Annotated in this window: 59 protein-coding genes (1 of these 59 running past the window's edge); 22 read left to right on the plus strand and 37 right to left on the minus strand. The window is 62.5% G+C overall.

Annotated features, from left to right (window positions below; all coding sequences use genetic code 11):
* The 6 genes from ATY77_RS08775 to ATY77_RS08805 form a co-directional block, all read right to left on the minus strand.
* Positions 1 to 914, minus strand: the 5' portion of a protein-coding gene (locus tag ATY77_RS08775) for an efflux RND transporter permease subunit (protein ID WP_088672840.1). 2,407 nt of this gene lie to the left of the window's left edge; 914 of the gene's 3,321 nt are visible here — the first part of the coding sequence; it begins with the start codon at positions 912 to 914; its stop codon lies off the left edge, out of view.
* 12 nt (positions 915 to 926) lie between these two features.
* Positions 927 to 2,117, minus strand: a complete 1,191-nt coding sequence (locus tag ATY77_RS08780; RefSeq protein WP_088687000.1) for an efflux RND transporter periplasmic adaptor subunit — start codon at positions 2,115 to 2,117, stop codon at positions 927 to 929.
* 500 nt (positions 2,118 to 2,617) lie between these two features.
* Positions 2,618 to 3,589, minus strand: a complete 972-nt coding sequence (locus tag ATY77_RS08785; RefSeq protein WP_088687001.1) for an ABC transporter substrate-binding protein — start codon at positions 3,587 to 3,589, stop codon at positions 2,618 to 2,620.
* A gap of 59 nt (positions 3,590 to 3,648) precedes the next feature.
* A complete protein-coding gene (locus ATY77_RS08790) occupies positions 3,649 to 4,776 on the minus strand; it encodes an ABC transporter permease (protein WP_088687002.1) in 1,128 nt (375 codons plus the stop codon).
* On the minus strand, positions 4,773 to 5,702 hold the full coding sequence (locus tag ATY77_RS08795) for an ABC transporter permease (RefSeq protein ID WP_088687003.1): 930 nt from the start codon (positions 5,700 to 5,702) through the stop codon (positions 4,773 to 4,775). The genes ATY77_RS08790 and ATY77_RS08795 overlap by 4 nt, the downstream gene beginning before the upstream one ends.
* Before the next feature lie 234 nt (positions 5,703 to 5,936).
* Positions 5,937 to 6,722, minus strand: a complete 786-nt coding sequence (locus ATY77_RS08805) for an ABC transporter ATP-binding protein (protein ID WP_088687004.1) — start codon at positions 6,720 to 6,722, stop codon at positions 5,937 to 5,939.
* 94 nt (positions 6,723 to 6,816) lie between these two features.
* Between ATY77_RS08805 and ATY77_RS08810 the strand changes: the two genes are divergently transcribed.
* Entirely contained in the window at positions 6,817 to 7,230 is a 414-nt protein-coding gene (locus ATY77_RS08810) for a cupin domain-containing protein (protein ID WP_088687005.1), read from the plus strand.
* A gap of 57 nt (positions 7,231 to 7,287) precedes the next feature.
* Here ATY77_RS08810 and hydA read toward each other — a convergent pair whose 3' ends face one another.
* From hydA to ATY77_RS08825, 3 genes are read right to left on the minus strand one after another with little or no spacing between them, the layout of a single operon-like run.
* The gene (gene hydA, locus ATY77_RS08815) at positions 7,288 to 8,742 is read right to left on the minus strand and encodes a dihydropyrimidinase (protein ID WP_088687006.1); all 1,455 of its coding nucleotides are present in this window, start codon (positions 8,740 to 8,742) and stop codon (positions 7,288 to 7,290) included.
* Between the two features lie 34 nt (positions 8,743 to 8,776).
* On the minus strand, positions 8,777 to 9,385 hold the full coding sequence (locus tag ATY77_RS08820) for a hypothetical protein (RefSeq protein WP_141103916.1): 609 nt from the start codon (positions 9,383 to 9,385) through the stop codon (positions 8,777 to 8,779).
* The gene (locus ATY77_RS08825; protein ID WP_088687008.1) at positions 9,382 to 10,635 is read right to left on the minus strand and encodes a Zn-dependent hydrolase; all 1,254 of its coding nucleotides are present in this window, start codon (positions 10,633 to 10,635) and stop codon (positions 9,382 to 9,384) included. Before ATY77_RS08825 ends, ATY77_RS08820 begins: the two co-directional genes overlap by 4 nt.
* Positions 10,636 to 10,934: 299 nt before the next feature.
* Between ATY77_RS08825 and ATY77_RS08830 the strand changes: the two genes are divergently transcribed.
* Entirely contained in the window at positions 10,935 to 11,585 is a 651-nt protein-coding gene (locus ATY77_RS08830) for a TetR family transcriptional regulator C-terminal domain-containing protein (RefSeq protein ID WP_088687009.1), read from the plus strand.
* A 4-nt stretch (positions 11,586 to 11,589) separates the two neighbouring features.
* Here ATY77_RS08830 and ATY77_RS08835 read toward each other — a convergent pair whose 3' ends face one another.
* On the minus strand, positions 11,590 to 14,163 hold the full coding sequence (locus ATY77_RS08835; protein ID WP_088687010.1) for an HWE histidine kinase domain-containing protein: 2,574 nt from the start codon (positions 14,161 to 14,163) through the stop codon (positions 11,590 to 11,592).
* A complete protein-coding gene (locus tag ATY77_RS08840; protein ID WP_088687011.1) occupies positions 14,160 to 14,696 on the minus strand; it encodes a biliverdin-producing heme oxygenase in 537 nt (178 codons plus the stop codon). The genes ATY77_RS08835 and ATY77_RS08840 overlap by 4 nt, the downstream gene beginning before the upstream one ends.
* A 106-nt stretch (positions 14,697 to 14,802) precedes the next feature.
* On the opposite strand from ATY77_RS08840, the gene ATY77_RS32785 reads away from it, so the two are divergent.
* Complete coding sequence (locus ATY77_RS32785) at positions 14,803 to 14,946, plus strand: hypothetical protein (RefSeq protein ID WP_190237600.1); 144 nt, start codon at positions 14,803 to 14,805, stop codon at positions 14,944 to 14,946.
* Positions 14,947 to 14,983: 37 nt separating this feature from the next.
* Here ATY77_RS32785 and ATY77_RS08845 read toward each other — a convergent pair whose 3' ends face one another.
* Entirely contained in the window at positions 14,984 to 15,394 is a 411-nt protein-coding gene (locus ATY77_RS08845) for a rhodanese-like domain-containing protein (RefSeq protein ID WP_088687012.1), read from the minus strand.
* Positions 15,395 to 15,466: 72 nt separating this feature from the next.
* Between ATY77_RS08845 and ftrA the strand changes: the two genes are divergently transcribed.
* The 3 genes from ftrA (at position 15,467) to ATY77_RS08860 (ending at position 19,279) form a co-directional block, all read left to right on the plus strand.
* Positions 15,467 to 16,468, plus strand: coding sequence for a transcriptional regulator FtrA (gene ftrA, locus ATY77_RS08850; RefSeq protein WP_088687013.1), 1,002 nt, complete (start codon positions 15,467 to 15,469; stop codon positions 16,466 to 16,468).
* Between the two features lie 175 nt (positions 16,469 to 16,643).
* Entirely contained in the window at positions 16,644 to 18,287 is a 1,644-nt protein-coding gene (locus tag ATY77_RS08855) for an alpha-amylase family protein (RefSeq protein ID WP_088687014.1), read from the plus strand.
* On the plus strand, positions 18,284 to 19,279 hold the full coding sequence (locus tag ATY77_RS08860; protein ID WP_088687015.1) for a TIGR03885 family FMN-dependent LLM class oxidoreductase: 996 nt from the start codon (positions 18,284 to 18,286) through the stop codon (positions 19,277 to 19,279). The genes ATY77_RS08855 and ATY77_RS08860 overlap by 4 nt, the downstream gene beginning before the upstream one ends.
* A 131-nt stretch (positions 19,280 to 19,410) precedes the next feature.
* Here the strand turns inward: ATY77_RS08860 and preA are convergent, their stop codons facing one another.
* The 5 genes from preA to ATY77_RS32425 all read right to left on the minus strand — a co-directional run bounded on the left by preA (position 19,411) and on the right by ATY77_RS32425 (position 24,706).
* Positions 19,411 to 20,724: an NAD-dependent dihydropyrimidine dehydrogenase subunit PreA gene (preA, locus tag ATY77_RS08865; protein ID WP_088687016.1), complete on the minus strand. Its 1,314-nt coding sequence runs from the start codon at positions 20,722 to 20,724 to the stop codon at positions 19,411 to 19,413.
* Positions 20,725 to 20,738: 14 nt separating this feature from the next.
* On the minus strand, positions 20,739 to 22,100 hold the full coding sequence (locus tag ATY77_RS08870) for an NAD(P)-dependent oxidoreductase (RefSeq protein ID WP_088687017.1): 1,362 nt from the start codon (positions 22,098 to 22,100) through the stop codon (positions 20,739 to 20,741).
* Positions 22,101 to 22,508: 408 nt separating this feature from the next.
* On the minus strand, positions 22,509 to 23,504 hold the full coding sequence (locus ATY77_RS08875) for an HWE histidine kinase domain-containing protein (RefSeq protein ID WP_190233594.1): 996 nt from the start codon (positions 23,502 to 23,504) through the stop codon (positions 22,509 to 22,511).
* 192 nt (positions 23,505 to 23,696) lie between these two features.
* The gene (locus ATY77_RS08880; protein WP_088672859.1) at positions 23,697 to 24,491 is read right to left on the minus strand and encodes a response regulator; all 795 of its coding nucleotides are present in this window, start codon (positions 24,489 to 24,491) and stop codon (positions 23,697 to 23,699) included.
* Between the two features lie 32 nt (positions 24,492 to 24,523).
* Entirely contained in the window at positions 24,524 to 24,706 is a 183-nt protein-coding gene (locus tag ATY77_RS32425) for a hypothetical protein (RefSeq protein ID WP_141103917.1), read from the minus strand.
* Positions 24,707 to 24,757: 51 nt separating this feature from the next.
* On the opposite strand from ATY77_RS32425, the gene ATY77_RS08885 reads away from it, so the two are divergent.
* The gene (locus ATY77_RS08885; protein ID WP_088672860.1) at positions 24,758 to 24,964 is read left to right on the plus strand and encodes a NepR family anti-sigma factor; all 207 of its coding nucleotides are present in this window, start codon (positions 24,758 to 24,760) and stop codon (positions 24,962 to 24,964) included.
* Between the two features lie 10 nt (positions 24,965 to 24,974).
* Positions 24,975 to 25,532 (plus strand): RNA polymerase sigma factor, encoded by a 558-nt coding sequence (locus ATY77_RS08890; RefSeq protein ID WP_004677121.1) that lies wholly within the window; start codon positions 24,975 to 24,977, stop codon positions 25,530 to 25,532.
* Between the two features lie 320 nt (positions 25,533 to 25,852).
* Here ATY77_RS08890 and ATY77_RS08895 read toward each other — a convergent pair whose 3' ends face one another.
* The 7 genes from ATY77_RS08895 to ATY77_RS08925 all read right to left on the minus strand — a co-directional run bounded on the left by ATY77_RS08895 (position 25,853) and on the right by ATY77_RS08925 (position 30,882).
* The gene (locus ATY77_RS08895; protein WP_088687018.1) at positions 25,853 to 26,254 is read right to left on the minus strand and encodes a hypothetical protein; all 402 of its coding nucleotides are present in this window, start codon (positions 26,252 to 26,254) and stop codon (positions 25,853 to 25,855) included.
* Between the two features lie 9 nt (positions 26,255 to 26,263).
* Entirely contained in the window at positions 26,264 to 26,608 is a 345-nt protein-coding gene (locus ATY77_RS08900; RefSeq protein WP_088687019.1) for a DUF883 family protein, read from the minus strand.
* A gap of 150 nt (positions 26,609 to 26,758) precedes the next feature.
* Positions 26,759 to 27,553: a heme ABC transporter ATP-binding protein gene (locus tag ATY77_RS08905; RefSeq protein WP_088687105.1), complete on the minus strand. Its 795-nt coding sequence runs from the start codon at positions 27,551 to 27,553 to the stop codon at positions 26,759 to 26,761.
* A 23-nt stretch (positions 27,554 to 27,576) separates the two neighbouring features.
* Complete coding sequence (locus ATY77_RS08910; protein ID WP_088687020.1) at positions 27,577 to 28,686, minus strand: iron ABC transporter permease; 1,110 nt, start codon at positions 28,684 to 28,686, stop codon at positions 27,577 to 27,579.
* A 2-nt stretch (positions 28,687 to 28,688) separates the two neighbouring features.
* The gene (locus tag ATY77_RS08915; protein ID WP_088687021.1) at positions 28,689 to 29,618 is read right to left on the minus strand and encodes an ABC transporter substrate-binding protein; all 930 of its coding nucleotides are present in this window, start codon (positions 29,616 to 29,618) and stop codon (positions 28,689 to 28,691) included.
* 11 nt (positions 29,619 to 29,629) lie between these two features.
* Entirely contained in the window at positions 29,630 to 30,679 is a 1,050-nt protein-coding gene (locus tag ATY77_RS08920; protein ID WP_088687022.1) for a ChuX/HutX family heme-like substrate-binding protein, read from the minus strand.
* A gap of 20 nt (positions 30,680 to 30,699) precedes the next feature.
* On the minus strand, positions 30,700 to 30,882 hold the full coding sequence (locus tag ATY77_RS08925) for a hemin uptake protein HemP (RefSeq protein WP_088673716.1): 183 nt from the start codon (positions 30,880 to 30,882) through the stop codon (positions 30,700 to 30,702).
* A 177-nt stretch (positions 30,883 to 31,059) separates the two neighbouring features.
* Here ATY77_RS08925 and ATY77_RS08930 point away from each other — a divergent pair, with 177 nt between their 5' ends.
* From ATY77_RS08930 to ATY77_RS08955, 6 genes are all read left to right on the plus strand, one after another.
* Positions 31,060 to 31,485 (plus strand): hypothetical protein, encoded by a 426-nt coding sequence (locus ATY77_RS08930; RefSeq protein ID WP_088687023.1) that lies wholly within the window; start codon positions 31,060 to 31,062, stop codon positions 31,483 to 31,485.
* A gap of 56 nt (positions 31,486 to 31,541) precedes the next feature.
* Positions 31,542 to 32,864: a TonB C-terminal domain-containing protein gene (locus tag ATY77_RS08935; protein ID WP_088687106.1), complete on the plus strand. Its 1,323-nt coding sequence runs from the start codon at positions 31,542 to 31,544 to the stop codon at positions 32,862 to 32,864.
* Between the two features lie 109 nt (positions 32,865 to 32,973).
* On the plus strand, positions 32,974 to 33,381 hold the full coding sequence (locus ATY77_RS08940) for a DUF2325 domain-containing protein (RefSeq protein WP_088687024.1): 408 nt from the start codon (positions 32,974 to 32,976) through the stop codon (positions 33,379 to 33,381).
* A complete protein-coding gene (locus ATY77_RS08945) occupies positions 33,378 to 33,650 on the plus strand; it encodes a hypothetical protein (RefSeq protein WP_088687025.1) in 273 nt (90 codons plus the stop codon). Before ATY77_RS08940 ends, ATY77_RS08945 begins: the two co-directional genes overlap by 4 nt.
* A gap of 9 nt (positions 33,651 to 33,659) precedes the next feature.
* Complete coding sequence (locus ATY77_RS08950) at positions 33,660 to 33,974, plus strand: antibiotic biosynthesis monooxygenase (protein WP_088687026.1); 315 nt, start codon at positions 33,660 to 33,662, stop codon at positions 33,972 to 33,974.
* A complete protein-coding gene (locus ATY77_RS08955; RefSeq protein ID WP_088687027.1) occupies positions 33,971 to 34,342 on the plus strand; it encodes a VOC family protein in 372 nt (123 codons plus the stop codon). Before ATY77_RS08950 ends, ATY77_RS08955 begins: the two co-directional genes overlap by 4 nt.
* Here the strand turns inward: ATY77_RS08955 and ATY77_RS08960 are convergent.
* Complete coding sequence (locus tag ATY77_RS08960) at positions 34,339 to 34,710, minus strand: DUF423 domain-containing protein (RefSeq protein WP_088687028.1); 372 nt, start codon at positions 34,708 to 34,710, stop codon at positions 34,339 to 34,341. The genes ATY77_RS08955 and ATY77_RS08960 overlap by 4 nt on opposite strands.
* The gene (locus ATY77_RS08965) at positions 34,707 to 35,117 is read right to left on the minus strand and encodes a group II truncated hemoglobin (protein ID WP_088687107.1); all 411 of its coding nucleotides are present in this window, start codon (positions 35,115 to 35,117) and stop codon (positions 34,707 to 34,709) included. The genes ATY77_RS08960 and ATY77_RS08965 overlap by 4 nt, the downstream gene beginning before the upstream one ends.
* 169 nt (positions 35,118 to 35,286) lie before the next feature.
* Between ATY77_RS08965 and ATY77_RS08970 the strand changes: the two genes are divergently transcribed.
* The 4 genes from ATY77_RS08970 (at position 35,287) to ATY77_RS08985 (ending at position 38,244) form a co-directional block, all read left to right on the plus strand.
* Positions 35,287 to 35,850, plus strand: coding sequence for a TetR/AcrR family transcriptional regulator (locus tag ATY77_RS08970; RefSeq protein WP_088687029.1), 564 nt, complete (start codon positions 35,287 to 35,289; stop codon positions 35,848 to 35,850).
* Between the two features lie 19 nt (positions 35,851 to 35,869).
* The gene (locus tag ATY77_RS08975; RefSeq protein WP_088672874.1) at positions 35,870 to 36,211 is read left to right on the plus strand and encodes an SMR family transporter; all 342 of its coding nucleotides are present in this window, start codon (positions 35,870 to 35,872) and stop codon (positions 36,209 to 36,211) included.
* Positions 36,212 to 36,405: 194 nt separating this feature from the next.
* Entirely contained in the window at positions 36,406 to 37,191 is a 786-nt protein-coding gene (locus tag ATY77_RS08980) for a ThuA domain-containing protein (RefSeq protein ID WP_088687030.1), read from the plus strand.
* Between the two features lie 9 nt (positions 37,192 to 37,200).
* Positions 37,201 to 38,244: a Gfo/Idh/MocA family oxidoreductase gene (locus tag ATY77_RS08985; RefSeq protein ID WP_088687031.1), complete on the plus strand. Its 1,044-nt coding sequence runs from the start codon at positions 37,201 to 37,203 to the stop codon at positions 38,242 to 38,244.
* A 125-nt stretch (positions 38,245 to 38,369) separates the two neighbouring features.
* On the opposite strand, the gene ATY77_RS08990 is transcribed toward ATY77_RS08985, so the two are convergent.
* The 7 genes from ATY77_RS08990 to ATY77_RS09020 all read right to left on the minus strand — a co-directional run bounded on the left by ATY77_RS08990 (position 38,370) and on the right by ATY77_RS09020 (position 46,797).
* Positions 38,370 to 38,765, minus strand: a complete 396-nt coding sequence (locus tag ATY77_RS08990; protein WP_088687032.1) for a DUF1236 domain-containing protein — start codon at positions 38,763 to 38,765, stop codon at positions 38,370 to 38,372.
* A gap of 117 nt (positions 38,766 to 38,882) precedes the next feature.
* The gene (locus ATY77_RS08995) at positions 38,883 to 39,995 is read right to left on the minus strand and encodes an ABC transporter permease (protein WP_088687033.1); all 1,113 of its coding nucleotides are present in this window, start codon (positions 39,993 to 39,995) and stop codon (positions 38,883 to 38,885) included.
* Position 39,996: 1 nt separating this feature from the next.
* Positions 39,997 to 41,124 carry an ABC transporter permease gene (locus ATY77_RS09000; protein WP_088687034.1) on the minus strand — a complete coding sequence of 376 codons (1,128 nt, stop codon included), beginning with the start codon at positions 41,122 to 41,124 and terminating at the stop codon, positions 39,997 to 39,999.
* Positions 41,121 to 42,866 (minus strand): ATP-binding cassette domain-containing protein, encoded by a 1,746-nt coding sequence (locus ATY77_RS09005; protein ID WP_088687035.1) that lies wholly within the window; start codon positions 42,864 to 42,866, stop codon positions 41,121 to 41,123. The genes ATY77_RS09000 and ATY77_RS09005 overlap by 4 nt, the downstream gene beginning before the upstream one ends.
* Positions 42,863 to 43,876: a secretion protein HlyD gene (gene hlyD / locus ATY77_RS09010; protein ID WP_088687036.1), complete on the minus strand. Its 1,014-nt coding sequence runs from the start codon at positions 43,874 to 43,876 to the stop codon at positions 42,863 to 42,865. The genes ATY77_RS09005 and hlyD overlap by 4 nt, the downstream gene beginning before the upstream one ends.
* Positions 43,873 to 44,577, minus strand: a complete 705-nt coding sequence (locus ATY77_RS09015) for a CerR family C-terminal domain-containing protein (protein WP_088672882.1) — start codon at positions 44,575 to 44,577, stop codon at positions 43,873 to 43,875. The genes hlyD and ATY77_RS09015 overlap by 4 nt, the downstream gene beginning before the upstream one ends.
* A 129-nt stretch (positions 44,578 to 44,706) precedes the next feature.
* On the minus strand, positions 44,707 to 46,797 hold the full coding sequence (locus ATY77_RS09020) for a phospholipase D-like domain-containing protein (RefSeq protein WP_088687037.1): 2,091 nt from the start codon (positions 46,795 to 46,797) through the stop codon (positions 44,707 to 44,709).
* Between the two features lie 352 nt (positions 46,798 to 47,149).
* Here ATY77_RS09020 and ATY77_RS32790 point away from each other — a divergent pair, with 352 nt between their 5' ends.
* Together ATY77_RS32790 and ATY77_RS09030 are read left to right on the plus strand one after the other, a co-directional pair.
* Positions 47,150 to 47,302, plus strand: coding sequence for a hypothetical protein (locus ATY77_RS32790; protein ID WP_176538952.1), 153 nt, complete (start codon positions 47,150 to 47,152; stop codon positions 47,300 to 47,302).
* A 241-nt stretch (positions 47,303 to 47,543) separates the two neighbouring features.
* Positions 47,544 to 47,858, plus strand: coding sequence for a hypothetical protein (locus ATY77_RS09030; RefSeq protein WP_190237601.1), 315 nt, complete (start codon positions 47,544 to 47,546; stop codon positions 47,856 to 47,858).
* A 20-nt stretch (positions 47,859 to 47,878) separates the two neighbouring features.
* On the opposite strand, the gene ATY77_RS09035 is transcribed toward ATY77_RS09030, so the two are convergent.
* On the minus strand, positions 47,879 to 48,895 hold the full coding sequence (locus ATY77_RS09035; RefSeq protein ID WP_088687040.1) for an NAD-dependent epimerase/dehydratase family protein: 1,017 nt from the start codon (positions 48,893 to 48,895) through the stop codon (positions 47,879 to 47,881).
* 217 nt (positions 48,896 to 49,112) lie between these two features.
* Between ATY77_RS09035 and ATY77_RS09040 the strand changes: the two genes are divergently transcribed.
* Positions 49,113 to 50,057, plus strand: a complete 945-nt coding sequence (locus ATY77_RS09040) for an endonuclease/exonuclease/phosphatase family protein (RefSeq protein ID WP_088687041.1) — start codon at positions 49,113 to 49,115, stop codon at positions 50,055 to 50,057.
* 23 nt (positions 50,058 to 50,080) lie between these two features.
* Here ATY77_RS09040 and ATY77_RS09045 read toward each other — a convergent pair whose 3' ends face one another.
* The 3 genes from ATY77_RS09045 to ATY77_RS09055 form a co-directional block, all read right to left on the minus strand.
* A complete protein-coding gene (locus tag ATY77_RS09045) occupies positions 50,081 to 50,386 on the minus strand; it encodes a hypothetical protein (protein ID WP_088687042.1) in 306 nt (101 codons plus the stop codon).
* A 116-nt stretch (positions 50,387 to 50,502) separates the two neighbouring features.
* Positions 50,503 to 51,930 (minus strand): mannose-1-phosphate guanylyltransferase/mannose-6-phosphate isomerase, encoded by a 1,428-nt coding sequence (locus ATY77_RS09050; protein WP_088687043.1) that lies wholly within the window; start codon positions 51,928 to 51,930, stop codon positions 50,503 to 50,505.
* A 40-nt stretch (positions 51,931 to 51,970) separates the two neighbouring features.
* Positions 51,971 to 53,395: a phosphomannomutase gene (locus ATY77_RS09055; RefSeq protein ID WP_088687044.1), complete on the minus strand. Its 1,425-nt coding sequence runs from the start codon at positions 53,393 to 53,395 to the stop codon at positions 51,971 to 51,973.
* A 204-nt stretch (positions 53,396 to 53,599) separates the two neighbouring features.
* On the opposite strand from ATY77_RS09055, the gene ung reads away from it, so the two are divergent.
* Entirely contained in the window at positions 53,600 to 54,301 is a 702-nt protein-coding gene (gene ung / locus ATY77_RS09060; RefSeq protein ID WP_088687045.1) for a uracil-DNA glycosylase, read from the plus strand.
* Positions 54,302 to 54,377 lie beyond the last annotated feature (76 nt).

Below are 54,377 nucleotides of genomic sequence, written 5' to 3' on the forward strand. Positions count from 1 at the left end.
TTTTCGAGGCTCTGCGCCACGGTTTCGGCGACGCTGACTTCGCTGGCGCCCTTCGAGCGGAAGACGCCGAAGGTGACGACTGGGGTGTCGTTGAAGCGCGAGAAGGATTTCGGCTCCTCGTAAGTGTCCTTGATGACGCCGAGATCCGACAGCTTGACGAAGCGGCCGTTCGGCAGCGCAATCGTCGTATCGGCAAGTTCGGCGACGTTGCGGGCGTCGCCGAGAACGCGGATCGCCTGTTCGCTGCCCGCCACCTGGCCGCGGCCGGAACCGAGGTCGATGTTGGTGCCGCGCAGCTGCTCGTTCACGCTCGCAGCGGTGATGCCGTAAGCATCGAGCTTGCCGGGGGTGAGCTCGATGCGCACTTCGCGCTCCGCGCCGCCGTAACGGTCGACGCGGCCGATGCCGGCCTGGCCCTGCAGGGCGCGCTTGATCGTATCGTCGACGAACCAGGAGAGTTCTTCGAGCGACATGTCGGGCGAGGAGACGGCGAAGCTCTGGATCGCCTGGCCCTCGACGTCGACCTTGGTGACGATCGGGGTTTCTGCCGTCGCCGGCAAGTCGCTGCGAATGCGGTCGATCGCGTCCTTGACGTCCTGCACGGCCTGTTCCGTCGGCACTTCCATGCGGAACATGACATTGGTCTGCGAACTGCCGTCGGTGACAGTCGACTGGATTTCGTCGATGCCGGTGATGGAGGCGATCGCGTCTTCGATCTCCTTCGTCACCTGCATTTCGAGTTCGGCCGGCGAAGCGCCGCTCTGCGTCACGCTGATCGAAACGAGCGGTACGTCGATGTTCGGGAAACGCGTGATCGGCAGCTTGTTGAAAGACTGCATGCCGATGAAGATCAGCAGGCAGAAGGCCAGGAGCGGCGCGATCGGATTTCGAATGGACCAGGCTGAAAAATTCATCGGATGGTCTCTTTAGTTGGAGGCCGCAGGCTGTTCACGCACTGGCGTAATGCGGTCGCCGTCGCGGACATAGGCGCCCGCCTTGGCCACGACCTCGTCCCCGGTCTTCAGTCCGTCGACGATCTCCACATAGGCGCCGTCCTGTATGCCGGTTTCGACCTTGGCAAATTTCACCACGCCGTCCTCGACCTTGCGGGCCGACGAGCCTTCGTTGCCCGTGAGCACCGCGGTCAGCGGCAGCGATACGCCCTCGGTCTCGCGGACGATGATTTCGGCGCTGCCATACATGCCGGAGCGCGCCTTGCTGTCATCGTCGATGGAGATATGGACGAGGCCGAGGCGGGTGCTCGGATCGACGGTCGGAGACACCAGGCGCACGGCGCCGGAAAGCTTTTCGCGGCTGCCGGAAAGCGAAATCGTCGCCTTCTGGCCGGCGACGATCCTGACGATGTCGCTTTCGGCGACTTCGGCCACGAGCTCGATATCGCCGTCGCGGATGATCGTGAACAGCGGATCGCCGTTGCCGGCGGCAATGGCGCCGACCTTGGCATTCTTTGCCGAAACCACGCCGGCAACCGGCGTCTTCACGTCGGTGCGAGCGAGTTTCAGATCGGCATCGGCGATCTGGCTGTCGAAGACTTTGAGATCGGCCTCGGCGACTTCGATCGCCTGTTCGGCGGAGACGACGCGGGCATTGGCGGCGGCGGCGGTCGCATCGGCCTGCTCGACCTGAGCGGTGGAAACCGTGCCCTTCTTGCCCATTTCCTGGGAGCGGGCCTGCTGCTGCCTTGCCTGTTCGGCATTGGCCTGCGCCTCGATGAGCTGGGCGCGCAGCTGGGCGAGGCTTGCCTCGCCCTTGGCCTTGGTCGCCATCATCTGGCTCTTTTCCAGGATCAGCGCGTCGTCGTTGAGTGTCGCCAGCGTGCTTTCGGCCTGAACCTTGTCACCGACATCGGCTTTCAGGGTGCGGATCGAGAGGCCTTCGACCTGAGGCTGGATATAGACTTCCTCGACTGGCTTGACCGTTCCGGTGCCGATGACACGATCGACAAGCGTGCGGTTCACTGCCGTGGTGACGACGATCGCCGGCAGGTTCTGCTGCGGCTTTGCGACCGGCGCTTCCTCGGAAAATGCGGTGGATGCAGCGAGCGCGGCTGCAAAAAGGGTGGATGCGCCTAGAATTCTGGTCGGCTTGCGTGCCATGCGTTTTCGTCCAATCTTATGATAAGGTTAGCCGAATTCGCGCGTCTGCCATCGAGCTCGCGACTAGGCCACTGCCTTTCCTGCATTCTCAGGGGTATCCGCACATTATTTGCCGTCTTCTTCCCTCGTCGGCAAATCGGCCTCTAATTGGTATCGATTTGCGCGATATGCAAGGCCGGCAGAAAACAATTCCCCATGAGCCGATAATAATTACCATCAGAACCTGAATCAATCACTGCAGGGTTATGTGAACATTACGATGATTGATCCTGCCTCTCTCTAAAGCACGTCACATCGAATCTGATCCATGCGATGGGCTTCGCCTCGTTGTTTTGCATGCATCTCGCGTCTCGAACCGCCGCAGATGTCGGGCGGTTTATATCAATGACGTTTCAGGCTCTAGAAATGCTACAGTCGCAAGACATTTTTTTGTCAACGGGAAAAATGCGGAACGCGCGGGGAGATCTCCCCGCGCGTTCGCTTCAAAATCCCGGCCGCGCTTACTTGGAAGCGGCGTCGGTGATTTCGTGCGTCCAGGCGCCCGAGGGCTCCTTGCTGATGATCTTCTGGTCGAGCAGCGCCTTTGCCGTGCGGGCATAAAGCGCCTCGTCCAGCTTGCCGGAGCCATCGCCGACGAGCTTGGCGACTTCGCCCATCATGCGCTTCTGATGGTTCTCGTCCTGGCCGCCATTGTCCAAAACGATCTCGGCGGCTTCATCGGGATTCTCGGTCGCATATTTCCAGCCTTTCATCGAGGCGCGGACGAATTTGACCATTTTCTCCTTGAAGGCCGGATCCTTCAGCTTGTCCTCCATGGCGTAGAGGCCGTCTTCCAGGAGGTCGTTGCCCATTTCCGTATAGTTGAACACCGTCAGTTCTTCCGGCTTGAAGCCGGCGTCGATCGCCTGCCAATATTCGTTATAGGTCATGACGGAGATGCAGTCGGCCTGCTTCTGGACGAGCGGTTGCACGTCGAAGCTCTGCTTCAGCACGGTGACGCCATTTGCGCCGCCATCGGTCGAAAGGCCGAGCTTGTTCATCCAGGCGAAAAAGGGATATTCGTTGCCGAAGAACCAGACGCCGAGCGTGTGGCCCTTGAAATCGGCCTCGGTCTTAACCGGGCCGTCCTTGCGGCAGATCATTTCCAGGCCTGACTTTTGATAGGGCTGGGCAATGTTGATGAGGGGAACACCCTTTTCGCGGGCAACCAGGGCGCCGCCCATCCAGTCGACGATGACATCGGCGCCGCCGCCGGCGATGACCTGCTCAGGAGCGATATCCGGACCGCCCGGCTTGATCTCGACGTCGAGGCCTTCTTCCTTATAGAAGCCCTTGTCCTTGGCGACATAATACCCGCCAAACTGGCTCTGCGTGACCCATTTCAGCTGCAGAACCACCTTGTCGGCAGCCATCGCGTGGGCGGCTGCGAGCGACATGGCGCTCGCCAACATTGCAACCATCAACTTTTTCATTTTCTTGTCCTTACCCTCTGAAGTTATGCCCGAACCCCATTTGCGAAGCCCGCGCGCGCCTAGCCACCACGGATAGACGGATGCCAGAATGTCACCGCCCGTTCCGTCAGGGCGATGATGCCATAGAAGATCGAGCCGGCCAGCGCCGCGACGGCGATTTCCGCCCAGACCATGTCGACGTTCATGCGGCCGATCTCGGTGGAGATGCGAAAGCCCATGCCGACGATCGGCGTCCCGAAGAATTCCGCAACGATGGCACCAATCAACGCCAGCGTCGAGTTGATCTTCAGTGCGTTGAAGATGAAGGGCATGGCCGCCGGAAGCTTGAGCTTGAGCAGCGTCTGCCAGTCGCTCGATGCATAGGTGCGCATCAGGTCGCGCTCCATGCTGCCGGAGGCGGCAAGGCCTGCGACGGTGTTCACCAGCATCGGGAAGAAGGTCATGATGATGACGACGGCGGCTTTCGACGGCCAGTCGAAGCCGAACCACATGACCATGACGGGGGCGATGCCGATGATCGGCAGGGCCGACACCATGTTGCCGATCGGCAGCAGGCCGCGGCGCAGGAAAGCGACGCGGTCGGCCAGCACCGCGACGACGAAGCCGCTGAGGCAGCCGACGATATAGCCGATCAGCACCGCCTTGAAGATCGTCTGCCTGACGTCGTCGCCGAGGATCGGCAGGGAAGCCATGATGCGCGCGCCGATGGCGCTCGGCGGAGGCAGCAGGATGAAGGGCACGCCGGCGCCGCGGGTGATCGCCTCCCAGAGGATCAGGATCCAGGCGCCGAAGATCGCCGGGATCAGCAGCTGCAGCGCCGACTTGCCGAATGTGGTCAGCGGCTGCAGCTTCGAAAGCTCCGTGACGCAGCGCCAGGCAAGCAGCCAGGAGGCGAAGAGCAGCAGGAAGAAAGCGCGGGTCGCCAGGCCTTCGTTGCCGGACAGCGTCGACAGCAGCATCCAGGCGGCGCCATGCGCGCCGATGAACAGAACGGTGGCGCGGTAAGCCGGCGGCTGCGGCGCGAAAGACAGGAGAGCAGCCGCGGCGACCGTGATGAAGATGAGGCTTGCCGTGCCGTCGGTTAGGGGATTGGCTGCGCCCTCGGCCACAAGCGGCAGGCTCATCAGAGCCGCGAGACAGAGGAGCAGGGCAACCGTGCCTTGCCAGGAGAAGGTCAGATGTCTCATGCCGGCCTCCCGCCCATGGCGCGATCGACGATCTTCGCCGCAAGGCCGACAATCGCGACCAGAACGCCCGCCAGCAGCGATCCGGCGACGAGGGCCGCCCAGATATCGATGGTCTGGCTGTAATAGGAGCCGGCGAGCAGCTTCGACCCGATGCCGGCGACGGCGCCCGTCGGCAGCTCACCGACGATGGCGCCGACGAGGCTTGCGGCGATCGCGACCTTCATCGAGGTGAAGAGGAAGGGGATCGAGGCCGGAACGCGCAGCTTCCAGAAGGTCTGCATCGGGCTGGCATTATAGGTGCGCATCAGGTCGAGATACATGATTTCGGGCGAGCGCAGCCCCTTCACCATGCCGACGGCGACGGGGAAGAAGGAAAGATAGGTGGAGATCAGCGCCTTGGAGACGAGGCGGGAGGCGTCGGAATCGAGGTTCAGAAGATGTGCGAGCGCATTGTCGCCAGTCAGGACGTTATAGGAGATGATGACGATCATCGGCGCGATGGCGAGGATCGGGATCGTCTGGCTTGCCACCAGCCAGGGCATGAGCGAGCGGTCCATGGCGCGGTTGTGCACGATCAGCACGGCAAGAAGGATGCCGAGCAGCATGCCGAAACCGAAGCCGAGCAGGGTGGAGGAGAGCGTCACCCAGCTGTGGTAGACGAGGCTGCGGCTGCTCGTCAGGCTGCGCAGGACGGTGTTCTCATAGACGTTTTGCGCCACCTGATGCGGCGCCGGAAGGATCGGTTTCGGCTGCGCCAGCGTCTTGCCGATGAATTCCATCGTCGTCGGCGTGACGCCGGCGCGGCTGTCCATGTCGCGCTGGAACGGCGCGTTCATCAGCACGGCGGCGACATACCAGATGGCGATCAGGAGGAGCAGGATGGCGGTGACGGGGACGATCTTGTCCTTGAGGGTGTCGGGTTTCATAGGGTCTGCCCCCAGGTATTGGCGCTGAGGGCGCAGCTACCCCCCTCTGCCCTGCCGGGCATCTCCCCCACAAGGAGGGAGATCGGCAAGAGGATAGCGCGTCGGTCCCCAATGCTCCGACGCTGGATCAGGGGGCTTTGATTGTTTGGGGAAGCCGTTTCGGCATATCGATCTCCCCCCATGTGGGGGAGATGCCCGGCAGGGCAGAGGGGGGTAACCCTCGGACTCAACCGCCTAAACCTCATGGCTGTGCCCCGTCCTCAGCCCGTCGCGGACGCGGTGGGCGATTTCCAGGAACTCGGGGGTGTCGCGGATGTCGAGCGGGCGTTCGGCCGGGAGCGTCGAGTCGATCACGTCGGTGACGCGGCCCGGGCGCGGCGACATCACCACGATCTTGGTCGAGAGATAGACCGCCTCGGGGATGGAGTGAGTGACGAAGCAGATCGTCTTGTTGGTGCGGGCCCAGAGCTTCAGCAGCTCTTCGTTCAGATGGTCACGGACGATTTCATCAAGCGCGCCGAAAGGCTCGTCCATCAGCAGCAGGTCGGCATCGAAGGCGAGTGCGCGGGCGATCGACGCGCGCTGCTGCATGCCGCCGGAAAGCTGCCAGGGGAATTTCTTCTCGAAACCGGAGAGCCCGACGAGATCGAGCGCTTCGGCGATCCGCCTCGTCCGATCGGCGCCGCCATAACCCATGATCTCCAGGGGCAGGGCAATGTTGTTTTCGATGGTGCGCCAGGGATAGAGCGCCGGCGCCTGGAAGACATAGCCATAGGCGCGGGCCTTGCGGGCCTGTTCCGGCGTCATGCCGTTGATCGAGATTTCGCCCGAGGTGCTCTTTTCGAGGTCGGCGATGACGCGCAGGAAGGTCGTCTTGCCGCAGCCGGACGGACCGATGAAGGAAACGAAATCGCCCTTGCGCACATCGAGATTGACATCGCTCAGCGCCCGCACCGGGCCGTCATTCGCCTGGTAGGTGAGACAGAGATCCTTGGCGGATACGACGGAGGGTGCTTGCATCAATGCGACCGATCTTGTTTTCGCCGCCGGGAGGCGGTTTGCATGTTACCATCGCCGCAGGCTTGGCCGGCGGCATATTTCATGGAGGAAGAAAATGGACGCGACATCAAAACCCACCTGCCACATCGTTCGCCCCAACCATGCCTATGACGGCAAGCAGGGGCTCAGCTATTTCCAAGGGATAGCGGCGGAGACGGTCGGCGCCAAGGGCATCTGCATGCACCTGCTGACGATTCCGCCCGGCGTGCGCGCCAAGGCGCATCTGCACGAGGCGCACGAGACGGCAATCTACATGCTCTCCGGCGAGGCCCATACTTGGTATGGCGACCGGCTGGAGCATCACGTCGTCGTCCATGCCGGCGAGCTCTACTATATCCCGGCCGGCGTGCCGCACATGCCGGCCAACCTCAGCAGTACGCCCTGCACAGCGGTCATCGCCCGCACCGACCCGAACGAGCAGGAAAGCGTCGTGCTTCTGCCGGAATTGGACGCGCTGGTACCGGCGTGAGGTCATCCGCATGGAGGCGTCGTTCCCCGGTTCATGGCCGTATCGCAAGGCGCCATGTCACACGCCCGTTGCCGGGATGCCGCTGCGCTCCACCTTGCGCGGAGAGGTGATCTCCTTCCAGGTGGAGAGCGCCTTGCTGACGGCGGTGACCGGTTCGCGCCGGACGAACTCGCCGTGGCCCTCGCGGGTCTTGATAGTGCTTTCCTCGATCGCGACGACGCCGCGTGTCAGCGTGTAGCGCGGCAGGCCGGTCACTTCCTTGCCTTCGAAGACGTTGTAATCGATCGCCGACTGCTGGCTCTTCGACGAGATGGTCTTGGAGCGCTTCGGATCCCAGACGACGATATCGGCATCGGCGCCGACGAGGATCGCGCCCTTCTTCGGATAGATGTTGAGGATCTTGGCGATGTTGGTCGAGGTGACGGCGACGAATTCGTTCATCGTCAGCCGGCCGGTGTTGACGCCGTGTGTCCAGAGCATCGGCATGCGGTCTTCGAGGCCGCCGGTGCCGTTCGGGATCTTGGTGAAGTCGCCGACGCCGAAACGTTTCTGCGCCGTCGTGAAGGCGCAATGGTCGGTGGCGACCACCTGCAGCGAGCCGGAAGCAAGTCCGGCCCAGAGGCTGTCCTGATGCTGCTTGCTGCGGAAGGGCGGCGACATGACGCGGCGGGCGGCGTGATCCCAGTCGGGATTGGAATATTCGCTCTCGTCGAGCGTCAGGTGCTGGATCAGCGGTTCGCCGTAAACGCGCATGCCCTTGGCGCGGGCCCGGCGGATCGCCTCATGCGCCTGCTCGCAGGAGGTATGGACGATATAGACAGGGCAGCCGGCCATGTCGGCGATCATGATGGCGCGGTTGGTGGCCTCGCCCTCGACCTCGGCCGGGCGGGAATAGGCATGCGCCTCGGGGCCGTTATTGCCCTCGGCAAGCAGCTTTGCCGACATCGAGGCGACGACGTCGCCGTTTTCGGCGTGCACCAGCGGCAGGGCGCCGAGCTCGGCGCAGCGCTGGAAGGAGGCGAACATCTCGTCATCGTCGACCATCAGCGCGCCCTTGTAGGCCATGAAGTGCTTGAAGGTGTTGATGCCCTTATCGCGGACGATGGTCTCCATCTCCTTGAAGACCTGCTCGCTCCACCAGGTCACCGCCATATGGAAGGAATAGTCGCAATTGGCCCGCGTCGATTTGTTGTCCCACATGGTCAGCGCTTCGAGCAGCGACTGACCGGGGGCGGGAAGGGCGAAATCGACGACCATGGTCGTGCCACCGGAAAGGGCCGCGCGCGTGCCGCTCTCGAAATCGTCGGAGGAATAGGTGCCCATGAAGGGCATTTCGAGATGGGTGTGCGGGTCGATGCCGCCAGGCATGACGTAACAGCCGGAGGCGTCGAGCGTTTCGTCGCCGGAGAGGTTCGGGCCGATCTCGACGATCCTGCCGCCGTCGATCTTGACGTCAGCCTTGTAGGTGAGGTCGGCAGTGACGATGGTGCCGTTCTTGATGACTGTGGTCATGGCTGCTGTTCCTTCTCCCTGCGGTCCGTTGCTGTTACTGCTCAACTGCCATCGTGGGCCTACCACTTCGCAGGAGCGCTGCGCCTTTGGCGACAAGGCCGTAGACGGCCTCCTCACTCAGCTCATCGGGCGTGTCATGCTCTTCCTCATAATACCAGTCAGGCCGTTCGACGACATCAGTGCCGCCGACGGATAAGGACCAATAACCATCGCTTTCGCGAAAATAGAAATCCTTGCCATCGATCAGCCCGGTCGACTGTACGGGTTGGCTTCCCTTAGGGCGTTCGATCAGTATGCCGGGCATGGAAGGGCCGAGTACGACCCGAACGATAACAACAGCTTCGGGCTTCCCAACGATATAGTAGGATTGATGGCGCGAGGTGTCGTCACCAGAAATGGCCAGCTGAACACTCGAAGGTTCATAGCGCCAAAAGCTCGATATTTGCGAAAGCTTGATGCGCTCGCCCGCGGTGTTAATGCCAATGTAGAAGACTCGCACGGCAGGTACGTCGCCCCACGGACCTTCGCTTACCGGCGTCGCATTGGCGTTAGCCCATGCAAGGTCGTCGGCAGTCCGCTGATTATAGAACTTAAAAGCATCAGCATAATCGAGATAAGTCGTTGGCAAGTCGGACGCCATCACGCCACGATCTCCGCCGTCTCCACCACCGCATGGAACAGCACATCGGCGCCCGCCGTCGCCCATTCCTTGGAAATCTCTTCCGCTTCGTTGTGCGAAAGGCCGCCGACGCAGGGGCACATGACCATGGTCGCGGGAGCGACCTTGGCGGCCCAGCAGGCGTCGTGGCCGGCGCCGGAGATGAGGTTCATGTGGCTGTAGCCGAGACGTTCGGCGGCGGAACGAACCGAAGTAACCAGCTTTTCGTCGAAGGTGACGGGCGCGAAATGGCCGATCGCCTCAATGGAGCAGCCGACGCCGAGCGCGTTGCAGATCTTCGGGGCTTCGGCCTCGATCTTTGCCCGCATGCGGTCGAGCTTTGCCTTGTCGGGCGAGCGGATGTCGACGGTGAAGACGACTTTGCCTGGCAGGACGTTGCGGGAGTTCGGCGAGAAGAAGACCTGGCCGACGCCGCCGACGGCGCCCGGCTGCTCGCCCATCGCCACGCTTTGCACCATTTCCAGGATGCGTGACATGGCGAGGCCGGCATTGACGCGCATGTTCATCGGCGTCGAGCCGGTATGGGCTTCCTTGCCGGTCAGCGTGAATTCCAGCCACCACAGGCCCTGACAGTGGGTGACGACGCCGATCTGCTTGTCCTCGGCTTCGAGGATCGGGCCCTGTTCGATGTGATATTCGAAATAGGCGTGCATCTTGCGGGCGCCGACCTCTTCGTCGCCGACCCAGCCGATGCGCTTCAGCTCGTCGCCGAACAGGTTACCCTCAGGATCCTTGCGATTATAGGCAAAATCCAGGCTGTGGACGCCGGCGAAGACGCCTGAGGCCAGCATGGCAGGGGCAAAACGCGCGCCTTCCTCGTTCGTCCAGTTGGTGACGACGATGGGATGCTTGGTCTTGATGCCGAGGTCGTTCATGGTGCGCACGACTTCGAGGGCTGAGAGTACGCCCAGCACGCCGTCATATTTGCCGCCGGTCGGCTGGGTGTCGAGATGCGAGCCGACATAGACGGGCAGGGCATCGGGATCGGTGCCGGGCCGCGTGGCAAACATCGTGCCCATCTGGTCGACGCCCATGGTAAGGCCCGCTTCGTCGCACCATTTTTGGAAAAGGCTGCGTCCCTCGGCATCCGAATCCGTCAGCGTCTGGCGGTTGTTGCCGCCGGCAACGCCGGGGCCGATCTTCGCCATGTCCATGAGACTGTCCCAGAGACGGTCGCCATTGACGCGCATGTTCTCGCCTGGTGCTGCCACCATTCTCTATGCCCTCACCTGTTTGCGGCAGCCATGCAAGGGGCATGCCCGCCTGTTCCCGTGGTCTATTCCAGCGCCTCTTATTGGTTTTGTCGAGCGCCGGAAAATCGCCAGTTGCCTTTGTTTTTCATCTGGCGGATATTTGACCGATTGGTAAACATTACAACTTCCACCGCCGGGCTCAAGACGAAAATCACGAAAATTGCCGATAAAAATGCGGGCAGTTGCTCAAGAAAACGGCAGGGTCGCCCTCAGCCGAAACCTGAGCGAAGAAGTTGAATTTCAAGGGGAAACAATAGCCGATGGCTATTCCGAGAGCAGCGAAGACCTTGAGACGGACGCGGATCCAGGAGGAGAAGGAAGAGCAGATTCTGGAGGCGGCGCTCGACGTGTTCTCGGCACGCGGTTTTCGCGGCTCGACCATCGACCAGATCGCCGAAGTGGCCGGCATGTCGAAACCCAACCTGCTCTATTATTTCCGCACCAAGGAGGCCATGCACCGGGCGCTGATCGACCGGGTGCTCTACACCTGGCTGGAGCCGCTGCGCGCCTTCGACGCCGAGGGCAATCCGGAGGAGGAAATCCGCAGCTATATCAGGCGCAAGCTGGAAATGGCGCGCGATTTTCCGCGCGAAAGCCGGCTTTTCGCCAATGAGGTGCTGCAGGGCGCGCCGCATATCGAGGACGAGCTGAAGGGGCCGCTGAAGCAACTGGTCGACGAGAAGGCCGAAGTCATCCGCGCCTGGGCGAAATCGGGCAAGATCGCCGAATGCGATCCGTACCACCTGATCTTCTCCATCTGGTCGACGACGCAGCATTACGCCGATTTCGACGTTCAGGTGCGGGCGGTGCTGGGTCAGGAGCATGCCGGCGACGGGCGCTTCGAGGATGCGGCGCGGTTCCTGGAGCAGCTCTTCATCGGCGGGCTGCGGCCGGACACTCCGGCGACCTGATCGTTTAGCCTTTCTTCGGAAGCTGCACCCGGGCGAGGAGATCGGTGATGCCCTCGGTCGTATAGGGCTTCTGCAACACGGGCGCGCCGGAGTGGCTGTTTGCCTGGGCGATGCCTTCGCCGTAGCCCGTGGCAAAAACGAAGGGCACGCCTGCGGCCGCCAATCGGTCGGCAATCCCGAAACTCGTTTCGTCTCCGAGATTGACGTCGAGAAGCGCGAAATCGAAGGACCGGCCGTCGAGGATCTCCATCGCCTCGGCGACACTCGGCGCCGTCGTCACCTCCGCGCCGAGGCGGCGCAGGATATCCTCTCCGTCCATGGCGATGATCAGGTTGTTTTCGACCAGCAGGATCTTCAAGCCCGCGAGTTGCTCCTGATTGGCGGGTGTGGATTTGTGCTCCGCAACGCCGGCGGGAGCCGCCTGCGGCAATACGCTTGGGTCGACGGCGTCCACATAGCGGGCCGGAATGACGAAGTCCGCCTCCAGCCCCTGTTTGACATAGCTGATTTCGGCCTTGCCGCCGAGGTCGTAGGGAATGGAGCGCCGGATGATCGTCGAGCCGAAACCGTGGCGCTTCGGCTCGGCCACCGGCGGGCCATCCTTTTCACGCCAGCCGATCCGCAGATTGCCTTCATCGTCACGAATCCAGCCGAGTTCGACGGTGCCGCTGCCGGCGACGGAGAGGCTGCCGTATTTGGCGCTGTTGGTCATCAGCTCATGGAAAACCAGGGCGGCGGTGGAAAATGCCTGGGGATCCAGCAGAACATCTTCGCCATTCATCCGGAAACGTTGCGCGTTTTTGCCGAGATAGGCCGCGGTCTCGGCCAATAGCAGTTGCCGCAGCGAGGCGGGCGCCCAGTGATCCCGGGTGATCTGGTCATGGGCGCGGGCGAGCGACTGAATGCGGCCCTCGAGCTGGCGGATATAGTCACCGAGGCTGACCGACGTCGTCTGCGACTGCCGGATGATGCCGGTGATCAGGCTCAATATGTTGCGGACGCGGTGGTTGAGTTCGGCGATCAGCAGTTCCTGCCGTTCGTTCGCCATCTGACGCGCCATGCTGGCTTCATCGGTCAGGCGCAACACCACCTCGATCAGCGTCACGCGGATCGTTTCGGCCACCCGGCGCTCGGCCTCGGTAAAGGGGAGAGAGCGGCCGCGCACGAGTTCGGACCAGGCTTCGAAGCTTTTGCGCGGCGTCAGCCGCGGGCCGTTGGGGCCGTATTCCACCGGCTTATGGGGATCGCCGCCCCAGCGGACGGTGCGCACCAATTCCTGACGGAACAGCACGACGTAATCGCGCGGCGAACGCGAAATCGGTATGGCAAGCATGCCCGCCACCGCATCGTCGATCTTGAGATCCGGATAGGTCTCCGCGAGCCTGTCTACCGCATAGATGCGCCCGCCGGCATTGCGGTTGAGATGACGCACGAGTGCGGAAAAACCTCTCTCATCCGGCCCGATGCCGGCCAGCGCCATCCGGCCGTTGATCCAGACGCCGATTCCGTCGGCGGGAACGGCATCGGCGAGCGCCTCGATCAGCCAGGCGGGGTCGTCGAGCAGGCTGGCATTATCCGCCACGGACGTGAGAAGCCGGTCGGCGATGCGGCGCGCCTTGGTCTCGTAGTCGAGCGCCAGCCGCCGCTCGCGACTTTCAAGCCGCGACGCGAACATCTGGCCGAAGAGTTCGGCGGTGGAGCGGCTCTGTGCCGAGGGCAGATGCGGGCCGTAGTGATGGCAGGCGAAGAGACCCCAGAGCTTGCCGTCCACGACGATCGATATGGAGAGCGAAGCGCCGACCCCCATATTCTTCAGATATTCGATGTGGATGGGCGAGACCGAGCGCAGCACCGACATGGAGAGATCGAGCGGCTGGCCGTATTCATCGACTTGCGGAAGAACCGGCACCGGCACCGCATCGACATCGGCGATGATGCGAAACAGGTTGCGCAGATAGAGGGCGCGCGCCTGGACCGGGATGTCGGAGGCCGGATAATGCAGCCCGAGGAACGAGCCGATGCCGCTGCGGGCGGCTTCCGCCACCACCTCGCCGGAGCCGCCTTCGTCGAAACGATAGACCATGACCCGGTCAAAGCCGGTCAGAGCGCGTGCCTGCCTTGCGCCCTCGCGGAAGAATGCCTCCAGCGTCTCCGCCTGGTCGAGGCGGGACATCATGCTGCGCATAGAAAGCGAGGGGGCGTTGCGCCGGTCTTCCTGGCAGCGCTCGCCTTCGAGAATGACCTGATTTTCGTTGATGTGCACGGCAAGGTCGAAGCGGGACAGATCAGCCGTCAGGGTGATGTCGAAAATGCGTTCGACGACATCGGGACCGCGCAGCGTGGTCAGCTTGTTGCGGATCGTATGAAGCGCCTCCGGCGTGATCAGCGTCGAAATCGGGCGTCCGAGCGCATCGGCCTGCGGTATTCCGAGAAACTCGGCAAGATTTGCGGAAGCCCGCGTCACCATCCAGTCGAGCGAGATCGCCAACAGGAAACCGAAGGGCTGGATGGCGCCGAGCTGATGGATCGGTTCGCGGTCGCAATTGGTGAGATCGACAGGTTCGCGCGCCTCGCTCATGGGACAGCTTCCAGTTCGAGCTGCCCGGCCTTGAGGAAAAGATCAAAGAGCGCGCGGGCTGCCGAAACGGCGGCGGCGGGATCGGCGACATCGCTCGCGTCGAGACGATCCATGAAGACCTTGATGGCGCCCTTGGGGCCTTGCGGCGTGAGATAGGCGCTGGGCAGAGAATCGCGCACGGATTTAGCGAGCAGCGCGCCGCCGAGCTTGGAGCCTTCCAGGACGTAAAGGACACCCCAGATTGCCGCTTCACCCTGCAATGCAGGTGGCGGAAGGCGCTCTGGCAACCGGTCGCCGAGTTCGCCGATATCGGCAGACAGCAGCTGCGCCCGCCTTCGTTCCGGCCAGTCGGGCAGCAGGCGGATGACGCCGGCTTCCTCGAGCGCATCTTCGGCGGCCGGTATGATGCGGGCATGCGCGCGCAGGAATGTCCTGTACTGCTCTTTGCGGGAGAGGTCGAAGGTGCCGAAGAGCTTGTCGACTTCGGCGTGGCAATCTGCTGTTTGTGCGCGAAGCACGCTGCGAAGTGACATGCGGACCGTGTTCTGAGCGATATGGCACAGGGTGCCGTTTATTCGGATGGCAGATTAGCGATATATTGCAGCCCCTCAGTATTTCCAGAGAAACCCATAGAAAAACATGGGCTTCCCCACTTCGCGAATCCGCTGCCTGGCCTATGCCGGTTTAACCGGCGGCACTTACGGCGCGAGCGCGCCCTTCAGCCCGCAGGCGCTCCATCATCGCTATCGCGGCCCATTCGGCAAGGTCGTCAACGAGTTTTGAAACACGCTCCCCTCGCATCGCAGAGGGGAGCTTGCTGCTATTCGGCGGCGACGGCCTCGCTTTCGAAGGCGAAGCCTTCGTCGGCCCAGCCGGTCATGCCGCCGATCATCAGCTTGGCTTGGAGGCCGAGCTTGGCAAGGCGAAAAGCGGCCTTGTCGGCGCCGTTGCAATGAGGGCCGGCGCAATAGACGACGAACAGCGTGTCCCTTGACCATTCCGACATGCGATGCGCGGTTATCTTGCCGTGCGGCAGGTTGATCGCGCCCGGCAGATGGGATTGCGCAAACAGCGCCGGCGAGCGCACATCGAGAAGAACGAAATCGATTTTGCCGGAGGCGAAGGCGGCGCGGACATCCGAGCAATCGGTTTCGAAAGCGAGCTTGGCGGCATAATGGGCGGCGGCGAGATCGGGTGCGGCGGCGGGTATTTCGGAGACGGGGCTTGCCATGGAGTCTTTTCCTTCGGTGTTGGAATTGCGGCCTCGTATCGCCGATGCTAGAAATCTGCGAAACTGGCCATCATGACTGACAGCGTAAAGATCATGCCAAACACATCGCCTTCACAGACCAAAGGGCCGCTGGTCGCAGTGCTTGCCTATGACGGGCTCTGCACCTTCGAATTCGGCATTGCCTATGAGGTCTTCGGCCTGCCGCGTCCGGAGATGGGCGAAGGCTGGTATCGCTTCTCGGTCTGCGGCATCGAGCCGGGCCCGCTTCGCGCCGCCGGTGGATTGACCGTCGCGGTCGACAAGGGGCTGGAGGTGCTCGGCGAGGCGGACCTGATCGTCGTGCCCGGCTGGCGGTCGATCGATGCGCCGGTGCCGGAGCCGCTCGCGGCCGCACTCAGGGCGGCGCATCAGCGCGGTGCGCGCATCATGTCGCTCTGCTCCGGCGTTGCGGTTCTCGCCGGCTCCGGGCTGCTCGCCAACCGCCGGGCGACGACGCATTGGCGCTATGTCGCCTCGATCGCCGCGCGCTATCCCGATATCACTCTGGATGCCGACGTCCTCTATATCGATGAGGGCAGCCTACTGACGGCGGCCGGCAGTGCCGCCGGCATCGATCTCTGCCTGCATGTCGTGCGCGGCGACTTTGGCTCGGAGGCCGTCAACAGCGTCGCCCGCCGCCTCGTCGTGCCGCCGCACCGCGAAGGCGGGCAGGCGCAGTTCATCAGCGCACCGGTGCCGCAGGAGCGCGAGGGCATCCGCCTCGGACCGCTGATCGAATGGATGCGCGAAAGCCTCGCCGAGGAGCAGCCGATCAGCCTGCTCGCCAAGAGGGCGGGCATGAGCATGCGCACCTTCCAGCGCCGCTTCGAATCGACGACGGGCCTCAGCGTCGGCGAATGGCTGCTGAAGGAGCGGCTGCGCCATGCGCGCGATCTTCTTGAACGGGAGCTTGCCGTATCGCTCGACGACATCGCACTATCAAGCGGCTTCGGCACGCTGGCAACGATGCGGCACCATTTCCGCCGGCGGCTCGGAACGAGCCCGCATGCCTACCGGAAATCATTCGGCGGGTAGAGGGCCTTCCTCGGTATCTTCAGTCCCGATCCCTCCCGCTTGATGCCGTCGTATCGGCCTGCTGCGCTTTGCCACCAATTCCTTTGACGCCCTGTGGACCCGGCCAAACTCCAAGGAACCTGATCCCTCCGGAACAGTTAGTGTTTTCAACGGGGACTGGCAGGAGAGCGTCGCGGTGCCGAGCCGGAGCAGCAGCTGGTATGAAGAGGCTGTGATCTACAGCATCGATGTCGAGAAATTCGCCGATGGCAATGGTGACGGCATCGGCGATTTCATCGGGCTGGCGGAAAGGCTGACATATCTTTCCGAGCTCGGGATCACCTGCATCTGGCTCCTGCCGTTTTATGGCAGTCCGGACCGCGACAACGGCTATGACGTCAGCGATTTTTATTCGATCAACCCAAAGGTCGGGACGCTCGACGACTTCCTGGCATTTCTGCACAGCGCCGGCGAGCACGGCATCCGGGTGATCATCGATCTCGTCGTCAACCACACCTCCGATCAGCATCCGTGGTTTCAGGCCGCCAGGCGGGACGATCAGACACGCTACCGCAGCTACTATGTCTGGAGCGCCGATCCTCCGCCTGTCGCTTCGGGGGCCAAATCCATCTTTCCGGGCGAAGTGAATAGTCTCTGGACCTATGACGAGGTGGCGAGAGCCTATTATTTCCATCATTTCTACGATTTTCAGCCTGAACTCAATGCTGCGAACCCCGAGGTGCGCGAGGAGATTTTGCGCATCGTCGATTACTGGATCGCTTTCGGCGTCAGCGGGTTCAGGCTCGACGCCGCCCCGCTGATCATTGCCGACAAAGGGCTCGAACATGCCAATCCCCGCGATCCCCATGGCATATTGCGGCAGATCGGCGGCTATCTGCAAAGCCGGCGGCCGGGAGGCGTGCTCCTCGGGGAAGTCAATCTTGCGCCTGAGGCTTCCGACGCCTTTTTCGGAGAGGGAGATCAGCTTCAGCTTCTGCTCAACTTCATGCTTGCCTGCTATCTCTTCGCAGGTTTCGCCCGAGAAGACGCGGCCTCCATCAATCAGGGGCTGAGCCTGCTTCCGGAGCCGCCGCCGGGCTGCGGCTGGGTCAATTTCCTGCGCAATCTCGACGAACTCGATTTTTCCCGGGTGCCCGCGGATTTGAAGAAGGACGTCTTTGAGGTCTTCGCGCCGAAGGAAGAGATGCAGGTTTTCAACCGCGGCATCCGTCGCCGCGTCGCGCCGATGCTGCAATGCGACCAGCGGCGCATCGAACTCGCCTTCAGCATCATCTTTTCCCTGAGCGGGCCGCCCCTTATCGTTTACGGAGACGAGATCGGCATCGGCGAGGATCTTTCCCAGGCCGGACGCAACACGGTGCGGGTGCCGATGCAGTGGTCGGCGGAGAAGAACGCCGGCTTCTCCGGCGCCAGCAGCGGAAAGCTGTGCCAGCCGCTCGTCGCCGACGGGCCGTTTTCCTATAAGAAGGTGAATGCCGCCGATCAGTCGAAAGATCCTCATTCCCTGCTGAACAGGATCAAGCGCTTTATTTCTCTGCGCCGGAAACAGCCGATTTTCACGAAAGGCCGGATGGTGAGGCTGAGCGCCGACGATCCAGCGGTCTTGGTCCACGGGTTCGAGGACGCCGGCGCCCTCCTGTTGCTCGTCCACAATCTTGCGGATCGGCGTATCAAGACGAAAATCAATTTTGGCGGCATGCAGCCCAAAAGCTTTCGCGATCTGATCGACGATGTTGAATTTGAAGGGCTCAGCGAACCGCGCCTTGAGCTCGAACCTTATGCCTACCGCTGGTTTATTTCCGAGGGCAACGGATCATGACGCTGATCGGTTATCACGCTTCCCATGAACAATTTTCGCCGGCCGAGCTTCTTGGACATGCGCAGGCTGCGGAGGCTGCCGGGTTCGGGGCGGTGATGTCGTCCGACCACCTGACGCCGTGGAGCGAGAGGCAGGGGCAGTCGGGATTTGCCTGGGCCTGGCTGGGGGCGGCGCTTCAGGCGACGCGGTCCATTCCGTTCGGCATCATCACCGTGCCGATGGGATGGCGTTATCACCCGGCGATCACGGCTCAGGCTGGAGCGACGGTCGCGCAGATGTTTCCGGGACGGCTGCCGTGGATCGCCGTCGGCACCGGGCAGGCGATGAACGAGCACGTCATCGGCGAACGCTGGCCTCCCAAGCCTGAAAGAAACGAACGGCTGCGGGCGGCGGTCGAGATCATGCGCGAGCTGTGGGAAGGCAAGCTTGTCAGCCGGACGGAGCCGATCAAAGTCGATCAGGCACGCGTTCATACGCTTCCCGGTGAGATTCCTCGGATCGTCGCCGGGGCGCTGTCGCCGAATACGGCGGAGTTCGCAGGAGGCTGGGCGGATGCGCTCATCACCATCAATCAGCCGCGGGACAAGCTCGGTGAAATCATCGATGCTTTCCGGCGCGGCGGCGGGAAGGGGAAGCCGCTCTATCTACAGACACATGTTTCCTTTGCCGGTTCCGACGAGGAGGCGAGGGCGAACGCCTTCGACCAGTGGCGCAGCAACGCAATTCCCGCTGCGATCTCGGAAACGCTGCGATTGCCGGAGGAGTTCGATGAGGCCTGCCTCAAGGTGCGGCCGGAAGATATGGACGAGCATGTGCGCATCTCGGCCGATCCGCGACGGCATGTCGAATGGCTGAAGGCCGATGCGGCAATGGGATTCGAGGAGATCTACATTCACAATGTCGGGCGCAATCAGCGCGAGTTCATCGAAGTCTTTGGGCGCGAGGTGCTGCCCTCTTTCAAGGCTGACGCGTCGGGGCCGACGTCCGTTTGAACTGGCGGACCCTGGTGCCGATTGAGGGTTCCAAGCGCCATTTGCCCCTTTCGAAGTTGCCTTCGCTGAGCAGGGTTCGCCGGCTCAGCGCAACGCCGCGGATCGAATGTCTCCGCGGCGTCGCAAAACCGTTACTCCGCCGCCTGGCGGGCCATCGGATTGTTCGGGTGCGTCGTCCAGTTGGCGTAATTCGGATCGACGACGCGGCCGGTGCGCTTGTCGAGGCTGCCGGCGGGGAGTTGCTCCATAGTGATGCAGTTCTCGACCGGGCAGACGCTGACGCAGAGATTGCAGCCGACGCATTCCTCGTCCAACACCTCGAAGTGGCGCAAGCCATTGACGACGTTGGTGATCGCCTGATGCGAAGTGTCCTCGCAGGCGATGTAGCAGCGGCCGCATTTGATGCAGGCATCCTGGTCGATCTTCGCCTTGGCAATGTAGTTGAGGTTCAGATACTGCCAGTCGGTGACGTTGGGCACGGCGCGACCGGTGATGTCGTCGAGGGTTTTGTGACCCTTTTCATCCATCCAGTCGCTAAGGCCAGTGATCATTTCTTGCACGATCTTGAAGCCGTAGGTCATGGCGGCGGTGCAGACCTGGACGTTGCCGGCGCCGAGAACGAGGAATTCGGCTGCGTCCCGCCAGGTGGTGATGCCGCCGATGCCTGAGATCGGCAGGCCGTAGGTTTCGGGATCGCGGGCGATCTCGGCCACCATATTGAGGGCGATCGGCTTGACCGCCGGGCCGCAATAACCGCCATGGCTGCCCTTGCCGCCGACCGTCGGGTTGGGGGCGAAGTTGTCGAGATCGACGGAGACGATCGAATTGATCGTGTTGATCAGCGAGACGGCGTCGGTGCCGCCGGCCTTGGCGGCGCGGGCGGGGCGGCGGATATCGGTGATGTTGGGCGTGAGCTTGGTGATGACGGGCATGCGGGTATACTGCTTGCACCAGCGCACGACCATTTCGATATATTCCGGCACCTGGCCGACGGCCGAGCCCATGCCGCGCTCCGACATACCATGCGGACAGCCGAAATTGAGCTCGATGCCATCGGCGCCGGTCTCTTCGACGAGCGGCAGGATCGACTTCCAGGCCTGCTCCTCGCAGGGCACCATGATCGAGGCGATCAGCGCCCGGTCCGGCCAGTTCATCTTCACCTGCTTCATCTCGCGCAGGTTGGTGTAGAGGTCGCGGTCGGTGATGAGTTCGATATTGTTCAGGCCAAGCAGGCGGCGGTCCGCACCCCAGATAGCGCCGTAGCGCGGGCCGTTGACGTTGACGACGGGCGGGCCTTCCTCGCCGAGCGTCTTCCAGACCACGCCGCCCCAGCCGGCCCTGAAGGCGCGCTCGACATTGTAGGCCTTGTCGGTCGGCGGCGCGGAAGCCAGCCAGAACGGGTTCGGGGATTTGATGCCGACGAAATTATTGCGGAGATCAGCCATTGTTCTCTCTCCCCTCAAGCAACCGCGACAGCCGGAGCGGCTGCGGCGGAAAGGGTGCGATGGATGGATTCGGCCGCGTCGCGGCCATGGGCAACGGCGGAAACCGTGAGATCCTCGCCGCCGAAGACGCAGTCGCCGCCGGCCCAGATGCCGTCGAGCGAGGTGCGGCCTTCGACATCGACCGCGATTCGGCCGGATTCCATGCGCAGGGAGCCGAGCCCTGAGGCTTCAAAGGTCTGGCCGATCGCCTTGAAGATCTGGTCGGCGGCGATCACGCCAGTTTCGCCTGTGCCGACGAGGCGGCCGTCCAGGATTTTGGTATATTCCACTTCGATGGCGGCGACCTTGCCGTCCTGCGACAGGATTGACTTCGGCGCCAGCCAGTGACGGATGATGACACCCTTGGAGCTTGCCAGATCCTGCTCATATTCCGAAGCGTTCATGTGCTCCTTGCCGCGGCGGTAGCAGATCGTCACCTCCTCGGCGCCGAGGAGCTTTGCCTGCACGGCGGCGTCGATCGCCGTCATGCCGCCGCCGAGAACGACGACGCGGCGGCCGATGGCGATATCGCTCTTGTTTTCAGCCTGGCGGAGTGCGGCGATGAAATCGACGGCATCGTCGACGCCGGCAAGATTCTCGCCCTCGATGCGCAGGGCGTTGACGCCGGCAAGGCCGATGCCGAGGAAGACGGCGTCATATTGCGCCTGCAGATCGGCAAGCGAAAAGTCGCGGCCGAGAAGGGCGCCGTGGCGCACATCGATGCCGCCGATGGACATGATGTAATCGACTTCCTGCTGGGCGAAGTCGTCGACCGTCTTATAGGTGGCGATGCCGTATTCGTTGAGGCCGCCGGATTTTTCCCTGGCGTCGTAAATCGTCACGGAATGGCCTTTCACCGCCAGGCGATGGGCTGCGGCAAGACCAGCCGGGCCGGCGCCGACGACGGCGATCCTCTTTCCTGATGCTTCGGCCCTGACATAGAACTGCTTGCCGGCCTGCATGGCGGTGTCGGTGGCGTAACGCTGCAGGCGGCCGATCTCGACAGGCCGTTCTTCGGCGGTGTTGCGCACGCAGGCCTGTTCGCAGAGCTCTTCGGTGGGACAGACGCGGGCGCACATGCCGCCGAGAATGTTCTGATCGAAGATCGTCTTTGCCGAACCGAGCGGATTGCCGGTCGAAATCTGGCGAATGAAGAGCGGGATGTCGATCGAGGTGGGACAGGCCGTCATGCACGGCGCGTCATAGCAGAAATAACAGCGATCGGCGGCGACCAGCGCCTCATGATTGTCGAGGCGCGGATGCAGATCGGAAAAATTAGCTTCATACTCGGCGGGGGTAAGCCGGCCGGCATGAATCCCAGTTTCCAGTCGTTCCATTGAAGTTCCCTCATTATTGGTAAACGGCCTGTGGGGAAAGCGTAACTCAGGTTTAAAAATTTATCAAACGGTAAAATTTTGAGGATTCGCCGTTGATTTCCATCCGGCAAGTCTTTGTTTTTAAAGGGTGGAATTTGCCTTCTTCGAATCCGAGATTCACGCTGGAACGCGGGAAGGACAGAGCCTCAGAAAAAAGATTTAAAAAAAGTCGATTTTTTTCGAATGCCCGGGAACCAATCCTGAGCTTCCTCGTTATTGCGATATCCGGATGGTGATCGCATCGACCCAACATGCGCGCCCCCAACCCACTATCCGGACGTACTCACGGTCCCCTCCCGGTGAGTGAAGACAGCCGGTGCGCCGCCCTCGCACCGGCTGTTTTTCCGTTCCCGGCCTTCTGTTTGGGCTTCACACCCGCTTGAGGATTTCAAATTCGGTTTCGGGAATGGTCAGGCGATATTCGATGCGGCCCGGCACGAGGTTCAGCTCCGCCTTGCCGTTGACCGAGGAGGGCACGACCCGCTCGAGCACGGTGCGGCCGAAGCTGTTGTCGCTGAATTCATGAACTTCCAGCTGATCCTGCAGCACCTCAGCCCAGGCGATCTCGATCGCCCTTCTTTCGCCGATCATCGCTTCGCGGCAGTTGAGTGTGATGGAGGCGGCGCCGCCCGATATGGCGCCATAGGAAGCGGAATTGACGATCAGTTCATGGAGAGCAAGGCCGAGATGCACCGCGGCATTCGGCGTCAGATGGGCGTTGATGCCGTAGATCGGCATGGAGCCGGCCGTTTCCGGCCAATAGGGAGCGAACTGCTTTTCGGCGAGTTCGAAAAGGAAAGCGCCGCGCCAGCTCGAATCGGTGATCAGATCCTGCGAGTTGGAAAGCGACTGCAGCCGTCCGCGGAATTTGCCGAGGAAGCTGTCGAGGGAGAGTGTGTTGCGCGCCGTCTGCGTGGCAATGCCCTGAATGATGGCGAGAAGGTTCTTCGAGCGGTGCGAGAGTTCGCGCAGCAGCGATTTCAGCACTTTTTCGCGATGCCGGCTCTCGGTGACTTCGGCCATGACCGACAGAAGCCCATAAGTGCCGCGTTCGCCGGTGCGCTGGATCTTCAGCTCGTAGGTGCGCATTTCGCCGTCGACGTCGATCTCGACCTCGGCATTGTTGGGAATGCCGGTTTCCAGCACCTTGTGTTTCAGCGCCGTCAGATATTGCCCATGGGCATCGCCGAAAAGCGCGGCGTCGCTGCCGCCGGGCGCAAAGAGCGCGGCGAAATACGGCGGCAGATTTTCGGCGTAGAAGATCGAAAGCCGGGCGTCCTGGCAGAGGACGGAAATCCCGGCGCTGCCGAGCGCGCGTTCCATCATTGCGGCCTTGCCTTCGAATGCGAGAGGCATGCCGGACAACGGTTCAGTCGTATTCACTCGGCCGCCTTTCCTTGTGACATCTCGAACGCCGCTAGAGAGAGCGCACTTCCAGAAATCGCCTGCCAACTCTAGAACAAAGCGCTGCAAAAACCGTTAAAGCCGCCGGGGCGTCCCGGCAGCACCGGAACGCTTGCTTTGACGATTTGGTTCCGAGGGCCGGAAAATTGCGCCTCAGGCGGCTACTCTGGTCGATTCATTGAAGAAAAGAGCCTGACTGATCAGGGCTTTGACCATGTCGGGATTGAAGGGCTTGGTGACGAGGAAAGTCGGTTCCGGGCGCTCGCCGGTCAGCAGCCTTTCCGGGAAAGCGGTGATGAAAATGACCGGCACGCTCGCCGTCTTGAGGATGTCGTTGACCGCGTCGATACCGGAACTGCCGTCGGCAAGCTGGATGTCGGCCAGCACCATGCTCGGCTTGGTCTTGTTGTAGAGCGCCACGGCCTCGGCATGGGTGCGGGCAATGCCGGTGACGCGGTGACCGAGGCTTTCGACCATCTGCTCGATATCCATGGCGATCAGCGGCTCGTCCTCGATGATCATGATATCGGTCGCAACTTGGCGGGAGATTTCCTGCGAGGCCTTGTCGAGCAGACGCATGACGTCCTGTTCGTCGAGCTCCAGGATTTCCGCGATTTCGGCGACGCGGAAATTCTCCACGGCGGCGAGCAGGAAGGCCTGGCGGGCGCCCGCCGAAACCTTGGAAAGATTGAGGGTGGCACGTTGCTCCCAGGCGTAGGGAGAGGTCGGCTCTGGAATCTGGATCGCGGTGGAACCAAACAGTTGAGTAAACAGTTTGTAGAGTGCAACCCGGTCATTCGCCGTATCCGGGAAAATCGAAAGATCGGCGATAATGGCTTCAAGAACGGCGGCGACATAAGCGTCGCCCGATGTCTGAGTGCCGGTAAGGGCGCGGGAATAGCGACGCAGATAAGGAAGGTGCGGCGCAATTCGAGTAGAAAGTGTCATAAAGGGCTCCCGTATGCAGGCCGGTCTTGGCTTCAATGAGCGGTTAACGCCGCCTTGATAAAAAAGTTCCGGAACGGCAGGAACTTTTTTTGTCGCGCCGCATTATCCAAGCCGACATGAAAGGGCGTAACATTTTGACCCACGCAGCAGCAGATGCCCGCGACATTGATAGTAGAACACTCAATATCGACGGCATTGGCGGCTGCTGAAATCATGGTTATTCCACACTGCGCCCCTGGAACAGATAACGGCGAGAAGACGAGTTGATGACTACACGCAATAAAGAAGCAGCGGAGCAGCGGAAGCTCGAGCTGCGGGCAAGCGACATCCTGGACCCGAACAATCAGATCGGCGTCAAGCTGCGGTCTCTCTATGCTGCCGCGCAGGATGAGGCGATTCCCGATCGTTTTCTCGACCTTCTCGAAAAGCTCGACCATGCCGAAATGATGGCTTCTGCCAAGATGGCCGAATAGGATCGCCCGCATGGAAGACAAAGTGCAACCCAGCTTTAAGCGGGAATTGCTGGCGGCCCTCCCTAGCCTTCGCGCATTCGCAATCTCCCTCATCGGCCGGCATGACCGGGCAGACGATCTCGTTCAAGACACCATCATGAAGGCCTGGGCCAAGCAGGACCATTTCGAGATGGGCACCAATATGAAGGCCTGGCTCTTCACGATCCTGCGCAACGAGCTTTACAGCCAGATGCGCAAGAGCGGCCGCGAGGTGCAGGACAGCGACGGGCTGTTCACCGAATCGATGGCGATGCACCCCTCGCAATATGGCGCGCTCGACCTGCAGGATTTCAAGAAGGCGCTCGACCAGTTGCCGCCCGACCAGCGCGAAGCGATCATCCTCGTCGGCGCCTCGGGCTTCTCCTACGAAGAGGCAGCCGAAATCTGCGGCTGCGCCGTCGGCACCATCAAGAGCCGCGTGAACCGCGCGCGTCAGCGCCTGCAGGAACTGCTGCAGATTTCAGGCGAGGCCGATTTCGGCCCGGACGCGACCTCTGCGCCGCTGACGTCGAAGGCATTTGCGTTTTGATGATGGGTTAGGGGAGCCGGCCGCCTGTTGCGGCGCCGGCTTTTTGTATCGTATTAAGGGGTGGTCGCGACCTCTCCCCGCCCTCATTCCTGTGCTTGTCACAGGAATCCAGCGCGCACAAGTCCTTGGGCGCAAAAGACTCTTTCCGTTTAAGATGGTAGTTCACTCACGGCGCGGACGCGCCGTGGCTGGATTCCTGTGACAGGCACAGGAATGAAGGTGGGTGGGGTCGGCGTCCCACCCTAATCTTCGCCGGTACGGAGGGCATAACCCACGTCTCCTCATTCTCTGTGGCAGGCGAGCAGAAGATCGACCGCCCTTCAATCCTCCCGCTTCGACCCCACCAGATTGGCCGCGACGATGGCTGCCAGCACGCCGGCGGTGAGCAGCGGCTGGGCGCGGACGAGGCCGAGGCCTACCGTTGCCATGGATTCCAGCGCGGCGCGGCGGTCGCGGGCGCGGCGGGCCTCGCGGGCGTTCATGATCGACATCACCACCAGCACGATGATTGCGAGCAGCAGCGCGCAGGCGGCGAGGAAGAGGGCGGCGCCGACCGGGCCGTAAATGCCGGCGAGCCAGATGGCGCCGGCGGTGACCGCCAGCGCGTAGGCGGTGAGGAGGAAGAGCACGGCAAGCGCGATGAAGATGCCGTTGCGCTTCGTGCGTGCGATGGTCCGCTGCACGCTTGCGCCCGTCAGCAGGCTGAGGATCGAAAAGAGCATCGCGCTTCCTCAGCGGCGGGCGAGGAAGGCGATGGCCAGGCCGACAGCGGCTGCGGCGCCGATGGTTGCGAGCGGATGCTTGCGCACGGTCTCGCGCATTTCAGTCGCGCCGCGCTCATAGCCGTGCTGCAGTTCGCGCAACAGGTCCTCGCTGCGGCTCAGCAGTTCGTCATAGCCGGCGCTCGCCTGGCTGTGGATCTTGTCGCCCTGGTGGCGCGATCCCTTGCCGACGAGGCGCGTCAGTTCGGCAAGTTCGTCGCGCAGGGCTTCGATCTGCTCTTCGATGCCGGATTCGATATTGTGGAAGGTGCCGTTGCGGCGGCTGCGGCCGGAGTGGAAAATGGAATAGGTCATGGCTGTCTCCATTGGCTGGGGCGCGCGCAAGCCCGCCTGTTCTGCACCGGGGGTCATGACAGTTGGTTGCATGCATGAGACCGCCCGGCATTGACCCAAATCACTGCCGAAAACGTGCCGGACGCCGAAAAGTTCCGCCAGACAGGGCGGTTAGCGCCGGGAGATGGCGCTGTGGGCGAGCACGAAGGGCGTGCCGTCGGCCGGCACCTGGTTGATCCGCAGCGGGCAACCGAACACGGAGAGCATGGTTTCGTCGTTCAGGACGTCGCCGACGCTGCCGGCGGCGGCGAGCCGGCCGGATTTCATCAGCACGATGCGGTCGGCAAAGAGGGCGGTCAGGTTGAGGTCGTGCATGACCGCGATGACGCCGCCGCCGCGTTCGCAGAAATTGCGGGCGAGCGTCATGATGGTCAGCTGGTGGCTGATGTCGAGGCTCGAGACCGGCTCGTCGAGCAGCAGCCAGCAGGGCTTGCCGTCGACGACGGGCTCGGAGATCTGGCAGAGCACGCGGGCAAGCTGCACACGCTGCTGCTCGCCGCCCGACAGTTCCTGGTAGAAGCGGCCTTCGAAGCCGGTCAGGTCGACGGAGGCAAGTGCCGCCGCCGCCGTCTGATCGGCCTTGTCGGGATTGAGGTTCAGGCCCGAGGTCAGGCCCATGCGGACGATCTCGCGCACGGTGAAGGGAAAGGAGATGGTGCTGGCCTGCGGCAGCACGCCGCGAACGGCGGCAAGCTGCCAGGGTTTCAGCCCTTTCACCTCGCCGCCGCCGATGCGCACCGAGCCGTCATAGCCGAGTTCGCCCGAGATCGCTTTCATCGTCGTCGTCTTGCCAGAGCCGTTCGGCCCGGCGATCGCCGTCAGCTCGCCGGCCTTTGCCGTGAAGGCGACGTCGCTGATGATTGATTTGCCGGAAAGGCGCACGGAAAGGCCGGACACTTCGATCATCTGCACGTCACTCATAAGGTCGCTTAGAGGGCAAGGCGCGAACGCTGCTTCAGCAGGATCCACAGGAAGAAGGGACCGCCGACCGTTGCGGTGATGATGCCGATCGGCAGCTCGGCCGGGGCGACCAGGGTGCGGGCGAGCACGTCTGCGAAGATCAGCAGCGAGCCGCCGAGAAGGGCTGCGGCCGGCAGCAGGAAACGATGATCCGGCCCGATCGCCATGCGCAGGATATGCGGCACGACGATGCCGACGAAACCAATGCCGCCGCTGGCGGCGACGGATGCGCCGGTCGCCGCGGCGACGCCGACGATCGCGACATTCTTCAGCCGCTGGACGGGAACGCCCATATGAAAGGCGGCGGCTTCGCCAAGCGTGATGGCATTGAGGCCGCGGGCCATCAAGGGAAGGGCGGTAAAGGACAGAAGCACGATCGGGCCGGCGGCGGCGATCTTCGTCCATGTGGCACCGGCAAGCGAGCCCATGCTCCAGAATGTCAGGTCGCGCAGCTGCTGGTCGTTGGCCATGTAGATCAGCAGGCCGGTGAGGGCGAGCGCAAGCGCGCCGAGCGCGATGCCGGCGAGCAGCATCGTCGCCACCGAGGTCTGGCCGTGGCGGGTGGCGATCCTGTAGAGCAGCAGCGTCGTGGCGAGGCCGCCGCCGAAGGCAGCCGCGGGCAGTGCGTAGATGCCGAGAAGCGCTTCGAGCGGGGCTGCGAGACCGCCGCCGAGCACGATCATGGCGACCGCGCCGAAGCTTGCGCCGGAGGAGACGCCGACGAGGCCGGGATCGGCCAGCGGATTGCGGAACAGGCCCTGCATCACCGTGCCCGAAACGGCGAGAGAGGCGCCGATCAGGAAGCCGAGGATCGTTCGGGGCAGGCGGATGTCGAAGATGATGATCCGGTCGCGGGCGGTAAGCGCCGTCTCGGAGCCGGCCATGTTGGCGATGACGTCGACGATCGAGGCATCCGAGGCGCCCGTCGTCACCGAAAACAGTATCGAGAAGACCGAGCCGGCAATGAGCAGGGCGATCGCCAGCAGGGCGAGGCGCGTCCTGTCGCCCGCCTGCCTGACTTCGCGCATCTCCATCGGGACCAGTCGCCTTCGTTCCGTCATGGCTTGCGGCAGGGCCATGATCAGCCCCCGTAGATCGCCGCGTTGAGGTCCCGCACCGCGGCTGCCGTGCGCGGGCCGAAACCGAGCAGGTAGACGCCGTCCATCCGGATGATCGCTTTCTTCTCGCCGGCCGGCGTCAGCGCGATCGCCGGCTGGGCCAGCAGATCCTCGTTCTTGGTGCCGGCGCCATCGCCGCGATTCATCATCAGGATGATGTCGGGCTTGGCTTCGATGATCGCCTCGTCCGTCAGCGGCTTGTAGCCCGGGAATGCGCCGACGGCGTTGACGGCGCCGGCAAGCTTGATGACGCCATCGGCTGCCGTGCCGGTGCCCGATGCCATGATCCGGCCGTTCTGGGCGCTGAGGATGAAGAGAACGCGCTTGCGCTCGGCCTCCGGGCGCTTTCCGGTATCGGCGATCGCTGCGTCGAGATCGGCGGCGACCTTTTCTTCCAGCGTCTTCGCCTTGTCGGGCACGCCGAGCAGGGTGCCGACCCGGTCGATCTTGGCGATGATGCCGTCTCGGGTAAAGGTGTTCGGTACGGTCTCGAAGGGCACGCTGGCGTTCTTCAGCACGGTCAGCGCTTCCGGCGGACCGGAACCCTCGACGGCGATGATCGCCGTCGGGTTCATGGCAAGGATGCCTTCCGGCGAGAGGGCGCGCATGTAGCCGACATTGGGCAATTTCAGCGCGGCTTCCGGATAGAGGCTCGTCGTGTCGCGGGCGATCAGCCGGCCTTCCTCGCCGAGCGCATAGACGATCTCGGTGACGTCGCCGCCGACCGACACCAGGCGCGACGTATCGAGCTTCCTGTCCTCGGCATGGGCGGCACGGACGAAGGCGAAGCTCTCGCCGGCCGGCGCGTTCGGGATCAGCGGCAGCGCCATGACGGCGGCCGTGAGGGCCAGTTGCCAGGGGCGGATCCCTCGCAGATTGTTACGCATCGTCATCGCTGTGATCCTCAAGCGGCCACGCTTGCTGCCCGCGGCAGGTTTTCCATGATCTCGCGCCATTCGGCGCGCTCGTCGAAACCTTCCTGCCGCTTGCCGAAGAACTGGATGATCATCTCGCCCTCGGCATTGTAGGCCTCCAGCGAGGTCACGTGGCCATCCTTGGTCGGCTTGCGCACCGCCCAGGTCTCGGCGATGTGATCCTGGCGAAGATGCAGGTGGAAGGTCGGGTCCATGATGTTGATCCACGGACCCATGGCCTGCACGTTGAAGATCGGGCCGGAATGGATCTGGACGATGCCGTTATTGGCGACGAAGCACATGATCGGCAGGCCCGACTTCACCGAAGCATGCATCATCTCCGCCGTCGCTGTGTTGTCGAGCTTCCAGGCATAGTCGTCGCCAACCGTGCGGATGGCGGCCTGGCGGCCGATCTTCAGGCGCTTCAGCATGCCGAAGAACTCGTGGGTGTCGGTAAGCTTGCTCCAGTTGTCGCGCAGCTCGTCGCGGCTGACATCGGCGGCGTCATCGGCGGCATTCGAGATCTCGGCCTCAACGAATTCCTGCGACTGCTCTTCGAGCTTCAGCTCGGCGACGATCGCATGATAGGCTTCGACATTCGAATTCGGGCGCAGATGCACCTTGTGCACGGCGTTGCCCGCCTTGTCGAAATATTGCAGGCTGAGGCGCTCTTGATCGCCATCCTTCTTGGAGACGGCGAAGCCATGCTCCCAGCGGCTCGGGAAGATGCGCAGGTCGATATTCTCGCCGAGCACGATCGCGCTCTGCATGCCGGCCTTGATGTTTTCGAAGACGCCGATCTTTTCGTGCACGGCACTTTCGTTGCGCGACAGAGCCATCACTTCGCCGAGGCGTTCCACCCGTTCGAGAAGCTTCGTCGCGCTGCCGTCGATGCGGGTGACGCTGATGCCGGTTTCGGCGGCGACGAGGGCTGCCTCGGAAATCTTCAGCTGGGCGGCGATGTCGCGCTCGCGCATTTTCGGGTTTTCGGCGCGAAACGCACGGATTTCGGCTGGCGCCGGTCTTTTCTGCTCAGTCATGTCTTACCTACTTATTGGCCCTATTTATTGAGAATGAGCTTGCCCTGGCGGGTGATCTTCAGGCGGTAAACCAGCCCGTCGTGTCTGATCATGATCTCGTTCGTGCCGCGGAAAAGATCCGCGCTTTCGACGATCCGGTGTTGCGCCGCCGGCTCGCTGGGCAGTGGCGCATGCTTAAAGCTATCTGGTTTTTCAACCATCATTTCGGCTGGCAATTCCATGAGACCGGGGATCGGGAGGTCTCCGGCTGCGTTTACAATTATCTTGACTTTCATACTCATAGTTTTTTAAAGACGCAATAGGAGACTAACGCAGTCAAGTTTTTGAGATTGCTGATATGAAGCCGTCCGCCGACGGCTCGCGACAATGCGGAGAAGATTATGACGGGTAGGTTTGCGGCCGTTGCGGCCGGCATCGTGATGGCGGTTTCAAGCGTATGCCAGGCACAGGAGGCGGCGCCCGCCGCTTCTCTCGATGTCGAGCTCAATGCGCTGGCGCCTTCGCAGAAGGGCTGCATGATGACCTTCGTGGCGCTCAACAAGCTGCCTGCCGCCATCAACAAGGTCTCCTTCGAGCTCGCCTTCTTCAACGACAAGAATGCCGTCGACCGCATCACCGTTCTCGACTTCCGCGATCTGCCGCAAGGCAAGAAGCGCGTGCGCCAGTTCGACATGCCGAATGTCAAATGCGAGAGCGTGACCCGCATCCTCATCAACGACACGCCTGTTTGCGACGGGCCGGCCGCCGGCGAATGCATGAAGGGTATCGTCACCCGCTCGCAGATTTCCGTTCCCTTCGAGGGATAAGAACACGCCGGGGATGAACCCCGGCGGGCATGTTTCAGGCTGTCCGAGGCGTAACAATGGCGATTTCAGCGAAGTCCAGATCGAGACACGCGCTCATCGAAGAGGCGGACGCCGGCGACAGCCTGAACGACAATACGCCCGGCATGCATCCCGGCCACGAGCTTCCGGAACTGCGCAACGCGCAGCGCCAGCCGGCCGGCGAAACGGTGATCCACTACACGCGTTTCGCCCAGATATCTTCCTTTCCCGACCATCCGGAAACCGCGCCTGCGGCTCCGGCCCCAGCGCCGCCGATGGATGCGGCAGTGGAGAAGCAGGAAGACGAGCAGACGCCGGTGCGGCGGCGGGTGGCGCTGAGTTGTGTTTGCTCGCTGATTTTCCATGCGACGCTGGCCGCCACGCTGTTTGTCGTGATGCCCGCGCCCTCGGATGAGACGCTGATGGAGGCGGGCGAGGCGATCAGCGTGGTCATGCTCGGCAGTTCCGACGCCGATCAGAGCGCAGCCGGCGACACCGAGGTGACGATACAGGAAGAAGTGGTCCCAGAGGCTGTTGAACCCGATACGGTTAAGCCAGTCGAAACAGCCGAGGTGCAGCCGGAGGTCGTCCAGCCGGAAACCGTGCAGCCGGCTGACGCAGAGCCGGTCGAGACCGTTCAGCCTATACAGGACGTTACGCGTCAGTCAGCCGAGACGATCGCGACTGTAGAACCGGAAGTTCTCGTCTCGGAAACCCCTGCCGAAACATCCGTCGCACAGCCAATGTCGACGGTGGTGCCGGAGCAGCCGGTGATTTCTACTGAACCGCCGACAGTAGCCGCGATGCAGTCCGAGCCGGAAGAGATCAAGCCTGTCGAGGTGGCTCCCGTTTCTCCCGAGCCGGAACCGCCCACGGAAGTGGCTACTCCGCAACCGAAGCCGAAGCTGGAGAAGCCTGTAGAAAAGAAGGTGGTGGAAAGAAAACAGCCGCCGAAGAAAGCACAGGGCTCGGAAGGCGATGCCAAGCAGGAATCTCGCAGAGGAGCTGCCGACGGTCAAGCTAACGCCAACTCCGATAACAATTCGCGGACATCCGGGGGCAGGGTAGGCGCTGGCGGTGCTTCTCAGGCAAATTACACGGGTAAGGTTTTTTCACGCCTATCTCGTTGTATTGACCGGCTGAAGTCGCAGTATCGGGATACTGCGGTATCCCTAAGAGTTCGCGTTATGGTCAATAGCGACGGAAATGTCACCTTATCGCGCATCACTAGAGGCTCCGGTATGGCCGACGTGGATAACGCGGTTCTAGGCAGCCTGAATTCCTGCAGTCTTCCCGCTTTGCCTGATGGATGGGGGGCGTCGCACATATTCGACTTTCCGGTCCAAGTCACAGCCCGATAAAATATGATAAAAATAATCAACTTTATACTTTACTGTAAAAATCAAGTTTAATAAGGTCCGTTCGCACACGCAGGAATCGTGTGACGATCAACGAGCGAACGGGTGGTATATGGCTCGCAAGGGCAAGAAGGGGTCGAACCGGGAGGTCCGCGAGAGCGCGGGCGAGGAGGCCGGCTTGGCATCCCATGGCCGATCGAAACTCGATGGCCGGAGTTTCCTCTATGTCGGCGGGCGTGACTGCCAGGTGGCGCATCTTCGCCAGATCTGCAGCAATTTCGGCGCCGAGCTCATTCATCACGACGGGGGCTTGCGCGAAGCGGTTTCGCGCATCGATACCGTGCTTCCCTCGGTCGACTGCGTGTTCTGCCCGATCGACTGTATCAGCCACGATGCCTGCCTGCGCGTAAAGACCGGCTGCAAGAAGTTCGGCAAGGCCTTCATCCCGCTTCGCAACGGCAGCAAGTCCAGCCTGGAGCGTGCGCTGCAGACGATGAACGAACGAGACAATTCCCGATGAACGACCACCGCCCCGACGGCTTCACCATGATCGGCCTGCACAAGCTCGCCGCCCAGAGCGGCGACGGCCTCGTGCCCGAGCTCTACGAACTTTTTCAGCAGCATGCCGAACGCCAGCAGATCTATCAGAACGTGACGCTGTTCCCGACCTGGGAGGCGCGCATGCCCGGAGAAGCGACGACGAGACCGCTTGGCGCGGCGGCGGCAAACGGCAATAATATTCTCGCCTTTCCCTCTCGTGCGGCAAGGGTGGCCAAGAGGAAGGCGTAAGGAGATTTCATGTACATCGCAATGAACCGCTTCAAGGTCGTCACCGGGACCGAGGGCGATTTCGAGACCGTCTGGCGCAACCGTGATTCCAGCCTGGTCGAGGTGCCCGGTTTCGTCGAATTCCGCCTGCTGCGCGGCAAGCTCAACGAAGAGGAGGGCTATACGCTCTATTCCTCGCACACGGTCTGGAAGAGCGAAGAGGATTTTCTGAACTGGACGAAGTCCGAGAATTTCCGCGCCGCGCACCGCAATGCCGGCGACCGCAAGGCGATGTATAAGGGGCCGCCGGTCTTCGAAGGCTTCAACGTGGTCGATGGCATATGAACCAGGGGCCTGATCGCATCGAGGTCCTGCCGGTTCTTCCGTCGCTCGATATCGATGCGACGCTTGCCTTCTATCGAGACAAGCTCGGCTTTGCCAATGTCGTCTATCAGGCGGAGGATTATCTCATCCTGCGGCGTGACGACATGGAACTGCATTTCTGGCGCACCGAAGATGCCGGGCTCTGCGAGAAGACCTCCGTCTATCTCCGGGGCGGCGGTATCGGCGCCCTTCATGCGGAATATCGCGAAAAGGGCATCGAACGCCTGACCGAGATGGAAGTGCGGCCGTGGAACATGGAGGAATTCTATATCCACGATCCGCACGGTAACCTCTTGCGCTTCGGTCGCGTACCGCAGCAGCGCGACTAAGCTCTGACGCGGAAGACAGCACCTGCCGCAACGGCCAGCCAGCCGAGCATCATCGCCCAGCCGCCGGTCGGTGCGGCATAGGGGAAGAGGCCGGCGCCGGTGAAGCGCAGGGTGACGAGGTCGCCCGCAAAGAGCAACGTTCCGACAATCATGAGAAAACCGGCCAGCCAGGCGGTTTTGAGCCTTGCGGTGCCGAGAGCCAATGCCAAGAGGGCAGGGGCGTGGGCGAGGCACATGGCGGATGCGGATGCCGCAAGGTTGGCTTGCCCGCCGCCGTGGGCGGCAAGGGCGGCGAGCGCCACGCCTGATACACCGAACAGGCCGGCAAAGAGATAGAGCACCGGCTCCATACGCGCGTTCAGGCTCATGGCTGTTCCTCGGTGTCAGGGGCCTTGTTCTGCATGTGATAGGCAAGGCGTTCGACCGGCGCCCAGATCAGGTCGCGCAGCGCCTGGCTGGCGATCGTCTCGTCGAGCGCGCGGCGGAAGCAGAGCAACCATTCGTCGCGCTCGACCGGGCCGATCTCGGCGACGAAATGGCGGCTGCGCAGGCGCGGATGGCCGCGCTTGTCGGTATAGAGCGGCGGGCCGCCGAGATAGCCGCTCATATATTCGTAGAATTTCTCTTCGCTGCCCTCAAGGCTCGGCGGATGAACGGCGCGCACGTTGCTTGCCTCCGGCAGTTCGTCCATCAGCGCGTAGAAGCGATGCGTCAGCGCCCGCACGGCCGAATCGCCGCCGATCGCTTCATATAGAGTGGTGACTTTTTCCGTCACGAAACCATCCCCGATATCATTGCCATCCGCCCGCTCCTTCATGCACCGGGCGGAAAACGATCGCAACTGTCATCAAAGTGCCGCGGCATTTCGCCCATAATGCCTATGGCGCAAGCTGTTCAGTCGATTCTTCTTGACAAAACCGTCCGGACGGTATCTTTATATTTTCATGTCGAACGCTCATCATCGCAAGAAACAACCGGCTCTCGTGCGCCAGCAGTTGCTGGAGGTCGCCGCGCGCCTTGCTGCCAGCGATGGAATGGCGGCCGTCACGCTCGATGCGGTCTCTGCCGCCTGCAGCGTCAGCAAGGGCGGGCTGCTGCACCATTTCCCGACGAAGAATGCGCTGCTCGATGCGCTGTTCGAGAGCCTGCTCGACAAGTTCGACGCCGATATCGAGGAATTGATGCGCGGCGATCCGCAGCCGCAGGGCCGTTTCACCCGCGCCTATGTCAGGGCGGTGTCCGGTCTCAAGGATCGCCCCGACGATTCCAAAAGCTGGACGCAGGTGACGATCGCGCTTCTTGCCGAACCCCGGTTGCGCCTGCGCTGGCGACAATGGGTGCAGGCGCGGGCCGAGGAATATGTCGGCACCGACTCCTCGCTCGACGCGCAGATCGTGCGCTTTGCGGCCGACGGCCTGTGGTTCTCCGATACGTTGGAGAGCCATGACATCAGCGATGCTCTGAGGCGGGATCTCATCAGCCGCCTTGTCGAGCTGACCGGAAAGTAATTCGAAAAGGAATGCCGCCATGAGCCAGGCCGCCATTTACGGGCTGCTCTTTGCAGCCATCGTGCTCGAAGTCATCGGCACGACCGCGCTGCAATTGTCGCAGCAGTTCACCCGCATCGGGCCGACGGCACTTGTCGTCGCCTGCTATGCGGCGGCCTTCTATTGCCTGTCGCTGACGCTGAAAAGCATTCCCGTCGGCATCGCCTATGCGATTTGGAGCGCTTTGGGAATCGTGCTGATTTCCTCGGTCGGCCTCGTCTTCTTCAAGCAGCGCCTCGACCTGCCGGCGATCATCGGCCTCGGCCTGATCATATCGGGCGTGGTCGTCGTCAACCTGTTCTCGAAATCCGTTTCGCATTGATTTCACTGTAATATTCTCGAATCTTTCTTCGAGCTTCGCGCGACAAATTTTCCCCTTTGTCAAATTCCTGACAAAGGGCTATGTGTTGCTTGGACGTGGAGGAGATCGGGGCGCACCCAGCGCCCGTTTCCAAAGCGCTTTGAATTCTGCTTTTCCCGCCTGCTCGATACTTCCAGCTTCCAGAGGAGCACATCATGGCCATACGCACCGTCGTCTGGGGAGAGAATATTCACGAGACCACCAATGAGATCGTCCGGGGCATCTATCCCGAGGGCATGCACACGACGATCGCCAATGCCCTGAATGCCGACCCCGCCATCTCGGCGACGACCGCGACGCTGCAGGAGCCGGAGCATGGTCTGAGCGAGGCCCGCCTTGCCGAAACCGACGTGCTGACCTGGTGGGGCCACAAGGATCATGGCGCGGTCTCCGACGTCGTCGTCGAGCGTGTCGCCAGGCGCGTCTGGGAGGGCATGGGCCTGTTGGTGCTGCATTCCGGCCATTTCTCCAAGATCTTCAAACGGCTGATGGGCACGCCCTGCGCGCTGAAATGGCGCGAGGCCGGCGAACGCGAGCGGCTGTGGACGATCAACCAGCGCCACCCGATCGCCGCCGGCATCGGCGAGCATTTCGAGCTCGAGAACGAGGAAATGTACGGCGAGCAGTTTTCTGTGCCGGAGCCGCTGGAAACGGTGTTCATCTCCTGGTTCCAGGGCGGCGAAGTGTTCCGCTCGGGCCTGACCTGGCGGCGCGGGGCCGGCAACATCTTCTATTTCCGCCCCGGCCACGAGACCTATCCGACCTATCACGACGCCACCGTCCAGAAGGTGCTGATCAACGGCGTGAAGTGGGCCTATAACCCTGAAGCGGCGTTGACTGCCATTACCGACGCTCCAAATGTGCCGGTAGAAAAGGCACTGGAGCCGATCGTCGAACGCGGCCTGAGACTGCACCAGGCCGGCGAAGCCGGTTACCGCTGAGGAGCATCCATGCGACTACTCGTTCTTGGCACGGGCGTGATGGCGAAAAACCAACTCACCCACTTCAGCAAAATCGACGGCGTGACCGTGGTCGGCGCCGTCGATACCGATCCCGACCGGCTTTCCGCCTTCGCCGACAAGTTCGGCATCGAAAAGCGGTTTCTTTCGCTTGATGAGGCGATCGCCTGGGGCGAATTCGATGCGGCGACCAACATCACGCCGGACCGCATTCACCACCCGACGACGATGGCGCTGATCGCCGCCGGCAAACATGTACTCTGCGAAAAGCCGCTGGCGGAAAACTATCCGAAGGCGCTGGAAATGACCGAGGCGGCCGAAAAGGCCGGCGTCATCAACATGGTGAACCTCACCTATCGCAATGTCGCGCCGTTGCAGCGCGCCCGCGAGATGGTGCTGTCAGGTGAGCTCGGCACGATCAAGCATGTCGAGGCCTCCTATCTCCAGAGCTGGCTCGTCTCGCGCGCCTGGGGCGACTGGCGCACGGAATCGACCTGGCTGTGGCGGCTTTCCACCGGCCACGGCTCGAACGGCGTGCTCGGCGACGTCGGCATCCATATTCTCGATTTCGCCGCCTATGGCGCGGCCACCGACATCGACAATGTCTTTGCCCGGCTGAAGACCTTCAACAAGGCGCCGGGCGGCCAGATCGGCGAATATATGCTCGATGCCAATGACAGCTTCACCATGGCGGTCGATTTCGCCAACGGCGCGCTCGGCGTCATCCATGCCAGCCGCTGGGCGACCGGGCATCTGAACGAGTTGAAGCTGCGCATCTACGGCGAAAAGGGCAGCCTCGAGGTCATCCACCGGCCGGCCGGCTCCGAGCTGCGCGGCTGCCTCGGCGAGGATGCCGAGACCGCCACCTGGAAGGAGATCGAGGTGGCGCCGGTGCCGACCAACTACCAGCGTTTCGCCGAGGCGGTCGCAAGCGGCATCCAGCCCGACCCGAACTTCCGCCACGCCGCCAACCTGCAGAAGGTGCTCGACCTCGCCATGGTGACCGAGCGCGAGCGGCGCGAGCTGAAGGTCTGATCAGCGGTTCGAGCCATGACGCCAACGGCCGGCCGTTGGCGCAGCCGGATGAAAAGGGGCCCCGCCGAAGCGGGGCCTGAGGTAGCCGAGCCGCAGCAGGCGGTCTCGAGCTTTTGATTATCTGCTTATTCGATCACCTGCACGACGCGATGCGTGCGGGGTTCGACGATCACACGGCGATCGTTGACGACAGTGTAAGCATATTTCGGGTTGTCGGGCACCGGCGTCACGACGACATCGGCCGGAAGCGGCTTGCCAACGACGATCGGCTGTTCGACGACCACGCGGGAGGTCGGGGCGGGCTGCTGCTCGACATAGGTGACGACCTCACGCGGCGGCGGATCGACCACGGCACCGGCGACACCGCCGGCGACGCCGCCAATGGCAGCACCTACAGGGCCACCGACGATCGCGCCGGTGATGGCGCCGCTGGCCGCGCCGGTGACAGCGCCGTCAGCAAGCGCGTTGGTGGCGAAAGACGAAAGCGCAAGGGCGCCGGAGACAAGTAGAATCTTGTACATTTTGCTTCTCCTTTGCTGGGGTTGCGTCTGGGTAACGACGCCGCCTGGCCGATGTTCCGGCAGGAGATTCACGCTTTGGAAGCCCGGTTTACATTCTGTGAGGCAGCTCAAATCGCCTCATTCCAGGCGACGGCGGAAGAGCCAGGCGGCGGCGCTGAGGGTGACGGCGGCGATCAGCGCCAGCGGAATCGTCTGGTGCACCACCTCGCTCAAAGGGATGTCCTTCAAGAAAACACCTTTGACGATCACCAGGAAGTAGCGCAGCGGGTTGATGAAGGTTATCGGCTGCAGCCAGCCGGGCATGTTTTCGATCGGCGTCGCAAAGCCCGAGAGCAGCATGGCCGGGACCATGAACAGGAAAGCGCCGAGGATCGCCTGCTGCTGCGTCATCGACAGCGCCGAGATGAAGAGGCCGAGGCCGGCGACCGAGCCGAGATAGAAGATCGCGCTGCCGTAGAGCAGGAAGAGCGAACCGCGCAGCGGCACCTCGAAGAGGAAGACGGCGGCGATGATATAGACGGTGATGTGGAAGAGGCCGATCATCATCGGCGGGATCAGCTTGCCGATCAGGATCTCGTGCATGCGCAGCGGCGAGACCATCAGCTGGTCGAAGGTGCCGAGCTCGCGCTCGCGGGCGATCGACAGGGCCGTGACGATCAGGCCGATCAGAAGCGCGATGCTGGCGATCAGGTTCGGCACCATGAACCATTGGAAGGTGAGGTTCGGGTTGAACCAGTTGCGGGGCACGGTCGAGACCATCTCGCTGCCGGCGCGCTTGCCTGCCGGCGTCTCGGCGGCAAGGGCCGCGCCGATCTGCGAGAGGTAGCCTGCGACGATCTGCGAGGCATTGGAGCGGCGGCCGTCGAGCACGACCTGCAGATCGGCAGGTGTTCCCGCCTCGATGCTGCGCGAAAAATCCGGGCCGATCTCGACGGCGGCGATCACCGTCTGGTTGTCGATCGCCACCCGGACTTCACCCTGGTCGGCGGCGAATGCGATGTCGCGAAAGGTCGGCGAACCGTCGATGCGCTCGATCAGTTCCTGGCCCCAATGGCCGCTGTCGCGGTTGAGGATCATGACGTCGACATTGCGCACTTCGAGCGTGGCGGCATAGGAAAAGACGAGGAGCTGGACGATCGGCGGGCCGATCAGGATGGCGCGGCCCTTGGGGTCGCGCAGCACGGCGAGCAATTCCTTGACGATGAGGGCGTAAAGCCTTGTCCATCCCATCTCAGCCGATCCTCTTTCTGGTGCTGCGCGCCGCCAGCATGAACATCACGGTGCCGATCGTCAGCATGACGGAGATCGCCTTGGCGAACATCGGCCAGATGTCGCCGGCGAGGAACACGGTCTGCAGGCTGGGGATGAGGTAGCGTGCCGGCACGATGAAGGTGATCCACTGGATGATCTGCGGCATCGAGTTGATCTCGAACAGGAAGCCCGACAGCAGGAAGGCCGGCAGGAAGGCAGTGATCAGCGCCAGCTGCGAGGCGAGGAACTGGTTCTTGGTCGCCGTCGAGATCAGCAGGCCCTGGCCGAGGGCCGGGATCAGGAAGGCGGCCGAAAGCGCGTAAAGGGCCGCGACCGAGCCGCGAAACGGCACGCCGAAGAGAAAGACCGCCAGCAGCACGCAGAGCGTCATCGAGGTGAGGCCGAGCAGGAAATAGGGCAGAATCTTGCCGGCGAGCAGTTCCACCGCCGTCACCGGCGTCGCCATCATCGCCTCCATCGTGCCGCGCTCCCATTCGCGGGCAACGACGAGCGAGGTCAAAAGCGTGCCGACCAGCGTCATGACGATGGCGATCGAACCCGGCACGAGGAAATTGCGGCTGGTGAGTTCCGGATTGAACCAGAAGCGCTGCTCGACCGAAATGGCGGGACTGCGGGAGGCGACGTCCGCCTGGCGCTGCTCCTCCCAGTTGGCAACAGCGCCCTGCGCATAATTCTGGACGAAATTGGCGGTGTTCGGGTCCGAGCCATCGACGATCACCTGGATGGAGGGATGGTTGCCGGCGGTATAGCGCGTGGTGAAATCGGCGGGGATGACGACGATGCCGCGCACCTTGCCGAGCACGAGATCCTCCTCGAACAGGCGCCGGTCGCGGCCGATCACCACATCGAAATAGCGCGAGGCCTGGAAACCGGCCGCCAGATCCTGCGTCAGCGGCGTCATCTCCTCGGTCGCCAGCCCGATGCGGGTGCGGCTGGTATCGAGCGAGACGCCGTAGCCGAAGAGAAAGAGCAGGATCAGCGGCAGCACGAAGGCGATGAGAATGCTGCTCGGATCGCGCACCGCCTGGTAGCTTTCCTTGCGCACCAGGGCAAATAGACGCCGAAGCCGGCCGGACGAGGCGCTCATGCCGCATCCTCCGCTTCCGATTGCTGCACCAGCGCGATGAAGGCATCCTCCATCGTCGGGTCCGGCTCATCCTTGGTCGCGACGCGGGCCTTCAACTCGTCGGGCGAGCCGAGCGCGATCGAGCGGCCGCGATAGATCAGCGAGATGCGGTCGCAATATTCGGCCTCGTCCATGAAATGGGTGGTGACGAGGACGGTGACGCCTTTTTCCACAAGCGCATTGATGTGGGTCCAGAATTCGCGCCGGGTGATCGGATCGACGCCGGAGGTCGGCTCGTCCAGGAAGAGGGCGCGGGGTTCGTGCATGACGGCGCAGGCGAGCGCCAGGCGCTGCTTGAGGCCGAGCGGCAGGTCCTTGGCGGCCTCGCGGGCATGGCGGCCGAAATCGAAGATATCGGCCATCAGCGCGATGCGCTCGCGCCGATGCTGTCCGCGCAGGCCATAGACGCCGGCGAAGAATTCGAGGTTCTGCATGATCGTGAGATCGCCGTAGAGCGAGAATTTCTGCGCCATGTAGCCGAGCTGGTTGCGGGCTTCTGCGGCGTCGCGGCGAAGATCGAAGCCGGCGACGCGGCCTTCGCCGCCGGTCGGCTTCAAGAGGCCGCAGAGCATCTTGAAGGTGGTGGATTTGCCGGCGCCGTTCGGGCCGAGCAGGCCGAAGATCTCGCCGCGGCGGATATCGAAGCTGATGTCGTCGGCGGCGGTGAAATCGCCGAAGCGTTTGGTCAGGCCCCTGGCTTCGATGACCGGCCGGTCGCCCTCGGCCTTCAACGGTTCCTGCGCCTCCGCCAGTCTGGAACGGCCGCCGGGACCGCCGCCCAGCATATCGACGAAGGCATCCTCGAATCGGGGCGGGGCAGGGGCAAGCGACGCGCCGTCGCCGGCCTTGCCGATATCGGGCGTCTTGTCCTTGGCCGCCACCAGACGGATCGCCTCGCCCTGGATCACGCCGTCGATGACGCCGTCGGCCTGCAGGAGCTCGGCAAGCACCTGCCGGCGGCGTCCCGTGACACCGGAAACCCTGAAGACCCGATCGCCGACGCGTTCGGTCAGCTCCATGGGTTTTCCCGAGAAGAGCAGCTTGCCCTGGTTCAGGAGCAGCACATGGTCGCAGGCTTCCGCCTCGTCCAGATAGGCGGTCGACCAGAGCACGCCGATGCCCTCCTTCGTCAGGTTCTCGACCATCTTCCAGAGATCGCGGCGCGAGATCGGGTCGACGCCGACGCCCGGCTCGTCGAGCAGCAGCAGGCGCGGCTTTTTCAGCAGCGCGCAGGCAAGGCCGAGCTTCTGTTTCATGCCGCCGGAAAGTTTGCCGGCGAGCCGGCCGGTGAAGCGCTTGAGGTCGGTGAAGGAGAGCAACTCATCGAAGGCGCCAGCGCGTTCGCTTTTCGGCAGGCCGCGCAGATCGGCGTAAAGATTGAGGTTTTCCAGCACCGAAAGATCCTCATAGAGGCCGAAGCGCTGCGGCATGTAGCCGATCGCCGCCTGAATACCGGCGGCATTCTTTCGCGTATCGAAGCCGAGAACCTCCACTGTCCCCGCATCCGGCAGCATCAGTCCGGTCATCAGACGGATCAGCGTCGTCTTGCCGGCGCCATCGGGGCCGACGAGGCCGGTGATCGCGCCGCCGCCGATCACGCCGGAGACGGCGTCAAGCGCCGACGGCGCGTCGGCGAAGCGCTTGGTGACGCCGTCGATCCGGACGAGCGGCCTGTCGTCCTGCCCTGTCTCGGCGGCGGTCATTGCTTGGCCGCCGGAGGCTCGGAAAGCCGCACCGTGACCGGCATGCCCTGGCGCAGATCCGGGCCGGGCCTGTCGATGACGATCCTCAGGCGATAGACGAGATCGGTCCGGAGTTCCGGCGTCTCCACCGATTTCGGGGTGAATTCGGCGACCGGCGAGATGAAGCCGATCGTGCCTTCATAGGGCTTGTCCGGCGCCGTATCGGAGGCGACCGATACCTTCATGCCGGGGTGGATGCGGCCGAGATCGGGCTCGGCGACGTAGCTGCGCACCCAGACAGGCTCGGTCAGGGACAGCACGAAGACGGTATCGGCCGGCGAGACGATCGCGCCGTTCTCGCGCACCCGCGAGAGGATGATGCCGTCGTTCGGTGCGCGCAGCTCCGTATCGGCGAGCGAGGTGCGGGCCGAGGCGAGCGTCGCCTCGGCGGCCTTCAGCTGAGCGTCGGCGGCGGCGATATCCTCGACGCGCGAGCCCTCCTCAAGCAGCTTCAGCGCTTCGCTGGCGGACTGGGAGCGAGCGGTGGCCATCGCCTTTGCGGCGGTCGCCTGGTCGAGGCTCGCCTCGGAGATCGTGCCCTGCGGGCGCAGCTGGCGGGCACGCTCATAGGCGAGGTTGGCGTTTTCGAGATCGGCGAGGCTCTCGTCATAGGCGGCGCGCGCCTGGGCGATCTCGGTCGGCCGCGGGCCGGCCTTCAGCTTGTCGAGCGTTGCGCGAAGGGCTGCGGCATTGGCCTCGCCGGAGCGGACGGCGAATTCATAGGGCGCGGCGTCGAGCTTCGCCAGGACCGCGTCCCTCTTGACGACATCGCCCTCGTCGACGCGGAGCTCGGAGAGGCGCCCGCTGACGCGAAAACCGAGCGAGACCTGGCGGATATCGACATTGCCGTAAAGGACGAATTCGCGGCGGGCCTCGGGCAGCCAGCCGAGCTTCTCGGGCAGGCCGTACCACCATGCGGCGGCCCCGCCGGCGGCGAGGAGAAGAATGGCGAGGGGAAGGATGCGTTTCATGCTGCACCGCCTTTCGGCTGGCCGATGACTTCGGCCAGCTCGGCCGCCAGGCGCCGCAGGATTTCCACCTGCTCGGGGCCGAAGGTCTCCCATTCCATCTGGGCGAGCACGGAGGCATGGGCGAAACGGAAGATGAGGATGCTGCCGACGAGATTGAAGGTGCGCAGGCGCACATGTTCGGATGCCGGATCCTCGCGCAGAATGGCGCCGACGAGCCGGCGGCCCATCTCGATCATCGGCCGCATGATGCCCTGATAGACCCGCCTGAAGGCTTCGGTCGGCTCCATCTGCTCGCGGATCAGGAAGCGGGCCCAGGGTTCGGATTCCTTGGCGACGAAGAGCGTCACCATGGTCTGGAGGACTTCGGTGAGGAAGGCGCGCGCCTCGGCTTCTCCGAGCGGTTCGCCGGCTGCGTCGAGCGCCATCAGATGCGCGCCGATGCGCGCCCGCATGCCGCTGACATGGGCGTCGATCCGCATCATCAGATATTCGGCGGTGGCGATGTAGAGGCCTTCCTTACTGCCGAAATAATAGGGGATTGCCTGCAGGTTGACGCCGGCGGCTTCGGTCAGCTGACGGGTCGAGGCGCCGTCGAAACCGTAGCGCCCGAAAACGTCGAGCGCGGCCGTCAGCATCTTCTGGCGCGCGATCTCTGCGCGGGCGGAGGCAGGTGGGTTTTGGGTGTCGTTGTTCTGGGTCATGACGGATTTATAACACCAACACTCAAATAAGTCAATCGAATGATATATTATGGGCAAGCAGGTATTCGTGAATGCGAAAAAGGGCACCTTGCCGCCGGGGTGCCCTTTCCAATCGTCGACGTTATCGTTTCAAAGGCCGAGGAAATAATTCCGGCTCGACGGCGCCTTGGCAGGGGCGAACCACTTGCCCTGCCAGCTCGCCTTGGTGTTGAGGAAGCCGCCGCCGGTATCCGCTTTCGGCGGCCGGCCCGTGGCAATCAGCGACTGGCGGAGCTCCTCCTGCAGCTTGGCACGCAGGACGTAGTGATCGTAGATATCGAGAATATGGATCGCGTAGGCGATGGCGAGCGACTGGTTGCCGCGGATGACCAGCAGGTTCTCGTCGTTCTGGTAGGAGGCCTTGTAACCGAGATTGTGGCTGCCTGTTATGACGGTGCAATTGTCGGGATGGAGCGGGTCGATGACGACGATCTTGTCGTGGATGATCGCATGGCCGGCGCTCAGCAATTCGGGCCTGAGATCGCCGAACTGGGCGGAGATCGCCGCCGCCCGCACCATCACGACGCGGCCGGCATCGCCGCCCGGCCACCAGATCGCCCGCTGCGGCAGATCCCGGACCGTGCCGTCCGGCCTGGTATAGGTCGTCGGCTCGCCGGGTTTTGCCGGCGGCAGCGCCGCCGGATTGCTGATCGCGCCCTGAACGAGCAGATCCGGCCGCTTGGCGGCAGCCTCCGCCGCCTGGCCGATGACGTTCTGTTCGCCGCGCACTCCCGGATAGAAGGTGAGGAAGAGGATCGCGTCGTCGGCATGCTCCATCAGCGAATAGACGCGGCTCAGATCGACGGGCGTCGGCGATGTCTTGTTCTTGGTCGGCGCCTTGGTGTTGGGTGAAAACAGGATTTCGACGGTGGTCTTGCCGTCCGCCAGCTTTATCGGCGTAACCGGTTCGGCATTGGCTTGGCGCAGCGCCGTGCCCTGCACGCCCTTGCTCGGCGCAAATCCCACGGCGGTTTCGCCGTGTTTGGTGACGGTCAAGGGCACGCCAGCGGGCTGCGGATCATCCCGCAAGAGCTTCCAATAGGCGAGGAACCGTGCCGCGACCTTCTTGTCGTCGATCAGGATGACGTTGTTCGACTGGGTGCAGAGGCCGGTTTCGGTCCAGTTGGTGCTGCCGGTCATGACGGTGCGGGCGACGCCGCCTTCGACATAGACGGCGAATTTATTGTGACCGATGTGGCTGTTGTTGTTGAAGAGGCGATCCTGCACGCGATCGGCCGCAGGGGCGGCGGCATGAAGGCCGGCGCGGGATTTATTGTTGCCCGTATCCCAGACGACCGGTTTCCTCGGCGGTGCGTCGCCCTTCTTGTTGAGATCGGTCGATCCCGAAGTGGAGAGGATGACATGCGCCTTGCCCGCCTCGACGAGCGCTGTCAGCCTTCTCACCAATTCCGGATCGTGCAGTTCGTAAAGCGCCAGATAGAGTTCGCCGTTTCCGTTCTCGGCACGGTCGATCAGCAGCGTCAGGAAGCTCAGCACATCGGCCGTCAGGAACAGGCGGATCGGATCGTTCTCCTTGGGAATATGCTCCTTCAGCGTCTTCAGCAGGCCTTCGGTGACGCGCATCGCCGGGCCGGGCGCGATATTCTCAGGCTTGACGCCCTGCACCTTTTCCAGCTGGCGCAGCAGGTTCTGCGTCGAAAGAATGCCGTTGGTATAGGTCGCCTTGATGGAACCGCCGCCCGGAAAATCGTGGGTGACGTCGATGCTCTCGGTCTTGAAGGGCTCGTCGAGAATGAAGAGCGGCCGTTGCGGCCCCTCGTAGCGCGGCTTGCCGTTCTCGTCGCGATAGGGCGCGGTGTCGGAGGTGGGAACCTCCGCCCGGCCGGGACCGGCGAGGCCGATCGGCGTGATCTCGTAATGGATCCTGAAATCGATCGGCCTGACGGTGGCCTCGTCGCGGGAGCGGCGCAGCGTCAGGTCGCGCCACTGATATTGCTGGATCGGCCAGACCGAGCTGTCCTGCTCCAGCCAGTCGCGATTCGATTGATCGTTGAAAGCGATCCAGGTCGGCAGGATGCGCCTCGCGCCGGCGTCCGGCCCGGTCTCATGCACGCGGGTGATCATGAAGCCGAGGCAATCCTCGATCGGGCCGTCCGCCGTCCAGGCGAGATAGGCGACCTCGCCATTGCACCATGCACCTGCCTTGGTAATCCCGCCCATGCACGCCTCCCCTTGTTGATGCTGAAATCACGATTGCAGCCGCGGCGGCGATGAGCCCTCCACCCATGCCGCCTCTATCGTCGGTTGCGCCTGCCTCTATACATATAGGCAGGCGATACTAAAGTAACGTGACATCCGTCACGCCGGCAGCGGAAAAGCAAAGAGGCCCCGGGGGGAACGGACCTCGCAGGGTTCGGGGTGGCTGCTAACAGTGGCAAAGCACCATCGCTAATTTTGACGACACTGATATGTCCAGCGCCGGTCATCGCGGAACGGAAAGCCGGCTGTTTTTCTCGTTATGCGCTCATTTTTTGACACAAAACTGCCTTGCTCCTTCCGTATCGCCAATGCGATGCGTATCCAAATCTATATTATCGCGCTCCTGCTCAGCGCCATCATGTGGTCGATCTCGTTCGATGCGGCGCGGGAATCCTATCACGCTGCGCAGAGCGCCGGTCTGATGCCGAACCTGCATATCAACAAGAGGCTGGATCGCATCCTCTAAACTGCGATCCGCGCCATGCCTGATCGCTGCCAGCCGTGGTTTGGCTGGCGTTATCAGGTATCTGGACGGTCCTCCGGACAGAAAGTCAAATTTCGTAAAATTTGACCGATCTGCTTAAAAGCCCTGCAAATACTGGTGTGTAGAGTGTTCTCATGAAGGCGGCCGAAGCGTGGACAGACGCATCGACCGCTTGGATCAGGGCAAAACGAAAGCCCGGCGATCCGAAAACGGGGACTTCGACATGCAGAAAACTCTTGCCGCCATCGCCTTGACCTTGAGCATCACCGCGGCTGCCGGTCCGGCCTTCGCCATCGGGCCCGCCGGTCTTGCCCAAGACCTGATGTACACGTCCGCCATCGGCCATTCGCCCGAGGTTCCGCTGACGACACGAGTGGGTTTCGTCAGGCCCAGCGTTCCCTTCGTTCTGCGCAGCCCGGCCGCCGTCGAAGGCGAGGGCCATCAGCTCAAGGCCTATTCGCAGAGCCTGACCTTTGCCATCGACTATGTGTTTTCGAAGACGGTCGCCGCCGTGGAAGCGGTCACGTTTCTGCTCTGAAGCGCGGAAACGTTCGGAGTCTAGGCGTTCAATTCGCGACGAACGTCGAGATACCACTCGACGAAGGCTTTGACGCCGACATCCAGTGTCGTGCTCGGCTTGTAGCCCGTCAGCGCGACGAGCAGATCGGGAGCGGCGAAGGTGCGCGGCACGTCGCCTTTCTGCATGGCCAGCATCTTGCGGATGGCAGGACGGCCGAGCGCCTTTTCCACCGTTTCGACGAAATCCATCAGGCTGACCGGCTGGCCGCCGCCGATGTTGACGACACGGAAAGGCGCCTGGCGCGAGAGCGTTTCGATGCTTGCATCGGCCAAACGATTTTCCTCGTTCGGGGCAATGGCCGACAGCCGGACGATCGCTTCGATGAGATCGTCGATGTAGGTGAAGTCACGGCTCATATTGCCTTCGCCGTAGATCTCGATCGGCTGGCCTTCGAGCATGTTCTTGGCGAATTTGAACAGCGCCATGTCGGGCCGGCCCCACGGACCGTAAACGGTAAAGAAGCGAAAGGCCGTGGTCGGAATCTTGTGGAGGTGCGCATAGCTGTGCGCCATCAGCTCCATCGATTTCTTCGTCGCGGCATAGATGGTGAGCGGCTCGTCGGCGCGATCGGTCTCGTGGAAGGGAACGGTCGCGTTGGCGCCGTAGATCGACGAGGTCGAGGCGAGCATCAGATGGCGGATTTCGACGCGCCGCGCGATTTCCATGATGTTCCATGAGCCTTCGACATTCGAATGAATATAGGCCTCGGGATTTTCCAGGCTGTAGCGCACGCCGGCCTGTGCGGCGAGGTGGATCAGGATGTCAGGCCTGGCCGCGACGACCGCCGCCTCGAGCGCCTTGCGATCCTCGAGCATTGATATGACGGGTGTGAAGGCCGGAAACTGGGAGAGCGCGGCGTGACGCATCTCCTTGAGCTTGACGTTGTAATAGGTTGTCAGGCCGTCGAAGCCCGTCACCTCGTGCCCTTCCTGCAGCAGGCGCCTGGCCAGATGAAAACCGATGAAGCCGGCAGTGCCCGTAATGAAGTAGCGCATTCCCACCTTCTCTCGGCTCCCTGCCGACGGCAAAAAAGCCGATTCCGTATAAAAGTGGACCTCACTTACAAGATAAAAACAGGGCGAGTCGATAGGCCTTTGACAGATAAGGCTTGAGCGCCGCCGCTGCCGTCGTTCGTCCAAATCATGCTGCGTTGCACCATGCGGAATGACGTGTTATGGCCGGCTGGTCGTCTGCGATCGGAACCAGGGATCGATGAGAAACATAATTTATTGGATTCTCTCGGCATTTCTCACCCTGGCCATAGCGCTCGTGTCGCTGCGCTATGTCACGAACTTCTGGCTGCTGTCCTTCATCTACAGTTTCCAGATCCATCTCGGCGTCCTATTCATCGCCGCCAGCCTGGTGATCCTCGCCATCAGGCGGCACGCCTACGGCTTCGTGCTTCTGCTTGCCTCGCTGCTTCTCACCGCGCATGGCGTCGTCATGCTGCGCGAATTTGCCGACGAGGACAGGGGGGCGGGAACGGCGCCGCTTTTCCGTCTGATGTCGTTCAACGTCGCGATCGACAACTGGAAAAACTCGACCGCCATTGCCGATATGGTGATCGCCTCGAATGCCGATGTCGTCAATCTGATGGAAGCCAAGCCGCTGACGTTTCATCTGCAGCGATTGTTCAAGGTCTATCCCTACCATATCGGCTGCGACCACGGCAAAGACAGCTGTGACACGCTGCTCTTGTCCAAACGCCCGTTCGTCACACGGCAGGTCGCGAGCATCGGCAGTCTCAGGAAAGACAGGCTGGTCGTCGCAGGCGTCGAGTTCGGCGGGCAAACCTTCAATTTCGTCTCGGCGCACCTGACCAAGCCCTATTTCGACGATTACCAGGCGGAAGAATTGGGAGATCTCGGCAAGGCGCTCGGTGCGATCTCAGGTCCGCTGGTGCTGTCGGGCGATTTCAACTCGTCGTCGATTGCCCCCGGCATCCAGGCTTTCCTGCGCAAACAGAAACTGAAGACCGTGGCGCCCGAACCGGCTACATGGCCGATCGCCGCCGGACGGTTCGGCATCGCCATCGACCACATATTCGCGCGCGCCCCGCTTCATCTGACGTCGTTGAAACGCCTCGACGACAATCTCGGTTCGAACCATTCGGGCCTGATCGCCGAGTTCGTTCTCGACAAGGACGGTGAACCTTAACTGCTGCGATAGCCGGTCCGAAATCAGAATCTGGTCCGGCCGCCCTTTCGGTCGATCATCTGAAACTTCTTTCCATCGGTCTTCACGCTGACGCAATCGGTCGATTTGTCGGGAAACCGGACGCACACCTGGCCATTGCTGATCTTGTAGCCATTCTTGTTGCCCTCACGATATTCGTAGCCGTTCTTGGCTTCTTTCAGCTCCGACGTGCCGGGCAGGTGCTGGCGAATTTCCGCTTCGCTTGCGGCTCGCATGTTCGCCGTCTGGGCAACGGCCATTGCAGGCAGCACGAGTGAAAGCAAACCGGCGAGGGCGGGCAGGCTACGCATTGTGGACATCTCCTGTCAGGTCTGTCGGCGCATTCATTCTACGAGAATCCCCGCAGGGGAATTCAACAGGCATGGCGGCCATGCCGGCGGACGATCTCGGCCCGCCGGCCATTGCCTCAGGTTCTTCCGAATTCGTCGACGATGCGGATGATGTCGTCCTCGCCGAGATAGGAACCCGTCTGGACCTCGATGAGTTCGAGGACGATCTTGCCGGGATTGGCCAGGCGGTGGACTTCGCCGAGCGGAATATAGACGCTTTCGTTTTCGCGCAGCATCCGCACGGTCTCGCCGACCGTTACCTCGGCGGTGCCCTTGACGACGACCCAGTGTTCGGAGCGATGGTGATGCTTCTGCAGCGAAAGCTTCTTGCCCGGCGTGACGAAGATGCGCTTCACCTGGAAGCGGTCGCCGTTGAAGATCGAGGTGTAGCCGCCCCAGGGACGATAGGACGTCGGATGGGTTTCGGTGAGTTTGGCCGTGGCGGAGGTGGTGGCCAGCATCTTCACCAGTTGCCCGACATTCTGGCTGTCCTTGAGGGGGCCTACGTAGACGGCATCCTCGCTGGCGATGACCGCGACATCTTCCATCCCCTGGACGGCAAGATGCACGCCATGCGTCATGACGAGCGAGTTGCGGGTATTGACGACGGTCGTATTGGCGGCGGCGACGTTGCCATTGTCGTCGCGGGCGCCGGACTTCCAGACGGCATCCCAGCTTCCCATGTCCGACCACCTGAAGGGCGAAGGGACAACGGCGGCCTTGGCGGTCTTTTCCATGATCGCATAGTCGATCGATATATCGGGGCTCTTGGCGAAGTGGTCGGCATCGAGGCGCGTGAAGTCGAGGTCGCGGCTTGCCTTGGAAACAGCCTTGCTTGCCGCCTTCAGCACGTCAGGCGCATATTCCTCCAGTTCCGCCAGCAGTTCCGTCACCGGGAACATGAAGATGCCGGAATTCCAGTAGAAGCCGCCGTCGGCGAGCATCTGCTCGGCCTTTTCCAAAGCCGGCTTCTCAACGAAGCGGCTGACCTTGTGGGCACCGTTTCCGAGCGCCTCGCCGATCTCGATATAGCCGTAGCCGGTCGCCGGCTCGGTCGGGTTGATGCCGAAGGTGACGAGCTTGCCTTCAGCGGCGGCATCGCGGGCGATGCGGATGCAATCGAAATAGCTGTCGTCGGCAAGGATCTCGTGATCCGAGGCGAGCATCTGGATGATGGTGTCCTTGCCGAAAAGCTCGCTGGCCAGCGTTGCGGCTGCCGCCACCGCTGCAGCGGTGTTGCGGGCAACCGGTTCGAGCAGCACGGCGGCGAGCGGGATGGCAAGTGAGCGCGCCTGCTCGGCCACCAGGAAGCGGAATTCTTCGTTGGTAACGACGATCGGCGCTTCATAGAGCGCTGGATTGGAAACGCGTTCGAGGGTTGCCTGAAACAGCGTCTTGTCGCCGACGAACTGGATGAACTGCTTCGGGGCGGTGGCACGGGAGAGCGGCCAGAGCCGCGTGCCTTTGCCACCGGCCATGATCACGGGAACGATTTTCTGCGTCATTGGCGGTTTCCTTGAAATAGACGACTTTTTCGTCGCATGCTTACCGGGCATTTGCCCAGCCCCTTATTCGATTGAGCCCTGCATCCAAAAGGTGAAGAGCCGCGGCTTCGCTCTCGGCCTCCACATAGCAGCGCATTTCTGGCGCATTGCCGGACGGGCGAAAATGGATGATCCTGCCATCCCCAAGTGTGACCCGGAGTCCATCGATATCGGATTTCGCCGCGACCTTGCCGATCGGCTGCAAAAAGGCGGAAAGATTTTCGTCCGAGGCGCGCAGATGCTCCATCAGCGCCGCGCTCGTCTCCACCGGAAAATTCTCCAGACGGTCGGCCGCGGCGAAGGGCAGGCGGTAGGAGGCGGCAATGGCGGAAAGCGGCTCCCTGCGAATGGCGGCGAGCGACAGGATCGCCAGCATCGGGATGAAGCAATCGCGTGTCGGCAAGGCGCGCACGGTTTTGCCGTTGATGTCGAAGGGGGTTGCCGTCAGCAGCCCGCCATTTGCCTCGAAGCCCATGACGTGGTCTCGCCCGGCAGCAACGGCCCCTTCCATCCCTGATATGACGAAAGGCGAGCCGACGCGGGTGCGTGTGACGGCGAAAGAGCCCGCGGCCTCGATGCCGGAATTGGAGGTAACGGGTGTCACCACCGTGCCGGCTCCCAGGAAACCGGCGGCCACCAGCCCTAGAAGGTCGCCGCGCAGCGGTGTGCCCGTTTCATCGGCGACCAGCGGGCGGTCGCCGTCGCCGTCGGTCGAAACGATCGCATCGAACTTGTGATCGGTCGCCCAACGCTTCATCAGCGCGATCGTCTCGTCGGACACGGCTTCGGTGTCGACCGGGATGAAGCTTTCCGAACGGCCGAGAGCAACGATCTCGGCGCCGTAATGGGCGAGGACGTCGACAAGGAGATCGCGGGCGACGGTGCTGTGCTGGTAGACGCCGATCTTCAACCCCGACAGCGCCCCTGCCGGAAGCAGGGATGCATTGCGTTCGAAAAAGAGCTGGCGGCAGACCGCCTCACGCTCCGCCGTATCGGCCGGCGCCTCGGCCACCGCTTCGCCGCTCGCCTCGATCTCGGCCGCCAGCGCGGTAATCGCTGCCTCGTCGGATTTATCGATTTCGCCGTCAGGGCGGTAGAATTTGATGCCGTTGCGATCGGCCGGGATATGCGAGCCGGTGATCATCAGGCACGCGGCCCCGCTTTCGAGGCCATAGAGAGCAAGGGCAGGCGTCGGCACATTGCCGCAGTCGAAGACCCGGAAGCCGAGCGCTGTAAGCGCCCCGGCACAATTTGAAGAGATCTCAGGGCTGGAATCACGAAAATCGCGGCCGAGCAGAACGACATCGCCAGCCTGCGCCTTGCCGGTCCGCAGCAGATATTTGCCGAACGCGGTGGCGTAAAGGGCGGAAGCGCGTCCCTTGAGATCGACTGAAAGTCCGCGAAGGCCGCTCGTGCCGAATTTCATATGAACACATGGCTCCGATTGTCACCATCAAGGTTCTACTCAGGCCGACTGTCGGCGTAAATACCGAAGCGGGCATATAGTTAAACACGGGCGAAATGTTCCGGCAGGCTTTGGCAAGTCTGCCCTGCCGGCAGGCATTGCGACATCAGGCTATTTTGCTAGAACGTTGTGTAACTTGTTTTGTCATGTCCTGAAGGTTTCCTGATGAGCGATACATCCGTCAGTCTCGAAGAGAGCTGGAAGGCCGCGCTGGCGGGCGAGTTTTCCAGCCCCTACATGCAACAGCTCAAATCCTTCCTCGTCGCGCAGAAGCAGGTCGGCAAGCGGATTTTCCCCAAGGGCAGCGAATATTTCCGCGCCCTCGACCTGACCCCGGTCGCCAAGGTCAAGGTCGTCATTCTCGGCCAGGACCCGTATCACGGCCTGGGGCAGGCGCATGGCCTCTGCTTCAGCGTCCGGCCGGGCGTGCGAATCCCGCCCTCTCTCGTCAATATCTACAAGGAGATGGAGGCCGATCTCGGCATCTCGCCGGCGCGCCACGGCTTTCTCGAACATTGGGCAAGGCAGGGCGTGCTGCTGCTGAACAGCGTCCTGACCGTCGAGGAGGGCCAGGCGGCCGCCCATCAGGGCAAAGGGTGGGAGCGCTTCACCGACGCCGTCATCCGCAAGGTCAACGACGAATGCGAAGCCGTCGTCTTCATGCTCTGGGGTTCCTATGCGCAGCGCAAGGCCGCCTTTGTCGACACGGCGCGGCATCTGGTGCTCAAGGCGCCGCATCCTTCGCCGCTTTCGGCTCATAACGGCTTTTTCGGCTGCAAGCATTTTTCGAAGGCGAACGCCTTTCTGCAATCGCGCGGACGCGAGCCGATCGATTGGCAATTGCCGGCCGATCCTCATGGCGCATGAAGTGAACGTAGTCTGATCTTCGTTCACTAAAAGAAGACAATGCGTTTTGGTCTGCGGCTCTATCCGCAGGGCCTCG

Origin of the sequence: Rhizobium sp. R634 (genome assembly GCF_002211305.1) — a bacterium.
In the GTDB taxonomy this organism is placed as follows: Bacteria; Pseudomonadota; Alphaproteobacteria; order Rhizobiales; family Rhizobiaceae; genus Rhizobium.

Bases quoted from the DNA above. Each gene is read 5' to 3' on its own strand.
- ATY77_RS08780 (WP_088687000.1), bottom strand. From the start codon at position 2,117: ATGGCACGCAAGCCGACCAGAATTCTAGGCGCATCCACCCTTTTTGCA.
- ATY77_RS08785 (WP_088687001.1), bottom strand. From the start codon at position 3,589: ATGAAAAAGTTGATGGTTGCAATGTTGGCGAGCGCCATGTCGCTCGCA.
- ATY77_RS08790 (WP_088687002.1), bottom strand. From the start codon at position 4,776: ATGAGACATCTGACCTTCTCCTGGCAAGGCACGGTTGCCCTGCTCCTC.
- ATY77_RS08795 (WP_088687003.1), bottom strand. From the start codon at position 5,702: ATGAAACCCGACACCCTCAAGGACAAGATCGTCCCCGTCACCGCCATC.
- ATY77_RS08805 (WP_088687004.1), bottom strand. From the start codon at position 6,722: ATGCAAGCACCCTCCGTCGTATCCGCCAAGGATCTCTGTCTCACCTAC.
- ATY77_RS08810 (WP_088687005.1), top strand. From the start codon at position 6,817: ATGGACGCGACATCAAAACCCACCTGCCACATCGTTCGCCCCAACCAT.
- hydA (WP_088687006.1), bottom strand. From the start codon at position 8,742: ATGACCACAGTCATCAAGAACGGCACCATCGTCACTGCCGACCTCACC.
- ATY77_RS08825 (WP_088687008.1), bottom strand. From the start codon at position 10,635: ATGGTGGCAGCACCAGGCGAGAACATGCGCGTCAATGGCGACCGTCTC.
- ATY77_RS08830 (WP_088687009.1), top strand. From the start codon at position 10,935: ATGGCTATTCCGAGAGCAGCGAAGACCTTGAGACGGACGCGGATCCAG.
- ATY77_RS08835 (WP_088687010.1), bottom strand. From the start codon at position 14,163: ATGAGCGAGGCGCGCGAACCTGTCGATCTCACCAATTGCGACCGCGAA.
- ATY77_RS08840 (WP_088687011.1), bottom strand. From the start codon at position 14,696: ATGTCACTTCGCAGCGTGCTTCGCGCACAAACAGCAGATTGCCACGCC.
- ATY77_RS32785 (WP_190237600.1), top strand. From the start codon at position 14,803: ATGGGCTTCCCCACTTCGCGAATCCGCTGCCTGGCCTATGCCGGTTTA.
- ATY77_RS08845 (WP_088687012.1), bottom strand. From the start codon at position 15,394: ATGGCAAGCCCCGTCTCCGAAATACCCGCCGCCGCACCCGATCTCGCC.
- ftrA (WP_088687013.1), top strand. From the start codon at position 15,467: ATGACTGACAGCGTAAAGATCATGCCAAACACATCGCCTTCACAGACC.
- ATY77_RS08860 (WP_088687015.1), top strand. From the start codon at position 18,284: ATGACGCTGATCGGTTATCACGCTTCCCATGAACAATTTTCGCCGGCC.
- preA (WP_088687016.1), bottom strand. From the start codon at position 20,724: ATGGCTGATCTCCGCAATAATTTCGTCGGCATCAAATCCCCGAACCCG.
- ATY77_RS08870 (WP_088687017.1), bottom strand. From the start codon at position 22,100: ATGGAACGACTGGAAACTGGGATTCATGCCGGCCGGCTTACCCCCGCC.
- ATY77_RS08880 (WP_088672859.1), bottom strand. From the start codon at position 24,491: ATGACACTTTCTACTCGAATTGCGCCGCACCTTCCTTATCTGCGTCGC.
- ATY77_RS32425 (WP_141103917.1), bottom strand. From the start codon at position 24,706: ATGATTTCAGCAGCCGCCAATGCCGTCGATATTGAGTGTTCTACTATC.
- ATY77_RS08885 (WP_088672860.1), top strand. From the start codon at position 24,758: ATGACTACACGCAATAAAGAAGCAGCGGAGCAGCGGAAGCTCGAGCTG.
- ATY77_RS08890 (WP_004677121.1), top strand. From the start codon at position 24,975: ATGGAAGACAAAGTGCAACCCAGCTTTAAGCGGGAATTGCTGGCGGCC.
- ATY77_RS08895 (WP_088687018.1), bottom strand. From the start codon at position 26,254: ATGCTCTTTTCGATCCTCAGCCTGCTGACGGGCGCAAGCGTGCAGCGG.
- ATY77_RS08900 (WP_088687019.1), bottom strand. From the start codon at position 26,608: ATGACCTATTCCATTTTCCACTCCGGCCGCAGCCGCCGCAACGGCACC.
- ATY77_RS08905 (WP_088687105.1), bottom strand. From the start codon at position 27,553: ATGATCGAAGTGTCCGGCCTTTCCGTGCGCCTTTCCGGCAAATCAATC.
- ATY77_RS08910 (WP_088687020.1), bottom strand. From the start codon at position 28,686: ATGGCCCTGCCGCAAGCCATGACGGAACGAAGGCGACTGGTCCCGATG.
- ATY77_RS08915 (WP_088687021.1), bottom strand. From the start codon at position 29,618: ATGACGATGCGTAACAATCTGCGAGGGATCCGCCCCTGGCAACTGGCC.
- ATY77_RS08920 (WP_088687022.1), bottom strand. From the start codon at position 30,679: ATGACTGAGCAGAAAAGACCGGCGCCAGCCGAAATCCGTGCGTTTCGC.
- ATY77_RS08925 (WP_088673716.1), bottom strand. From the start codon at position 30,882: ATGATGGTTGAAAAACCAGATAGCTTTAAGCATGCGCCACTGCCCAGC.
- ATY77_RS08930 (WP_088687023.1), top strand. From the start codon at position 31,060: ATGACGGGTAGGTTTGCGGCCGTTGCGGCCGGCATCGTGATGGCGGTT.
- ATY77_RS08935 (WP_088687106.1), top strand. From the start codon at position 31,542: ATGGCGATTTCAGCGAAGTCCAGATCGAGACACGCGCTCATCGAAGAG.
- ATY77_RS08940 (WP_088687024.1), top strand. From the start codon at position 32,974: ATGGCTCGCAAGGGCAAGAAGGGGTCGAACCGGGAGGTCCGCGAGAGC.
- ATY77_RS08945 (WP_088687025.1), top strand. From the start codon at position 33,378: ATGAACGACCACCGCCCCGACGGCTTCACCATGATCGGCCTGCACAAG.
- ATY77_RS08950 (WP_088687026.1), top strand. From the start codon at position 33,660: ATGTACATCGCAATGAACCGCTTCAAGGTCGTCACCGGGACCGAGGGC.
- ATY77_RS08955 (WP_088687027.1), top strand. From the start codon at position 33,971: ATGAACCAGGGGCCTGATCGCATCGAGGTCCTGCCGGTTCTTCCGTCG.
- ATY77_RS08960 (WP_088687028.1), bottom strand. From the start codon at position 34,710: ATGAGCCTGAACGCGCGTATGGAGCCGGTGCTCTATCTCTTTGCCGGC.
- ATY77_RS08970 (WP_088687029.1), top strand. From the start codon at position 35,287: ATGTCGAACGCTCATCATCGCAAGAAACAACCGGCTCTCGTGCGCCAG.
- ATY77_RS08975 (WP_088672874.1), top strand. From the start codon at position 35,870: ATGAGCCAGGCCGCCATTTACGGGCTGCTCTTTGCAGCCATCGTGCTC.
- ATY77_RS08980 (WP_088687030.1), top strand. From the start codon at position 36,406: ATGGCCATACGCACCGTCGTCTGGGGAGAGAATATTCACGAGACCACC.
- ATY77_RS08985 (WP_088687031.1), top strand. From the start codon at position 37,201: ATGCGACTACTCGTTCTTGGCACGGGCGTGATGGCGAAAAACCAACTC.
- ATY77_RS08990 (WP_088687032.1), bottom strand. From the start codon at position 38,765: ATGTACAAGATTCTACTTGTCTCCGGCGCCCTTGCGCTTTCGTCTTTC.
- ATY77_RS08995 (WP_088687033.1), bottom strand. From the start codon at position 39,995: ATGGGATGGACAAGGCTTTACGCCCTCATCGTCAAGGAATTGCTCGCC.
- ATY77_RS09000 (WP_088687034.1), bottom strand. From the start codon at position 41,124: ATGAGCGCCTCGTCCGGCCGGCTTCGGCGTCTATTTGCCCTGGTGCGC.
- ATY77_RS09005 (WP_088687035.1), bottom strand. From the start codon at position 42,866: ATGACCGCCGCCGAGACAGGGCAGGACGACAGGCCGCTCGTCCGGATC.
- hlyD (WP_088687036.1), bottom strand. From the start codon at position 43,876: ATGAAACGCATCCTTCCCCTCGCCATTCTTCTCCTCGCCGCCGGCGGG.
- ATY77_RS09015 (WP_088672882.1), bottom strand. From the start codon at position 44,577: ATGACCCAGAACAACGACACCCAAAACCCACCTGCCTCCGCCCGCGCA.
- ATY77_RS09020 (WP_088687037.1), bottom strand. From the start codon at position 46,797: ATGGGCGGGATTACCAAGGCAGGTGCATGGTGCAATGGCGAGGTCGCC.
- ATY77_RS32790 (WP_176538952.1), top strand. From the start codon at position 47,150: ATGCGTATCCAAATCTATATTATCGCGCTCCTGCTCAGCGCCATCATG.
- ATY77_RS09030 (WP_190237601.1), top strand. From the start codon at position 47,544: ATGCAGAAAACTCTTGCCGCCATCGCCTTGACCTTGAGCATCACCGCG.
- ATY77_RS09035 (WP_088687040.1), bottom strand. From the start codon at position 48,895: ATGCGCTACTTCATTACGGGCACTGCCGGCTTCATCGGTTTTCATCTG.
- ATY77_RS09040 (WP_088687041.1), top strand. From the start codon at position 49,113: ATGAGAAACATAATTTATTGGATTCTCTCGGCATTTCTCACCCTGGCC.
- ATY77_RS09045 (WP_088687042.1), bottom strand. From the start codon at position 50,386: ATGCGTAGCCTGCCCGCCCTCGCCGGTTTGCTTTCACTCGTGCTGCCT.
- ATY77_RS09050 (WP_088687043.1), bottom strand. From the start codon at position 51,930: ATGACGCAGAAAATCGTTCCCGTGATCATGGCCGGTGGCAAAGGCACG.
- ATY77_RS09055 (WP_088687044.1), bottom strand. From the start codon at position 53,395: ATGAAATTCGGCACGAGCGGCCTTCGCGGACTTTCAGTCGATCTCAAG.
- ung (WP_088687045.1), top strand. From the start codon at position 53,600: ATGAGCGATACATCCGTCAGTCTCGAAGAGAGCTGGAAGGCCGCGCTG.